This is a genomic window from Streptomyces sp. NBC_00075 (assembly GCF_045041225.1).
Taxonomy (GTDB): domain Bacteria; phylum Actinomycetota; class Actinomycetes; order Streptomycetales; family Streptomycetaceae; genus Streptomyces; species Streptomyces adonidis.
Genome location: NZ_CP108243.1, coordinates 3,683,317 through 3,740,237 on the forward strand (window position 1 = coordinate 3,683,317; position 56,921 = coordinate 3,740,237).

Below are 56,921 nucleotides of genomic sequence, written 5' to 3' on the forward strand. Positions count from 1 at the left end.
GAACCTGGCCGTGCTGCGCATCGAAGGACGCTTCGAAACCACTGTGCAGGCCGGTGTGTGGGACCGGCTGCTGCGCCTGCCGGCCTCCTTCTTCGGCCGGTACTCCACCGGTGAACTCGCAGGCGCGGCGCTCGGCGTCAGCCGGATCGGCGAGGTCGTCTCCGGCGTGGCCATGACCGTCGTACAGGCTGTCCTGCTCGTCGCGGTCAACTTCGCGCTTCAGCTCTGGTACAGCCCACCGCTGGCCCTGCTCTCCGCCACCATGGTCGCCCTCAGCGCCGCCGTCCTCTCCGTCATCGGCGCCCGGGAACTGACCTGGCACCGCAGACTGGCGAAGCTCGACAACGCGCTTACCAACAAGGTCTTCCAGACCCTGCGCGGACTGCCCAAACTGCGCGTCGCGGCGGCGGAGAACTACGCGTACGCCCACTGGGCCAGGGACTTCGTCGAAAGCCAGCGCATACGCCGACGAGTGCGGCGGCTCCAGAACGCCGTCACCGCCTTCGGTGCCGCCTATGTCCCCTTCTGTACCTTCATCCTGCTCGCGCTGCTCGCCGGACCCGCCAGAGACGCGATGCCGGTCGACGGAATCCTCACCTTCACGGTGTCCTTCACCACTCAGCTGACCGCGACCGCCCAGCTCGTCACCGCCCTGACCTCCGCAGGCGCCGTCATCCCGCTGTTCGGCCGGCTCGAACCCATCCTCACCCAGCCCCCCGAGATCTCCGAGAACAGCCGCCACCCCGGAGAACTGACCGGTGCCATCGACGTACGCGGCGCCACCTTCCGCTACTCCCCCGACGGACCACCCGTCCTCGACGACGTCACCTTGCGGGTCCGCCCCGGCGAATTCGTGGCCGTCGTCGGCCCGAGCGGCTGCGGAAAGTCGACCCTGCTGCGCCTCCTCCTCGGCTTCGCCGCACCCGAAAGCGGCTCGGTCCACTACGACGGCCAGGATCTGGCCGCGCTCGACCTCACCGCCGTACGCCGCCAGTGCGGCGTCGTCCTCCAGCACGCGCAGCCGTTCACCGGCACCGTCCTGTCCAACATCCGCGGCGCGGAGGCGTACTCCCTGGACGAGGTGCGGGAAGCGGCGCGGATGGCCGGCCTCGCCGACGACATCGCCCAACTGCCCATGGGACTGCACACGGTCCTGTCGGACAACGGGAGCACGTTCTCGGCCGGGCAGCGACAGCGCCTGATGATCGCGCAGGCCCTGATCCGGCGGCCGCGGATCCTCTTCCTGGACGAGGCGACCAGCGCCCTGGACAACCACACACAGCGGATCGTGACCGAGAGCACCCGCGCCCTGCGGGCGACCCGCGTGGTCATCGCCCACCGGCTGTCCACGATCATGGAGGCCGACCGGGTGATCGTCCTGTCGGAAGGCCGCATCGTCCAGTCCGGGCCGCCGGACGAACTCCTCGCCGACGCCACGGGGTTGTTCCACCACTTCGTACGCCGACAGGTGCGGTGAGCGTCGGCCGGCCTCGGTGGCCGGGCCGCGTTCAGCGGAAGAGCTGACCGCGGACCGCCCCGTCGGGGAACTCCGCGGTGTGGATGTTGGCGTAGAAGGCGGTGGGGTTCTTCTTCAGCTGCTGGACCGTCGCGGCGTCCGGCACCGGGACCGCGCCGGAGAGGGCGAAGATGTTCTCCGGGGCGGGGGTGGTGAAGAGCGGGACCTTCACCTCACCGTTCTTGCCCAGGACGCCCTCGTGGATGTGGCCGGCGACCGGGGCCGCGATGTTGACCCAGGCCACGGAGTAACCGACCATGCCCTGGCCGGGGTAGACGAAGGCAACGGCGTGGCCGTCCGGGTCACCCGCGGCGGCCGGGTCGTCGGCCGGGATCTCCTGGCCGCCGTCGGCGAGAGCGCGGAGTTTGCCGCCTCGGATGATGCTGAGCGGGTTGATCGCCTTGCCGAACGGCTTGAGTTGGCCGCGGACCGCTCCGCCGGGGAACTCCGCGCTGTGCAGGTTGACGTAGAAGCCGCTCGGGTCGGTGCGCAGCCGCTCGGCGAGGGCGGCGTCGGTGATCGCGGTCTGGCCGGCGGCGGAGTGGACACCGGCGGGCATGGCGGTGGTGAACAGACCGGCCTTGACATCGCCGTTGGCCCCTGCCTTGCCCTCATGGATGTGGCCGAGGGTGGGGGTGTCGATGCCGTTCCAGGTCAGTGCGAAGGTGATGCGGTCGCCCTTGACCTTGATCAGGGCGACGGCCTTGCCATCCTGGTCGCCGACCGCCGGACCGTTCGGCACGGGCACTTCCTGGGTGCCGTCGAGCTGGGCGATGAGTGACATCGCCGGGGCGCCCGCCGACACGGACGACAGCCGGGTGGGAGCCGAGGAGGAGACCGTGGCGGCGCCACTGTGGCCGGCATGGTCGTCGGCCACGGCCGGCGCGCCGGCGGCACCGACGAGCAGAGCGCCGGCGACTACGGCCGCCATCGGGAAACCGCGCATTTTCTTTCCCCTTCCGAGGACACGTCGAGAACGGATTCGATTCACGACCGGTCCACGAGCGTGAGCCCGGGAAGGTTCAACGGAGATCCGGAGAAGTGCGGATCGCGGCCCGACTGAACCACTCCTGCCGCGCGCACGTGTGGGAATCCGCAACGCGATTTCGCGAGTTCCCATCCGGATTCCTGACTGAACAAGGACGGTCGACAATCATGCGCGCACGAATCACCCTGGTCGCGATTCCCCTCGCCCTGCTGAGCCTGTCCGCCTGCGGCGGAGCCGACAAGGAGAAGGAGACGGGCGGCGCCTCCTCTTCGGGGAAGGGTTCCGCCCGGACGTCGGTCGAGGTGGCCGACTCCGGCCTCGGCGACATCCTGGTCGACCAGGACGGCCGCACGCTGTACGCCTTCACCAAGGACAAGGCGGGCGCCGGCAACTGCGACGCCGACTGCATCGCCGTATGGCCCGCGCTGACCAGCACCGCCGCGGCCACGGCAGGGCCCGGTACGGACAGGGCGCTGCTGGGCGAGGCCAAGAACGCCGGAGGCGCGGTCCAGGCGACGTACGGGGACTGGCCGCTCTACTACTACGTGGGCGACGCGGCTCCCGGCGACGTCAACGGGCAGGGGCTGGACGGGGAGTGGTTCGTGGTGAAGGCGGACGGCAAAATGATCAAGGAGTAACGCGGTATCGAGAAATGAGAAGGGGACGGGGCGGCGCGGCACCACAGGGTGCGGGCCGCCCCTTCGGCATACCGGTCCGGAAGAGGGCCGAACCAGAAAAGGGCTGGTCCAGAAAGGGGCGAACCAGAAAAGGGCCGGTCCGACCGCGTGGTTTCGCTTACGCGGTCGGACCGGCCTCGCCACATTCTCAGATGCGTGCGTTCACATATTCCGTGCCCTTGTCGTTCTCCACCCGGATTTCGGCGATCTCGTCGATCGGCACGGCCGCCGATCCGTCGAGATCGGCGCCCTTCGCCTCGTCGGCGGTGAGCCAACTGCCGGCCACCTCGCGACTGCCGTCCTTGGTCACCACGATCAGCCGGCACAGTTCGCCGGCCGGGATGCCCTTGACCGCGGCGTTGATCCGGACCCAGTCGGCGGCCGGGGTGACCCGTACCGCCATGGTGCTGCCCGTCTCGGCGCTCGTGCCCGAGGCCACCTTGGTACCGGCCACGGGAGTCGACGTCGGTGCGGGCAGTGCGTCGACGTTCTCGTCACCGGAGCTCTGCCCGATCAGTACGCCGCCGCCCAGCACCGCCGCCGCCACGACCGCCGCGACCGCCGCCATGGCGCTCCATCGTCGCCGCTCCGCGCCGTCGCGCTCGCCGCGGGCCTGTCGCAGCGTGCGCTGGAGCATCAGGTCGCCGTCCTCGGGCGGACCGTCGAGGAACGCCTCCGGCGGCACCTCGCCCAGCGCGGACTCCAACTCCCGCAGCCCGTCCAGTTCGTCGCGGCACTTCTGGCACGACGCCACATGTTCGTCGACGGCCAGCACCTCCTGCTCAACGAGCGCGCCCAGGACGTAGGCGCCGAGCAGTTCGCTGTCATGCTGCTGAATGCTCATACCGCCACCTCCTTCAGTGCGACGAGCTTCGCCGTTCTTGGTTTGTTGTCCGCATACATCTCACGCAATGCCTTCAAGGCATAGTGCGACCGGGATTTGACCGTCCCCGGCGGTATTCCGAGGGCCTTCGCCGCCTCGGCGACGCTCCGCCCCTGGAAGTAGATCTCTCTCAGCACGTCCCGGTGGTCCGGGGAGAGCCGGTCGAGCGCTTCCATGACGAGCATCGAGTCCACCACGGCGTCCGCGTGGTCCTTCTCCACCGGCGGTCTGCCCGGAGACTCGGCGACCTCGGTGGGGCGGGCGGCCTTCGCCCGGTACCGGTCGGTGATGATGTTGCGGGCCACGGTGAGCAGCCAACCGCGCACCGAGCCCTTGCCGTTCACCAGCGAATCGGGGTTCTTCCAGGCCCGGACGAGCGTCTCCTGGACCACGTCCTCCGCGGCGCCGCGGTCGCCGGTGAGCCGCTGCGCGTAGGCGAGCAGGGCTCTGCCGTGCTCCTCGTAGAGAGCCCGGATCAGTGCCTCGTCACTCGTTCTCTGCCGAGCGCGGGACCATAAAGCCGCCATCCACTCACTCCGTCCTCTCCTGCTCTCCCGAACTGATGCGCTGGGAACACGAGCAGCGGACGGAGACGGTTCAATTCCGGTTCACCCCCAGCCCGATATGACGCGCCTCGGCGGCGGCGAGGCTTTCGCGGTGGACAGCGCGTTGGTCGTATCGGCATTGAACCGTGCCGGATTCCCAGCCGTTCCTGGGACGACGCGAAGCTCGAACCGAATGACGTGGAACGAAGGGAGCCGGGAGGGACCATGGCCGAAATCGACATGCCGGGAGACGAGGTGGCGCGCGTACGCGACCTCCTGGGACGGGTGATGGAACTCGTCGAGACCAGGGCCTCGGGCTTCGACGCCGCCGACGTCGGTCCGCCGCTGGCGGGCTCGGGCGAGAACTTCGACGACAAGTGGAACGACGGCCGGTTCCAGCTGAAACGGAACGGCAAGGTCCTCAGGGATGCCTGCGAGGCCATCGTGAAGGCCTTCGAGGACGCCGACCGGGACATGGGCCAACAGCTCAAAGAAGGCAACGGCCAGTAGCGGCGGCAACGAACCGGTGATGCAACCCCAAGCGGACGAAAGCGAGTTGGCCATGAGCAGTGACGCGGTGACCTTCGGGATCGCCATCCCGGACACCTGGACCGAGTACGACCTCTCCGGCGACAGCCTCGCCCCGATGCGGGCGGAACTCCTGCGCGAGACCCCCGACAAGGGCGGCCGGGACCGGATCAACGCGACCTTCCGCCAGCTGCGGCGCATCCTGGACGGCGCCCGGCGTCACGGTGCCGTCTACGCGGCCGGCACCACCCAGATGTTCGAGGACGGGCTGCTCATGGCCGGGGTCATGGTCTTCAGCCTGACCCCGCCGCCCGGCGAGAACTTCTCGGCGTACGCCCTCGCCCAGCAGTTCTCGGCGGCCGGCAAGCAGCGGAAGAAGGGCACGACACGTACCTTCACGACGGAACAGCTGCCCGCGGTGGGCCCGGTCGGGCGCCTTGTGGGCGTGGAGGAGGGCGCGCTGGCCGACGGGGTCAGCTACAAGATCCTGGTCATGCACACGGTGGTGCCCGTTCCGGACGAGCGGCGGGCGCTCATCATCACCTGCTTCAGCCCGAACCTGCCGCTGGCGGACCAGCTGTACGACGTCTTCGACGCGATCACGGCCACGTTCGCCTTCGGCGAGGAGGAACCGCCGGCCATGGCGGGCTGACCGCCCGCGTCCGCCGTACCGCCGTCGAGAAGGGCCCGGGTTCAGGAACCCGGGCCCTTCTCCGTGCGTCGGTTGCTGCGGGCGGTAGCCCGAAGTCCCGTTCTACAAGGCCGACTTGGTGTCCGGGACGCGGACCGTGACGAATCGTCCGTCGCCCAGGTGGAGATGGGCCCGGCCCGGTTCCGTGTCCGCGCCGATCAGACCGTACGGGACCCGCTGGCCGACGGCCTCCCCGTCGCCGATGGAGCGCGGGGCCAGCAGCGCGCCGCACCGGTTGCGCCGTACGATCGCCTGCCAGCCCGCGACACCGCTGAGCATCGCCTCGTTGTTGCCCGCCACCACCAGGCCCCAGCCGTCACCCGCGTTGCCGCGCGCGAGGGCCGCCAGGTCGCCGTCGATCTCCGAGTTGATCAGCATCTCGGCGTCGTCCACCAGGATGCCGCCCGCCTGCGAGTCGACCCGGCCCAGCGCGGCCCGGAAGTCCGCGACCGCCAGATCGGAGTCCTCGAAGACCTCGACCACCCCCGGCACCCCGGCCAGCGCGCGCATCGGGGAGTTGCGGGGCGCGATCACGACGATCTTCGTGCCGTGCGAGAGCAGCGAGCGGGCCATCGTGAGCAGCACCGTGCTCCGGCCGCTGCGCGGCGGCCCGGTCACGATGAAGGACGGGATCACGGTCATGTCCGTACCCTTCGCGACCAGTTCGTCGCCTCCGACGCCCACCATCGCCCACAGCGGGGAGAGTTCGGCGGGGCGCTGCCTGCGCTGCCAGGCCTCGTCGAAGGTGAGCCGGTCCGGCAGCACCTCCACCCGGAACGGGCGCCGCTCCTCCGGGACTTCGGCGTCCCGTTCGTGGGTCCGCTCGGCGAGCCGGCCGAGCGCCTCCGCCTGGGCCGCGCCACCGGCGTCCGGCTCGATCAGCGCGATCTGGGCGACACTGGCGTCCTTGACCTGGATCGTGCGGCCCGCCGGAAGATCCTCGGGCACCGAGCGGGACCTGATGCCCACCGTCGCGTAGTCGTTGCGGTCGTTGAGGCGCAGCACCAGCTTGTCCTCGGTCGAGGAGGAGTACCGGCCCTGGCCGAGCACCCGGTCGCCCGACACCACCACATGGACCCCGACCCCGGCGCCCTCGCGCAGCAGCAGCGTCATCTTGTCCATCACGCTGCCCTGGTCGTACAGGCTGAAGTCGCGGTCGAACGCCTCGAACCGGTCGACCAGCAGCACCAGATGGGGCGGTCGCTCCTCCTCGGGCAGGGTCCGGCGCAGCTCGGTGAGGTCCGCCACCCCGCGCTTGCCGAGCAGCCCCCGCCGACGGCCGACCTCGGCGGTGAGCCGGGTCAGCAGCCGTACCACCCGCTCGGTCTGGCCGCGGTCCACCACCGCGCCGCAGTGCGGGAGTCGGGCGAGTGCTTGCAGGGCCCCGTTGCCGCAGTCGAGGCCGTACAGATGGACGTCCGCGCACGAGTGCGTCCCGGCGATGGCGGCGGCCAGTGTGCGCAGGGTCTGTGAACGGCCGCTGCGGGGTGAGCCGATGATGTGCAGATGGCCCGACTCGTCGAGATCGAAGGCGAGTTCGCGCTGTGTCTGCTCGTCGGGCAGGTCCACCAGACCGTACGCGACCGGGGCGAGGCGCCCTTCCACGGCGGCCGGTGCCGGGAGGTCGGCGAGGACCAGGGCCTCGGGCAGCGGCGGCAGCCAGGGGCGGCGGGCCTCGGGCACCGCGAGCTGTTCGGCGGCGCCGCGCACCGCCTCGACCAGCACGGCCAGGTCGGTCACCGCCTGGACGGCGCGCTCCTGCCGGGCGGCGCGGGGCAGCGGTTCGCCCAGCAGTTCCCAGTGCAGTTCGGTGAGGACGGGCGCCGGACGGTCCTCCTCGGCGACCGAGGTGTCGGGGCGGCGACCGCCGATCCGGCCGGTCTGGAAGGGCAGCAGGGCCGCGTGGCCGAGCCGCGCGTAGGCCCGGCCGGGGGTACGCGGGGACAGCTGGCCGGAGTCCGGTGCGTCGATGATGTCGCGGCTCTCGGAGGTGTCGGTGGTGCGCAGCGCGATCCGCAGGTTGGTGTTGGCGCGGATGTCGCCGGTGACGGCGCCCGAGGGGCGCTGGGTGGCCAGCATCATGTGGATGCCGAGCGAGCGGCCCCGCTGGGCGATGTTGACCAGACCGGAGACGAAGTCCGGCAGCTCCCGGACCATGGACGCGAACTCGTCGATGACGATGACGAGCCGTGGCAGGGCGCCGAGTTCGGGGCGGCGGTCGCGCTTGTCGGTGTAGTCGTCGATGTCCTTGGCGGCGGCGTCGGCGAGGATCCGCTCGCGCCTCCTGAGCTCGGCGCCCAGCGACACCAGGGCCCGCTCCACCAGATGCGTGTCGAGGTCGGTGACCATGCCGACGGTGTGCGGCAGGTCCTCGCACTCGGCGAAGGCGCTGCCGCCCTTGTAGTCGATGAGCACGAAGTTCAGCTCGTCCGGGCGGTTGGCGACGGCCAGCGAGGCCACCAGGGTCTGGAGCAGCTCGGACTTGCCGGAGCCGGTGGTGCCCGCGATCAGCCCGTGCGGGCCGTCGGCGGCCAGATCGATGGCGAACGGCCCGTCCACGCCCTCGCCCAGGACCGCCCGGGTGGTGCGGCCTGTGATGACCCAGCCCGCGGCGACCGTGTCCGGCTTGGGGGGTTCGAGACCGAGCACGTCCAACAGCCGCGCGGAGGTGGGCAGCAGACTCTCCTCGGCGTCGTCGCCCACGTCCCGGATCGGGGCGAGGGCCCGTGCGACGCCCACCGACCAGGACCGGCCGGGGGCGTCCATCAGTATCCCGTCGACCGGGTCGGCGCCCTCCTGCTCGACCCGCAGCAGACCGCCGGCCTCGGCCACCGCGACGGCCTGGCACTCCTCGGGCAGCAGCCGTGCCTCGTCGTCCACGCAGAGCGCGTACACGCCGACGGCCGGGCCCTCGCGCAGGATCTGGATGACGCCGGGGAGCGAGCGCAGCCGCCGGGCCCCGTCCAGCACGACCAGCATGTCCGGCTCGCCCACCGCCCCGCCGCGTGCGGCCCGGTCGCCCGCGGCCCGCCTCGCGGCGATCACCGCGTTCAGCTCGGCGATCCGCCGGCCCACGGACTCGGCGCCGGTGCCGATCAGGCTGACCGTGTCCTCGCCGAGGGGCGCGCACTGCGGCAGCCAGTGCACCCAGGACCAGCGGTCGGCGCCGCCGGACCCGGACAGTACGCAGATCCGCAGGTCGGAGGGGCTGTGCAGGGCGGCGGCCTGGGCGATCAGCCAGCGTACGAGGGGTTCGGCGGCGGCGCCTCCGGCGATGCCCATGACACCGGCCCGGCGCAACGGGACCGCCACCGGCACGGCATGGGTGGTCCGGGTGATCCGGCGGCGGTGCTCGGCCTCGGCCGGGTCCTCCAGCTCCAGGTACGCGGGCCGGTCGGCGACCCCCACCCGCATCAGCAGGAAGTCCTCGTCCCGCCAGCGGCGTTCCCACAGCCGCTGGCGCGGGCCGGCGGCGATGAGCAGCGTGGCCGCCGGGTCGGGGCTCGCCGCGCGGCGGGCCCGCTGCTCGGCCAGGACGGCGTCGTCCACGTCCTGTTCCAGCTCGGCCTTCTTCCTCTCGTACTCCGCCAGCTGCTCGGCGTACGTCTCCTTGCCGCGGCGCTTGTTGGCCAGCTGGCCGACGATCGCGATGATCGGGGACAGCAGACCGAAGACCAGGAACCTGAGGTTGTTGAAGATCAGGACGGAGACCGCCGCCATGAGCAGCGGGGCGAATATCAGGGTGAGTTGAAGCTTGAAGTTGGCCGGTTTGGACGGCGGGGCGGGCAGCCGGAACCGGTTCTGCACCGGCGGCGGAAGGAGCCGGGGCGGACGGTTGTAGTCGAGGCCGACGCCGTCCGGCGAGGGGTGCAGCGCGGCGTCGGGGACCGAGGGCGCGGCCAGCTCCAGCAGGACCGGGCCGAGGGAGATCACCGCGCCGGCCGGGCAGCGGGTCCAGGCCGGCGCCGGGGTGTCGTCGACCTTCAGGGTCTGCTGTCCCACGGGGGTGACCGTCACGGTGCCGTCGGCGGTCACCTTGAGCCGGGCGGCGCTCTTCGCGAGGGAGTCGGCGGCGAGCCGGATCCGGCAGCCGTCCGCGGAGCCGATCTCGTAGTCGCCCGGCGGCAGCCGGAACACCGCGCCGGCGTCGGGGCCGCCGATCGCCCGCAGCTCCGCGACTCCGTCCGGCTCGCGGCCGGGCACGAGGACGGGCGCGTCCAGCGCCAGCAGACTGCCGGAGCGCAACTCGGCGGTGCCCACCGGGAGTTCGGGCGGGAGCGGGGTGGTTCCCAGGAAGAGGGCGGGCGGCTCCTCGGGGGTGCCGCCGCGCAGCCGCTGGTGCAGCTCCTCGGCGAGTTCACCGACCGGAACCGCCGGATCGGCCTCGATCATGATGTCCGCGGTCTGGCCCTGCTGCGGGTCGACTGCGGTGACGGTCAGACGCATGGTCGGCGCTCCTAAGGCACACGTGAGGTGGGGACGGTCGGACCCGATCGGGCCGGGCCGGACCACTGGGGTCCGGCCCGGCCCGGGCAGAGTGGTGGGTGATCAGCCGCGGAGGCTGGCGCCCATGTCGGTGTCGAGCTTGTTGAAGCCGTCACCGACGGACTTCACGAAGGCGGAGATACCGGTCAGGCCCTCGGTGACCTGCGTGTAGCTGGCCATGAAGTCCCCGACGAAGGGCTTGAAGTCCCGCTGGGCCGCGGGCGTGTTGTAGCCGTCCTCCGTCAGGGTGTCGAGATCGGTCTTGATCTTCTGGAGCTGGGCGATCGCGATGTCGTACTCGTTCATCGTGGTGGCGGCGGTGGCGGAGGTCTTCTCGTCGTTGACGATGTAGTCGGCCATGGGGATTCTCCCGTTTCTGTTCGGACTGCTGCTTGGATTCCTGCTCGGGTTACTACGTGGATTCCTGCTCGGATTTCTTTACGTTGTCGGTCAGGCACCATGAACACGAGGCAGGTGCCGGACGGGTTCACTGGTTCGTGGGGAATTTCGTGGGGGCCGGATTGAGGTCCGTGTGCTCGTTGTTGTTGATGCCGGCGATGAACTTCGTCGGGAGAATGGCGACGGCCACCTCGGGTGCCTTCGTCTTGAAGATGTAGTCGTTCTCCAGCTTCTTGTTGGCCAGTGAATTGCCGACACCGAGACCGGTCTTGATGCCGGCGTTCTCCAGCGCGGTCTGCTGGTCCGTGCCTCCCGCGATCTGGAAGCCCGCGGTGGCGAGGTTGCCGATGGCGCCCTTGATGGCGCTGGTGACCGCCTCGTAGCCGTAGACGTTGAGATCGGTCACCGAGTCGGGGCCGCCGGTGTTGGCGTAGTAGTCGTGGACGGGCGAGTGGTTCTGCTGGAAACCGCCGGAAGCATCCAGCTCGGTGGTCTGACCGGCCCCGTCCTTCACCTTGATCGCGCCGCTCTCGCCCGCGTCGACGTTGAATGTGCTCTGGTTCCCCGCGCCGTCGGTGCTGGTGACGGTGCCTGAGACGCCGTCGTTGGCGATGTCGAGGTTGGTCGTCTGGTTGCCGCCGCCCTGAGCGGGCACGTTGGACTGGAAGTTGGCGGTGCCGTCGGGGTTCTGGGTGATGACCGTGCCGGCCCCGTTGGTGGCGATGGCCGTGCCGTTGGTGGTGGTGGCCGTGCCGTTGTTGAAGGCGGCCGTCGGTCCTTCCGTGCCCTGCGGGCTGGTCACGAAGGGGTTCGCGCCGCCGGTGACGGTGGTGCCGTTGCTCAGGGACGCCGTCGGCAACTGCACCGGCCCGTTGCCGACCGGGGGCGGCGGAGTGATGACGCTCGGTCCGGTCAGGGTGCCGTCCGGGCCGATGGTGACCGTGTCGGCCGGGTTGGTGCTGCCGGGCACCGACACCTCGAAGGTGCCGTCCCCGGTGGACTTCACGTCGAACGAGTCGCCGCCGCCGTGCACGGTGGAGCCGCCGCCCTGGACCGGGATCTCGACGCTCGGGCCGTTGTCCCCGTTGCCGCCCACGGTGAAGGTCTCCGGGCCGTTGGCCGGGGCCGGGTCGATCGGGTTGAGCGGGCCGTCGACCACACCGGACTTCTGGCCGGCGGTGAGGGGGTTCTCCTGCGTACCGGGGGACTTGGAGATGGTGACCGTGCCCGTGTCCACGGTGGACTTCCCGTTGAACCCGCCCTCGTGCTTGATCGAGCCGCCGCCGTCGAAGGCCGGTACCTCGATGGCGCCCTGCCCGTTGCCCGTCGCGGTGCCGATCTGGGTGTCGCCCGGGTTGGTGCCGACCGGATTGCCGGCCGTGTCGGCGACCGCGCCGGGTGCGGGGCCGAGGCCCGTGACACCGCCCGGGGCGAACTCACCCTTGGCGGGCCCGTAGGTGACGGAGAACTCGCCGTCCGGGCCGTTCGCGTTGGGGCCGTGGACGACGGTGGTGCCCGGCTCGGCGACCGGGGTGGCGCCGTGGGTGGTGATGGTCGGGCCGTTCGGCCCGTTGGACAGGGTGTTCTCGCCGCCGGTGAACTTCGGGCCGCCGAGGAAGCCCGTGTTCGCCGGCGTGTTCACCGTCACCTGGGTGTTGTCGGCGGCGATGTCGGCCTTGCTGGGCGAGTTCAGTACGGTCGTCTGGCCCGCCGGGTCGACCTGGTGACCGACGCCGAACTTGTCGCTGACGGTGGTGACCGTGCCGTTGTTCCCGTCGAACTTCGTGGTGAAGCCGTTCTGGGACAGGGTGATGTCGGTGCCGTCCGTGGCGATGGTGGAGCCGTTGCCGTTGGTGATGGTGTTGGCGGCGGGCGGGACTGCTCCCGGGGCACCCTGCGGCGGGCCCGCCGGCCGGTTCGGCACCTGGACGGTGGTGTTGTCGGGGCCGTTGGTCGTGAGCGACCCGTCGGGCGACGAGGTGGTCGTCGTGGTCGGTGCGCCGGGCGCGGGCTGGTTGGTGAAGGTGACGTTGCCGCCGGCGTCGATGCTGGTGGTGATGCCCTGGGAGTCGATCCCGCCGTTGGTGAGCGTGGCCTGCGTACCGGTGCCGGTGTTGGTGATGTCGGCGGTCGGGGTGTTTCCGGCGCCGGTGGTGCCGGGGGCGATGGTGACCGTGCCGTCGGTCACCGTCTTGTTGTTGCCGACACCGAAGTTGTTGGTGTTGTTGGTGTTGTCGGTGGCGACGGTGGTGCCGTCCGGGTTGTTGACGACTGTCGTACTGCCGCCCGCGGGGGCCTGGGTGGTGAGGGCGCCGGCGTTGTCCGTGGCCGCGGAGGCGACGGGGGTGGTGCCCACGTCGGTATGGGCGCCGTTCCCGGTCAGGGTGGAGGTGGAGCCGTCGGTGGTGGTGACCGTCGTCGGGTTGCCGTCGCCGGCCGGGGTCACGGTGACGCCGGGCTGGGTGCCGGGGCCGGTGACGGTGGTGGGGAGTCCGGTTCCGTTGTTGGTGCCGGTGCTGACGGTGGTGTTGCCGTGGCCGGCGGTGAAGGTGGTGCCGCCGTTGGTGACGGTGGAGCTGAACTGGACCGGGGTGAAGCCGGTGGTGTTCGTCGCCGTGATGCCGTTCGGGGTGGTGGTCACCTGGAACGAGCCCGACTTGACGGTGGTGTTGCCGTTGTTCACCGACACCGTGGTGTCGTTGTCGCCCTTGAAGGTGATGGTGGACCCGCCGGTGCCGTCGACACCGATGGTCGCGTCGCCCAGGGTCACCGGACTGCCGACCGCGGGCTGCGGGAGCGGGGGCGGAGGCGTCGGCGGGCGATCGGCCCCACCCGCCGTGCTGGTGCCGGGGGCGCCCGCGGTGCTGGTGCCGGGGGCGCCCGCCGTGCTGGTGCCGGGGGTGCCCGCCGTGCTGGTGCCGGGGGCGCCCGTCGTACCGGCACCGGTGTCGATCGGGGCGATCGTGCCGTCCTTGCCGATGGTGAACTGCTGGCCGTCGGTGGTCAGTACGGCGGATCCGTCGGGGTTCACCACGGTCGTGCTGGTGGGCGTGGTGATCGTGCCGGTCGGCGACTGCGAGATGTTGCCGACGTCGAAGGCACCGTTCGTCCCCACGTCGAACGAGGTGTCGTTCGTGGTGAAGGTGGCCTTGTCCGGGGTGAAGGCGATCGACTTGCCCGCCGCCTCGATGGTGCCGCCGCCGTTCGGGTTGGTCGTGATGCCGCCCACCTGCACGCCGCCGTCCGGGCTCACGGTGATCGGCTGACCGGTACCCGGTGTCACGTCGAGCGTTCCGGCGGGGCCGTTGAACTGGACGGTGCTGGGGTTGGGCGCCCCCGTGTTCACCGTGAAGCCGGTGTTGTCGAGGGTGGTCGTGATGTTTCCGGCCCCGTTCGGGGTCGTGATGGTGGCGCCGCCGCCCGGCGGGAGACTGGTGGTGACGTTGCCGTCGACCACGGTCACCGGCGCGGCACTGTTCGCCGGGGGCACGGTGACGGTCTGGTTGCCGCCCTGGTTGTTGGTGACGGTGATGTTGCCCGCGTTGTCGATGTCGACCGGGCTGCCGCCGTTCACCGTGATCGAGCCGTTGCCGATTCCCGTGTTGGCGTTGATCACGGTGTTGTTGCCCAGATCGATGTCGACGACGCCGGTCGCCGGGTCGTGCGTGATCACGGGCGCGGCACCGTTCGCGGGGTTCGGGTTATTGAACACCGAGGTGGTGTTGTTCCCGTTCCCGATCGAGAAGCCGTCGCCCGAGACGGTGGTGAAGGCACCCTGGTCGTTGACGGTGATTCCGCTGGGCGTGGTGATCCCGTTGCCGTCGATGGTGAAGTTCGGCGGTATCACGACCGCCGGGTCCGCGCCGGGAACGGTGGGCGGGTTGATCACCGTCGGACCGCCGTTGCCCACGGTGGAGATGTCACCGAACGAGCCGGAGGTCGTGAAGCCGCCGCCCGGCGTCAACTCGGTGTTGATCGTGGGCTTGTCCTTGAAGCCCGGGGCGAAGGGGGCGAAGGCGACGTCGCTCGCCTTCTGGCCGATGCCAGGACCTTCGAGCGGTGTCGTGATCGTGGTCTGTGTGCCGTTCGAGGTGATGACGTCCCCGACCGGGCTCTTGATGGTGTTCGTTCCGCCCGTGGTCTCGGAGGTGAAACCGTCGGGCGTGGTGGTCTTGGTCGAGACGACCGGGGCCGGCGGCTCGAAGAAGGGCAGCCCGTCACCGACCAGGTCCGGCTTCTGCGCCGCCGGAGTGAGCTTGGCCTCGGTCTTCGTGCCGTCCGGCGTGGAGACCTTCGTCTTGAGCGCCCCGGTCCCCGCGTCCACCGTCGTACTGCTGTTGATGCCGTTGAAGCCGATCTTCTGGGGCAGCTCCAGGCCGTTGACGAACAGGATGTCGCCGGGCTTGAACGTGCCGTTGGTGATGCCCAGGCTCGCCGGCGAGAACGCCTTGTCGATGTTGCTCTTGAACTTGCCCTTGATGGTGAAGGCGTTCTTGATGCTGTTGGCGAACTTCGTGCCGCCGAAGGCACCCAGCAGACCGCCGGTGGCCGCGCCGACCAGCCCGCCGAGGGCGGCGCCCCCGATGTCGAACTTCTTTTTGTCGACCTTTGCCGTGATGCCCGCGGCAAGCAGCCCGAGCCCGAAGTCGGTGGCGACGTCGATGCCCACCTTGCCGGCCAGCGCGAGCCCCGGTGTGATCTTGAGACCGGTCCCGGCGAGCCCCTTGCTCAGCGGATTGATGATCTTCCGGATGAAGGTCGACCCCTGGACGATCTTCGCCAGGCCCGCCGAGATCGTCCCGGCCCCCTTGCCCAGTTTGGCGAAGAACGGAGCGAATTTCGCCACCTTGGCTCCCGTGAGACCCAGCTTGCCGAGACCGCCGAGGAGGACTCCGCCGGGCACCAGGGTCAGCAGGCCGATCACGATCTCACCCACGTCGAACTTGCCCTGGGAGGCCATCCTGATGATCGTGAAGGCGAACACGATCGCGCCCAGGATGACGCCCACGAACGGCAGGAAGACCGAGATGATCCCGACCAGGATGCCCGCGATGATCTCCAGGAACGGGTTGTCCGCGAGGAAGTCCCCGATCTTCTTGAGGACCCCCCGCTCCGGGATGGCCTTCGACGCCGCGTCGTCCAGGACGACCGACGCCCGGCGGGACCCGTCCTCCCGCAGCCGCTCCGCGTCCCGCCCCAGCGACTGCGCCGCCGAGAGCTGCTGCTTCGCCCCGTTGATCCGGTCGACCTCGCCCTCGCGGGCCTCGACCTGCTCCGGGGTGGCGTCCGGCGGAGCCTGTGCCGGAGGCTCCGCGTTGGCGGTGGCCGCCACCTCCTGGCCCTGATCGATCGCCCGGTCCAGCATCGACTGCGCCTCGGTGAGCGTGTTGGCGTAGTCGTCGTACGCGGTGGCGGCACGCTGGAACGAGTCCCGGGTGTCCTCCAGCATCCCCGGCAGCTCCTTGATCCGCTCCTTCAGAGCGTCCATGGCCTGCCCCTTGCCCTGTCTGATCCGCCCGTCGTCGCGCAGCAGACCGAGCGCCTCACCTGCGCCGTCCCCGAGTTCGCGATAGTTCCTCGACAGGTTTCGGATCGCTTCCGGATCGCCCGGGGTGGGGTCCTCGGAGAACCCCAGAACCTCCCACCCGGTCGGGTGTCGTCGCGCCATTTCCGTCCTCCCCGCTCATCAATCGACTCAGCGGTGCCAGAAACGGGTGTCGGAGCCGCCTGGTTCAAACGGAATCGCTCAGGCGTTGAACCGACTCGGGTCCCCCGGCCGTGTGCTCGCCGACGCGCCGGGAGTGCGCGTCCGCGGAACTGCTGGAGGAGGACGAGAAAGATGCGAGACGCCCCAACCCCCCCGAACCCGGGGACGATGCCCCGGACACAGCCGTCACCGGCCATGCCCGACGCACGCCGCCGACGCGACGCGACGCGGCTGGCCATGGTGTGCGGGTTCGCGCTGGCCGCCTCGATGGCGCTGCCCGCCACGGCGTACGCGCTCTCGCCGACGGGACTGTCGGTACCGTCGGCGTCGGCACGGCCGGCCGAGCTGTCGCAGGCACGGCCGCTCACGCTGTCGGCGGCGCTGCCGGCCGTACGGGCCGCCGGCGGACGGCCCGGCGCCGTGCTGCGGGTCGCCGATGAAGTGACCAAGTTCTACGTCGTGAAGACTCCGGCCGAGAACGGCGGCGAACCCGACATCCTGTTCAACATCGCCGCCAGGACGCTCGGCGACGGCAACCGGTTCGACGAGATCCTGGTCCTCAACACCGGGCGTGTCCTGCCCAACGGCGAGATCTTCGCGAGCCCCGACCAGACCACGCCGGGGTTCGCACTGCTGCTGCCCGCCGACGCCGAGGGCCCGGACGTCCAGTTCGGCGTACTTCCTGAGGAACCGGTGGCGGGAGACACGGCCGGCACCCCGGCACAGAACCCGTCGGCGGCACCCTCGCCCGCGCAGTCCGCGCCGGCCACCGCCGTGAACAACTCCCGGTCGGCCAACCCCTTCGCGTCCATCGGCGACCGGGTGTCCCTGCCGGTGCTCATCGGCGGAGTCGCCGGAGTCGCCGGGCTGACCGTGATGATCGTCGCCCGTCGGCCGCTCGGCCGGGCCGCGCGAAGGACGGGATCCGGAATCGCCCGGGGCGCCCGGGTGCTGCGTCCCCGGCTGCCCCGCGGCATGGCCCTGGCGCTGCGCCGCCGCAGGCGTGGGGTCCTGGCCCGGCGGCTGGCGGCGGACAGCCGCACCCCGGTGATGGTGCGTCAGGCGCTGCGCGAGCTCGTACGATCCGACGGGCCGGCCACGTCAGGACCGGTGCGGGTCTACAGCGTGCAGGCCGAACCGGCGAGGCTGCTGGCCTCGGTGTCCGGCGCGGCCGAGGCACCGGCGCCGTGGACCGCCGTCGCGCCCACCAGCTGGGAGCGCGCCGGGCTGCCGACGGTCATCGAGACCGACAGCCCGGACGACGCACCGGACCTCCCGCTGCTCGCCCGGGTCGGCATCAACGACCGCGGCGCCCAGGTCATGGTCGACCTCGGCCAGATCAATGGTTCGCTGAGCGTGCGCGGCGACCTCGGCGTGGCCCAGGACACGGTGGCGACGCTCGTACGCGGACTGCTGGAACTGCCCCGCCAGGGCACCGTGGTGGTGGCGGTGGACCCGAACGCGACCGTGCTGCCGGGCGTGCACGGTCTGGTCCGGGTCCCTTCCGTGGCGGAGATCAAGGGCCGGGCCCCGGCCGAAGTGCTCAGCGCCGCCGAGGAGTTGGGCGTCGGCCTGGTGCGCGGCGCGGGCCGTACGGGCGAGGCGACCGGGCTGATCATGCTGCTTCAGCCCTCGACGGGCGACGAGGCGCGGGCGCTCGCGGAACTGGCGACGCCGGACGGCGGTGGCTGGATCGTCCTCACGGTGGGCGATGTGCCCGGGGCGCACTGGCGCTGGTACGCCGAGCCGGACGGCACGGTGGATCTGGGCGTTCTCGGCCTGCGGGTGACGGTCCCGACACAGGCCCTGGCCGGTATCGGCTCCGGCCGCGTGTGACCCGTAAAAAATCTTCGAAACAAACATCCTGGAACTGAACCCCCTTCCCGCGGGGGCCGTGTTGATGGCAGCAGCGGATACAAACGGATACAGCGGAAAAGAGCGGCGGAGGGAAAAAGTCCCGGAGGAAAGCCCCGGAAGGAATTCCGTGACCGGATAACGGCCGGTCCGCGAAGAACTCCGTCCCGGCGGTTGTCTGGTCCTCCTCCACGGCCGCCGGGACGGTGCCCCGCTCATTGAGTCACCTCGTTCACACCCATTCATCGAAAACACGGGCGCGGCGAAACGCGCCCCGATTCGGAAACGGAAGAGGAAAAGTCATGCGAAAGTGGCAGAGCATTTCGATCGCGGTCACGGCGGCGGCGATCATGCTGACGTCGGCCTGCGGGGGGTCGCAGGACGAGGCGGCTCCCGCGGGCGCCGCGGTGAGCGTGGCCCCGAGCGGGGCGGCGGCCACACCGGCGGGCGCGGGTGTCGGCGCCGGCACCGGTGTGGGAGACGTGGTGAACGTGGCGCCGGCGGCGGCGGGCAAGCTCAGCATCTGGGAGAGCGCCGAGCTGGGGCCGGTCGTCACCGACAGCGCGGGTTTCACGCTCTACCGCTTCGACAAGGACACCGCCCAGCCCTCGCAGTCCAACTGTGCCGGGGAGTGCGCCACGACCTGGCCGCCCGTCCTGGCCGACGGCGCCTCGGCCGCGGACGGCATGGACGCCGCGCTGCTCGGCAAGGTGGCCCGCGCCGACGGTACCGAACAGCTCACCCTCGCCGGCTGGCCGCTGTACCGCTTCGCCAAGGACACCCAGCCGCGCCAGACCAACGGCCAGGGCGTGGGCGGCACCTGGTTCGCGGCAGCCCCCGACGGCACCAAGGCCAACGCCGACACGGCCACCGGCTCGGGCTACGGTGCCGATGCCGGGCAGACCGAAGAACTCCCGCCGCTCTCCACCGTCGACAACGCCAAGCTCGGCGAGATCGTCCGCGACGGCAAGGGCCGCACCCTGTACCGCTTCACCAAGGACACCGACTGGCCGATGAAGTCCAACTGCGTCGACGCCTGCCTGGAGAAGTGGAAGCCCGCCAAGCCGGTCGACGCAGGCGCCGTCGAGGGCATCGACTCCAAGCTCCTCTCCACCTACAAGCGCTCCGACGGCACCGAGCAACTCGCCCTCGACTGCTGGCCGCTCTACTGGTTCACCGGTGACCAGACCCCGGGCGACACCAACGGCCAGGGCGTCGGCGGCACCTGGTTCGCGGTGAAAGCGGACGGCAGCCTCGCCGAATAGCACCGGGCCGCTCCGGGCTGTGCCACGTTGCCGCGGCAGCTGGTTCAGCACCTGGCCAAAGGTTGAAACGGACCCAGGAACTCCCGCCGACCGTACGGCGTCGAGCCCGCACGGGAACGACGGAGGGCCGAGTTCACGAAGAGAACCCGGCCCGAATCCACACGTCGAACCCACCATATTAACGTTCAGTAATGCTTTGGTCACACATTGAACCTGAACTCCACAACGTCCCCGTCCTGCATCACATACTCCTTGCCCTCCATGCGCGCCTTGCCCTTGGCGCGGGCCTCGGCGACCGAGCCGGTCTCCACCAGGTCGGCGAAGGAGATGACCTCGGCCTTGATGAAGCCCTTCTGGAAGTCCGTGTGGATGACTCCCGCGGCCTCGGGGGCCGTCGCGCCCTTCTTGATGGTCCAGGCGCGGGATTCCTTGGGGCCGGCCGTCAGGTAGGTCTGGAGGCCCAGGGTGTCGAAGCCGACGCGGGCGAGGGTGGTGAGGCCCGGCTCCTCGGCGCCGACGGACTCCAGGAGTTCCATCGCGTCCTCCTCGTCCAGTTCGGCGAGGTCCTGCTCCAGCTTGGCGTTGAGGAAGATCGCCTCGGCCGGGGCGACCAGGGCGCGCTGCTCGTTCTTGAAGTCCTCGTCGGTCAGTTCGTCCTCGTCGACGTTGAAGACGTAGAGGAAGGGCTTGGTCGTGAGGAGGTGCAGGTCGTGGAGGAGTTCCTCGTTGCCCGAGCCCTGGACGATGCCCTGGGAGAACAGGGTGTCGCCCCTCTCCAGGATCTCCTTGGCCTCCTCGACCGCCTTGACCTTGGGCGCGATGTCCTTCTTGATGCGCGACTCCTTCTGGAGGCGCGGCAGGACCTTCTCGATGGTCTGGAGGTCGGCGAGGATCAGCTCGGTGTTGATCGTCTCGATGTCGTCCTTCGGCGAGACCTTGCCGTCGACATGGACGACGTTCTCGTCCTTGAAGGCGCGGATGACCTGGCAGATCGCGTCCGACTCACGGATGTTCGCGAGGAACTTGTTGCCCAGCCCCTCGCCCTCCGACGCGCCCTTCACGATGCCCGCGATGTCGACGAAGTCGACGGTCGCCGGGAGGGTCTTCTGCGAGGAGAAGATCTCGGCCAGCTTCGTCAGACGCGGGTCGGGGACACCGACCACGCCGACGTTCGGCTCGATCGTGGCGAACGGGTAGTTGGCCGCCAGCACGTCGTTCTTGGTCAGGGCGTTGAACAGGGTCGACTTGCCGACATTCGGCAGGCCGACGATTCCGATCGTGAGCGACACGTTGCGACTTCCCGTACGAGAGGAGGGTGAGGAGGGTGGAGACGATCCCTCAGTCTACGGGCGTTTCTTCGGCGTGTCTGAAGGGCCGGTCCCCGCACAGGCCGACCTAGGTTGGTCCAGTGGAGCAACACAGGATCCGACACCGTCCCCCGCACTCCGGCCCGGCCCGGCCCGTAGGCGGCGCCAGGGGAGGCACCGGGAAAGCGGCGGCCGGATCCCGGCGCCCCTCGGCCCCCGCCCGGCGGCCCGCTCCCCCGGTCGTGCAGGCCCTGCGGCGGATGCCGAACCCCCGGCTCACCGGGCTCGGCGGCGGGCTGTTCTGCGCGGCGCTGATGGTCGTGCTCGGCTGTCTCGACCAGCTGCTGTTCGGGGCGTCCCTGACGGCGTACGGCGTGCTGTTCCTGCCGGTGTGCGTGCTGACCGCGGCCTGGGTGCGGGGCGCGGACCTGGTGACCGCGCCCGTCGTCGTACCCATCGCCTTCACCGTGGGCCTGCTGCCCTTGGCCGACGGCGACGGGGTCTTCGGCCGCCTGATGGGCATCGTCACCGCACTCGCCACCCAGGCCGGGTGGCTGTACGGGGGGACGCTCGTCGCAGGCGTCATCGTGACCGTGCGGAAGGTGCGCCTGATGAACCGGCGGGCGGGGCGGGGGCGAGCCGGCAGGACCGCGTAGGCCCTTGGCCGCTCCCGGCCGACAGGGACCGCGAGGCCCTGGTCGGTCCCGGCCGACCGCCCCCTTCCGCCTCCTACGCCTCCTTGGCCGCCCGCATCGCCGCGCCCACGATCCCCGCGTTGTTCTGGAGCTCCGCCGGAACGATCTCCGCCTTGATGCCCTCGATCAGCGGCAGGAACTTGGCGGACTTGCGGCTGACCCCGCCACCGATGATGAACAGGTCCGGGGAGAACAGCATCTCCACGTGCGCCAGATACTTCTGCACGCGGTGGGCCCAGTGCTCCCACGTCAGTTCGTTGTCGTCCTTGGCCTTGGTGGACGCGCGGGTCTCCGCGTCGTGGCCGTGCAGTTCCAGGTGGCCCAGTTCCGTGTTCGGGACCAGGACGCCCTCGCAGAAGAGGGCGCTGCCGATGCCCGTACCGAAGGTCAGGAGGATGACGGTGCCTCTGCGGTCGCGGCCCGCGCCGAACTGCATCTCGGCGACACCCGCGGCGTCCGCGTCGTTCAGCACCGTCACCGGGAGGCCGCCCAGGCGGTCGCTCAGCAACGCGCGCGCGTCCGTGTCGATCCAGTTCTTGTCGACGTTCGCCGCCGTACGGATCGTCGAGCCGCCCGTGACGACGCCCGGGAAGGTGATCCCGACCGGGCCCGTCCAGCCGAAGTGGCCGACGACCTCCTTCACGCCGTCCGCCACCGCGTCGGGCGTGGCCGGGTGCGGGGTCAGCACCTTGAAGCGCTCCTCCGCAAGGTCGCCCCTGTCCAGGTCCACAGGGGCGCCCTTGATCCCTGACCCGCCGATGTCCACGCCAAAGATGTGCATGGCTCTACGTTACGGCGTACGACTGACAGTCACTCGCCCGAGGGGGGCGTAACGGGGGTGCCGGGGGTGGCAGGGGCGGAGCCCGTGCGCTGCGCCACCAGTTCCGCCGCCTCCGCACGCAGGTCGCGGCGGAGTTCCTTCGGGAGCGAGAAGGTGATGGACTCCTCCGCCGCCTTGACCAGCTCCACGTCCTCGAAGCCGCGCTGCGACAGGTACTCCAGGACCTGCTCCACCAGGATCTCGGGGACCGACGCGCCCGAGGTGACGCCGACCGTCGACACGCCGTCCAGCCAGGCCTCGTCGATCTCGTCGGCGAAGTCCACGAGGTACGCCTCGCGGGAGCCGGCGAGCTTCGCGACCTCGACCAGGCGGACCGAGTTCGAGGAGTTCTTGGAGCCGACGACGATCACCAGCTCCGCCTCCTCGCCCATCTGCTTCACGGCGAGCTGGCGGTTCTGCGTGGCGTAGCAGATGTCGTCGCTGGGCGGGGAGATCAGCTGCGGGAACTTCTCCTTGAGGGCGTCGACGGTCTCCATCGTCTCGTCCACGGAGAGGGTGGTCTGGGACAGCCAGACGACCCTCGACGGGTCGCGGACCTCGACCTTCGAGACGTCCTTCGGGCCGTCCACGAGGGTGATGTGGTCCGGGGCCTCGCCCGAGGTGCCGATGACCTCCTCGTGGCCCTCGTGACCGATCAGGAGGATGTCGTAGTCCTCCTTGGCGAAGCGGACGGCTTCCTTGTGGACCTTGGTGACGAGGGGGCAGGTCGCGTCGATGGTCGCGAGCTTGCCTGCGGCGGCCTCGTCGTGGACGACGGGGGCGACGCCGTGCGCGGAGAACATGACGATCGATCCCTCGGGGACCTCCGCGGTCCGCTCGACGAAGATCGCGCCCTTCTTTTCGAGGGTCTGTACGACGTACTTGTTGTGCACGATCTCGTGCCGGACGTAGATGGGGGCCCCGTACTGTTCGAGGGCCTTCTCGACGGCGATCACGGCGCGGTCCACGCCCGCGCAGTAGCCTCGGGGGGCGGCGAGCAGGACACGGCGGCCAGGCGAAGCGGTCATGTTCACCATCGTACGTGCGCGGTGGGTGGGGTGGCGATTGTGTGGTTTTCGCCCCCGCCGCCCCTACCCGTCCCATCCTCGGGGGCTCCGCCCCCGAACCCCCGCTCCTCAAACGCCGGAGGGGCTGAATACCCAGCCCGTCCGGCGTTTGAGGACAAAGGGGGTCTGGGGGCGCAGCCCCCAGGGATGGGAACGGGTAGGGGCGGCGGGGGCGAGAGATGTCAGTGGGCGCCGATAGTCTCGGCTCATGGCTCTCAATACGTCCGCTGACGCTCCGCTGCCTGTCGGTGAGGTGTCGCGGCTCATCGGGGGGTGGATCGATCGGCTCGGTGCCGTGTGGGTCGAGGGGCAGATCACCCAGTTGTCGCGGCGGCCGGGTGCCGGTGTCGTGTTTCTGACGTTGCGTGATCCCTCTCACGACATCTCCGTGGCCGTCACCTGTTATCGGCAGGTCTTCGACTCCGTCGCCGATGTGGTGAGCGAGGGAGCCCGCGTCATCGTGCTCGCCAAGCCCGAGTGGTACGCGCCCCGGGGGCAGTTGTCGCTGCGGGCCACCGAGATACGGCCTGTCGGGATCGGGGAACTGCTCGCCCGGCTGGAGCAGTTGAAGAAGGCCCTCGGCAACGAGGGGCTGTTCGCCGCCGAGCGGAAGAAGCCGCTGCCCTTTCTGCCCCAGCTCATCGGGCTCGTCTGCGGACGCGCCTCCGCCGCCGAGCGGGACGTTCTCGAGAACGCCCGTCGCCGGTGGCCCGCCGTCCGGTTCGAGGTGCGCAACGTCGCCGTGCAAGGTGTGCACGCCGTTTCGCAGGTCGTCCAGGCCGTGAAGGAGCTGGACGATCTCGATGACGTCGACGTGATCGTCGTGGCACGGGGTGGGGGGAGCGTCGAGGATCTGCTGCCCTTCTCCGACGAGCAGCTCGTCCGGGCGGTCGCCGCCTGTCGTACGCCCGTCGTCTCCGCCATCGGCCACGAACCCGACCATCCGCTGCTCGACTACGTCGCGGACCTGCGGGCCTCCACCCCCACCGACGCCGCCAAGAAGGTCGTACCGGACGTGGGCGAGGAGTACGAGCGCGTGCGGCTGCTGCTCGACCGGGCCCGGCGGTCCGTGCACGCCTTCGTGGACCGGGAGGAGCGCGGGCTCGCGCACGCCCTCGCGCGGCCCGTCATAGAGGATCCGCATCGGATGATCGACGAGCGGGCCGACCACGTCGCCGCCCTCGTCGAACGGTCACGGCGGACTCTCGGCCACCTTCTCGACCGCGCCGACTCCGAGGTGTCCCACACCCACGCGCGCGTGGTGGGCCTCTCCCCCGCCGCGACCCTGCGGCGCGGGTACGCGGTGCTTCAGCAGGCCGACGGGCACGTGGTCCGGGATCCGGGTGACGTCGCGGCCGGCGAGGTGCTGCGGGCGCGGGTCGCCGAGGGCGAGTTCACTGTCCGAGCCGATGTTGTCGATGGTGTCGATGTTTAGGGTGGGCGCATGACCAGCAGCAACGTGAGTGAGGCGCTCGGCTATGAGCAGGCGCGGGACGAACTGATCGACGTCGTACGGCGGCTGGAGACCGGCGGTACGACGCTGGAGGAGTCCCTCGCCCTCTGGGAGCGCGGCGAGGAGCTGGCCAAGGTCTGCCGGCAGTGGCTGGAGGGCGCGCGCAAGCGGCTCAACGCGGCCCTGGCCGAGGAACGGTCCGATGGGGAGGAAGAGTCCGACGGCGAGGGCCGGCCCGGCTCCGGGGGCGAGTGACCTCTCCGGCGGCCGGCCCGCCTCGCCCGCGTTCGCCTACGTCGTCTTCAGCGCCTGAGCCATCTTCGTCAGGCGGTCGAACGGTGCCGTGCCCGTCACCACCGTCGTGGAGCCCTTCTCGCGCAGCACCAGCGCGTCGTACTTGTCGCCCTCGTACCGCGTCCACGTCGCGTCCCCTATGCGCTGGGTGACCTTCGTCTCCTGGGCGCTCTGGGTCTTCTCGTCGATGAAGACGGACGGCTTCTGAGCGGACTGCTCCACCGCCACGTATTCACCCTCGGAGTCATGGAAGCCGAGGTGCCACGCGTCGAAGTTCTCGCCCGAGAAGCGCACCGAGGTCGCCTTCCAGTCGGCCGACAGGCCCTGGGGCGCGGCCACCGGATAGCTCGCGGCGCGGCGAGCGGTCAGCAACTCGACGCGGTAGTCGACCCTTTTGAGGTCGGGAGCGGAGTCGTCGTGCGGGATGAAGAGGTAGATCACTCCCGCCGCGAGACTGATGAGGCCCAGGGACAAGATCATGTCCCGGGCCGTCTTCTGCTTGCCGGTCCTGCCGGTCGCGCTGTTCGAGCCTGCCACGCCCCTATCGTCGCAGGTGCACCTGCCCGCTCATCCGTGGGGCCCCCTGCTCATTTTGTCTGCCTAACGATAGAGTCGGGGCCAACACCCTCATCCGGCCGTCGTCGTATCAGAAAGGTGCGTCTCGATGACCGAGCATCATCATCTGCCGTCCGAACTCGAAGTGCCCTCCGAAGCTCCCGACCGCAACCTGGCCCTGGAACTCGTCCGGGTGACCGAGGCCGCCGCGATGGCGGCGGGCCGCTGGGTCGGCCGCGGTGACAAGAACGGTGCCGATGGTGCCGCTGTCCGCGCCATGCGGACCCTCGTCTCGACCGTCTCGATGAACGGCGTCGTCGTCATCGGTGAGGGCGAGAAGGACGAGGCGCCCATGCTCTTCAACGGGGAGCGCGTCGGCGACGGGACCGGGCCCGAGTGCGACATCGCCGTCGACCCGATCGACGGTACGACCCTCACCGCCAAGGGCATGACGAACGCCATCGCGGTTCTCGCGGCCGCCGACCGTGGCTCGATGTTCGACCCGTCCGCCGTCTTCTACATGGACAAGCTGGTCACCGGGCCCGACGCCGCCGACTTCGTCGACATCAACGCGCCCGTCTCCGTGAACATCCGCCGGGTCGCCAAGGCCAAGCGGGTCACGCCGGAGGACGTCACCGTCGTCATCCTCGACCGGCCGCGTCACGAGGGCATCATCAAGGAGATCCGGGAGACCGGCGCGCGGATGAAGCTGATCTCCGACGGCGATGTCGCCGGGTCGATCCTCGCGCTGCGCGAGGGCACCGGCGTCGATCTGCTGCTCGGTATCGGTGGCACGCCCGAGGGCATCATCTCGGCCTGTGCCGTGAAGTGCCTCGGGGGCACCATCCAGGGCAAGTTGTGGCCGAAGGACGAGGATGAGCGGCAGCGGGCGGTGGACGCGGGGCACGATCTCGATCGTGTGCTGTTGACCGACGACCTGGTGTCCGGGGAGAACGTGTTCTTCGTCGCTACCGGGATCACCGATGGGGAACTGCTCCGCGGGGTTCGTTATCGGTCGGAGACGGCTACGACCGAGTCGATCGTGATGCGGTCGAAGTCGGGGACGGTTCGGCAGATTTCGTCCGAGCACAGGCTCAGCAAGCTGAGGGCTTACAGCGCGATCGACTTCGACCGGGCCAAGTAGGTCCGTGCAGTTCCGTCGGTTTGGTTCGGTTCGGTTCGGTTCGGGGGCTTCAGGTTGTGGGTCGCTGTGGGGGCTGGTCGCGCAGTTCCCCGCACCCCTGAGGGGCGCCCCGGCCAGCGCCTGTCGGCATGCTCCGCCTGATCCTCGTACCGAACACACGAAAGTAGAGGGCGTCCCCTGTGCGGAGGGGGCGCCCTCTGCCATGACCAGCCGGGTCAGCCGGCCGCGGCTATCGTGCCGCGGGCGGTCTTCTTGAGTTCCATTCCGCGGCGGCGGCGCCTGGCGAGGACGACTCGGCGTTCGGCGGCGGTGAGGCCGCCCCAGACTCCGTACGGCTCGGGTTGCAGCAGGGCGTGTTCGCGGCACTCGACCATGACGGGACAGCCTCCGCAGACCCGCTTGGCCGCCTCCTCCCGGGAGAGCCTGGCCGCGGTCGGTTCCTTGGAGGGGGCGAAGAAGAGACCGGCCTCGTCGCGCCGGCACACCGCCTCGGTGTGCCACGGGGCGTCCTGGTCCCTCTCTCGCACTGGCACCCGCTGGGGCGGAACGGCAGCGACCTGCAGGGACGAATGCGGCGGTTGCAGCACGGTCTACTCCTGACGACGGCTTCGCGAGCTGGAGGGAGCCGTGGGGCCCACGTGGACCGGGGCGACGGGTCCGGGGCGTCCGGGGCGTGCGATCGCAAGGCGCGCGCGTGCCGGGCGTACCGGGTTCCGCGTGAAGCCCACGGCACCCTCCAAGAGACGATGCAGCAAGCCCTACCCGCTGTGCGCGCGCCTATGCACTGAGTTCCCAACCGCTGAGGTTCCAGGGCATTGTCGAGGCGACGTGACCTGACCGAATCGCTTCAGGATCTCTTCGGGTGCGACCGAATTCACAACCGTCAACGGTCCAGGTGTTTGCGCAAACTCCGGTCGACCTTGCGGGAGACACGGTCGAGGATGTCCTCGATCATCCTGCCCCGCTTGGGCTTCGCCTCGACATTGCCGAGTATGGCCAGTCCGTCCACATAGACCACGGGTGCGTCGGGTTCGCCCGAATCCAGCGTGCTCACCTCGAAGTTGCCCAGCACACCGCCGCCGGTGCCGCGCAACGAGACGTTCTCCGGGACGCGGATCTCGACGTTGCCGAAGACCGAGATCGCCTTGATCACGACCTGCTGGTACTCGAATATCGCCTCACTGAGGTCGATCTCGACGCTGCCGAAGACCGCGTACGCGTGCATACGGCGGCCCGCGCGCCAGCGGCCCTTGCGGACGGCGCTGCTGAAGACCGCCACCACGTTCTCGTCGGGGTCCATCGGGATCGCGCCCGGGGTGGGGCGGTTGGGCGCGGGGGTGTATCCCCGGGTCGCGTGGGGGCGGTAGGACTGGTGACCGGCGGGCAGGTCCCGGACGAAGACCTCCAGTTCGCCGACCGTCTTGGCGCTGAGCACGCCCTCGACGCGCTCGGCGTGCTCGTCGGGCGTGAGGCGGCCCTCGGCCAGCGCCTCGCGCAGCAGGTCGGCGACGCGGTCACGGTCGGCGTCCGAGGCGCGGAGTTCGGTGACGCGCGGTTCGGTGTGCTTCTGAAGGTCCACGAAAGCAGCGTACCCAAACGCGATAGATCGCGACTAGGGGTGTGGATGAACGGAACTCGCCGCCTCGTCCGAGCCTGCCCCTTCTCAACTGAGTCCTACCTAACAAGCTCCGCGCTCCCGGCAGGTCATACGCTGGTGGGCGCCCGCCAATGAAGGCAGGCCGCTGTCTTCGTCGAGTGAGGAATGGGCGAGATGCCTGAGTTCGCGTACACCGATCTGCTCCCCATGGGAGAGGACACCACCCCGTACCGGCTGGTGACCTCCGAGGGTGTCTCCACCTTCGAGGCCGACGGGCGCACGTTCCTCAAGGTCGAGCCGGAGGCGCTGCGCAAGCTCGCCGCCGAGGCCATCCACGACATCCAGCACTATCTGCGGCCTGCCCACCTGGCACAGCTGCGGCGGATCATCGACGACCCCGAGGCCTCGAACAACGACAAGTTCGTGGCGCTGGACCTGCTGAAGAACGCCAACATCGCGGCGGCCGGTGTGCTGCCCATGTGCCAGGACACCGGTACGGCGATCGTCATGGGCAAACGCGGGCAGAACGTGCTCACCGAGGGCGGCGACGAGGCGGCGCTCAGCCGTGGCATCTACGACGCCTACCTCAACCTGAACCTGCGCTACTCGCAGATGGCTCCGCTCACCATGTGGGAGGAGAAGAACACCGGGTCCAACCTGCCGGCCCAGATCGAGCTGTACGCGACGGACGGGGGCGCGTACAAGTTCCTGTTCATGGCGAAGGGCGGCGGCTCGGCCAACAAGTCGTTCCTCTACCAGGAGACGAAGGCCGTCCTCAACGAGGGCTCCATGATGAAGTTCCTGGAGGAGAAGATCCGGTCGCTGGGCACGGCGGCCTGTCCGCCGTACCACCTGGCGATCGTGGTCGGCGGTACGAGTGCCGAGTACGCGCTCAAGACCGCCAAGTACGCCTCCGCGCACTACCTGGACGAGATCCCGGCCGAGGGGTCGCCGCTCGGGCACGGCTTCCGGGACAAGGAGCTGGAGGAGAAGGTCTTCGAGCTGACGCAGAAGATCGGCATCGGTGCGCAGTTCGGCGGCAAGTACTTCTGCCATGACGTACGGGTGGTGCGCCTCCCCCGCCACGGCGCGTCCTGCCCCGTCGCCATCGCCGTGTCCTGCTCGGCCGACCGGCAGGCCGTCGCGAAGATCACCGCCGAGGGGGTCTTCCTTGAGCAGTTGGAGACGGACCCGGCGCGTTTCCTGCCGGAGACGACCGACGAGCACCTCGACGAGTCCGCCGACGTCGTCCGCATCGACCTGAACCAGCCGATGGACGACATCCTCGCCGAGCTGACCAAGTACCCGGTGAAGACGCGGCTTTCGCTGTCGGGGCCGCTGGTCGTGGCCCGTGACATCGCGCACGCCAAGATCAAGGAACGTCTTGACGCGGGTGAGGAGATGCCGCAGTACCTGAAGGATCACCCGGTGTACTACGCGGGTCCGGCCAAGACCCCCGAGGGGTACGCGTCCGGCTCATTCGGTCCGACGACGGCCGGCCGTATGGACTCCTACGTCGAGCAGTTCCAGGCGGCGGGCGGCTCCAAGGTGATGCTGGCGAAGGGGAACCGGTCGGCGCAGGTCACGAACGCGTGCGACGCGCACGGCGGCTTCTACCTCGGCTCGATCGGCGGCCCGGCCGCGCGCCTCGCCCAGGACTGCATCAAGAAGGTCGAGGTCGTCGAGTACGAGGAACTCGGCATGGAGGCGGTGTGGAAGATCGAGGTCGAGGACTTCCCGGCGTTCATCGTGGTCGACGACAAGGGCAACGACTTCTTCAAGGACCCGGCCCCGGCGCCTACGTTCACGAGCATTCCGGTGCGGGGGCCGGGGTTGGCGTAGTGGTTGTCGCCCCCGCCGCCCCTACCCGTCCCATCCCTGGGGGCTGCGCCCCCAGACCCCCCTTTCGGCCTGAACGGCCTCGTCCTCAAACGCCGGACGGGCTGAAGTGGCGGGCGCGGGTGGGAGGGTCGCGCTGAACGCGCTTGTCCTCAAACGCCGGACGGGCTGACTGACTCAGCCCGTCCGGCGTTTGAGGACAAGGCCCCTTCAGGGCCGTAGCGGGGGTTCGGGGGCGGCAGCCCCCGAGGGATGGGAACGGGTAAGGGCGGCGGGGGCGAGGGAATACGTCCCTCCGACCCCGCGCTGTCCCTTCCGGAGGTACGACGAATGACAACCGCTGGCCAGTACCGCACCGAGCACGACTCCATGGGCGAGGTGCGTGTCCCCGCACATGCCAAATGGCGGGCCCAGACCCAACGCGCCGTCGAGAACTTCCCCATCTCCGGGCAGCGCATCGAGCGTGCGCACATCGAGGCCCTCGCCCACATCAAGGGCGCCGCCGCCAAGGTCAACGCCGATCTCGGGGTCGTCGACAAGGACATCGCCGGGGCGATCCAGGAGGCCGCCGGGGAGGTCGCCGCCGGTGAGTGGGACGCGCACTTTCCCGTCGACGTGTTCCAGACGGGGTCCGGGACCTCGTCCAACATGAACGCCAACGAGGTCATCGCCACCCTTGCGAGTGAGCGGTTGGGGAAAGACGTACACCCCAATGATCATGTCAACGCGTCGCAGTCCTCCAACGACGTGTTTCCGTCCTCCATCCACATCGCCGCCACCGCCGCCGTCACCCGTGATCTGATCCCCGCCCTCGACCACCTCGCCGACTCCCTCAGCCGCAAGTCCGAGGAGTTCGCCGACGTCGTGAAGTCGGGGCGTACGCATCTCATGGACGCCACGCCCGTGACGCTCGGACAGGAGTTCGGGGGGTACGCCGCTCAGGTGCGGTACGGCGTCGAGCGGCTGCGGGCCTCCCTGCCCCGGCTCGCCGAGCTGCCCCTCGGCGGTACCGCTGTCGGGACCGGGATCAACACGCCTCCCGGGTTCTCCGCCGCCGTCATCGAGGAGGTGGCCCGCGCCACCGGGCTGCCCCTCACCGAGGCCCGCGATCACTTCGAGGCGCAGGGGGCCCGGGACGGGATCGTCGAGATCAGCGGGCAGCTCAAGACCATTGCCGTGGGGCTCACCAAGATCGCCAACGATCTTCGGTGGATGGCCTCGGGGCCTCGGACCGGGCTTGCCGAGATCAGCCTTCCTGATCTTCAGCCCGGCTCCTCCATCATGCCCGGCAAGGTCAACCCCGTCATTCCCGAGGCCGTGCTCATGGTGTCCGCGCAGGTCATCGGCAACGACCTCACCGTCACCACCGCCGGTTCCGCCGGGAACTTCGAGCTCAACGTCATGCTGCCTGTCATTGCCAAGAACGTGCTGGAGTCCGTTCGGCTCCTCGCCAACGCCTCGCGGCTGCTTGCCGATCGGACCGTCGACGGGATCGTCGCCCATCGCGAGCGGGCCCGGGAGTACGCCGAGTCCTCGCCCTCCGTGGTCACGCCGCTCAACAAGTACATCGGGTACGAGGAAGCCGCCAAGGTGGCCAAGAAGTCGCTCGCCGAGCAGAAGACGATTCGCCAAGTCGTCCTGGAGGGCGGGTACGTGGAGCGCGGTGATCTCACCGTCGAGCAGCTCGACACGGCCCTGGATGTCCTGCGGATGACGCGCCCGTAACGTCATTCGGCCAGTGGCGAGAACGGTGACGCGCACCGCAGCGTCACGTGCCCGGGGCACCTAATATCTCTCCATGACAGACGACGGAGCGGTGAGACGAGTGGAAGCGGGCGGATCGGCGGCGTACTGGTCCCCCGGCAGTCAGATTCTGTGGCGGTACCGTGAGAACTCCGGCGACCGCTTCCACATCGTGCGTCCCGTCACCGTCGTGCGGGATGATCCCGACGTCCTTGCCGTGTGGATGGCGCCCGGCACCGAATGCGTCAAGCCCGTGCTCGCCGACGGTACGCCCGTCCACGTGGAACCGCTGGAGTCGCGGTACACCAAACCCCGTACCGTGCAGAGGGATCGGTGGTTCGGGACCGGGGTGCTGAAGCTCGCGCGGCCCGGTGAGCCCTGGTCGGTGTGGCTGTTCTGGGAACCGGGCTGGCAGTTCAAGAACTGGTACGTGAACCTGGAGGAACCGCTGGTCCGTTGGGTCGGCGGGGTCGATTCCGAGGATCACTTCCTCGACATCACCGTGAGTCCCGACCGGACTTGGGAGTGGCGTGACGAGGACGAGTTCGCGCAGGCCCAGGAGGCCGGACTGATGGACGCCCAACTCGCCGAACGGGTAAGGGAAGCGGGGCGATCGGCGGTCGAGGTCATCCGCGCGTGGGGGGCGCCGTTCGCGGATGGCTGGCAGCACTGGCGACCGGATCCGTCCTGGGCTGTACCGTCACTGCCGGAGGACTGGGACCGTACGCCCGCGCACATGTCGTCATGAGACCCTTGATGCGCCCCCGGTGCGCAACCGTAGGATCGTCCTCCGCAAGGGCGCACAACCGTAACTCCCGGAACGTGCGCTGGGCTTGACCATACGTCACCGAGGGGCGGCAGGACGTGAGCGAGGGGTACGAGGGCAACACCGGTCCGGGCCGACCAGGGCCCGCCGGTGTAACAGGAACAACCTCTGACCACGCCGGTTTTCCGTTCCTGGGGCACGTATACCGGGTATCGGGAAGTCGGCGGGACCAACTGCGTGTACAGCGCGCAGCCCCGGACGGATGGATTCGACACGCGTGACGGAGCAACCCACCTCGCACGAGCGCAGTCGGCCGGGCACCGGCCGGCCGGACATCCCCGCGGACACCCGCGGGGCGCTTCTGCGTTCCCCGGAGGCGGCGGCTCTGCCTCTGCCGAAGCAGACGACAGGGCAGGGCGGGGGTGCAGGCGGACCGGAGGCCGCCGCAGGCCCTGTGACAGGCTCCGAGAGCCCCGAGACCGTCGGCGGCGCCGGTACGACCGGTAGGACCGCGCACGACGCGGGAACAGCGGGAACAGAGGCGGGAACAGGCGCGATGGCATCCAGCTCGGGTACTGGTACCGGTACGTCCGGCTCCACCGGCCCCAACCCCACCGGACCGCCGGCCACTCCAGGCCCCGAGCACTCGCAGCCCGACCAGCCGTCCTCCACCGGCCCCGACGCGCACCGCCCGCGTCCGGCGCCGGACAGCATCCCGGCCCAGCCGGGCGCCGAGAACCACGCGGTCACCGACCCGCCCTCCGACACCCTCGACATCGACCCGACCACGGGCGCCCTCGTGGGCAAGGAGCGGCGTTCCGGCCAGGGCAGCCCCACCGGCACGCCCCTGCCGATGCGGCGGGACGGCGACCGGCTGCGGTTCGTCGGCGCGGCCACCCGGCGGATCGCCCGGGGCATCGACCTCGACGAGATCGTGATGGGGCTGTGCCGGGCCACCGTGCCGACCTTCTCCGACACGATCCTCGTCTATCTGCGCGACCCGCTGCCCGTCGGCGACGAGCGGCCCACAGGGCCGCTGGTGCTGCGGCTGCGCCGTACGGACCGGCTGCCGCCGGAGCGGGACTCCGAGAACGCCTTCCTGGCCACCTCCGCCGTCCCGCAGCCGCCGCCCGAGCTGTCCCCGGTCAGCGCCGAACTGTGCGAGGTGCGGCCCGGTGGCGCGCTCGCCGAGGTGCTGCGCGGCGTCCGGCCCGTCTTCGCGGACGCGCCCGCCGCCCGCGCCGCCCTGCCCGAACTGCTGGGCGAGGGCTGCGATCTGGACGTACCGGACGGCCAGCGCGCGATCCTCGCCCCGCTGCGCGGCCGGCGCCGGGTCATCGGGGCCGCGCTCTTCCTGCGCCGCCCGGAGCGGATCCCGTTCGAGACGGACGACCTCCTCGTCGCCGCCCAACTGGCCACGCACAGCGCCCTAGGCATCGACAAGGCGGTGCTGTACGGCCGCGAGGCCTACATCGCCGACGAGTTGCAGCGCACGATGCTCCCGGAGACGCTGCCGCGCCCCACGGGTGTGCGGCTCGCGTCCCGTTACCTCCCCGCCGCCGAGACCGCCCGTGTCGGCGGTGACTGGTACGACGCCATCCCGCTGCCCGGCAGCCGCGTCGCCCTCGTCGTCGGTGACGTCATGGGGCACTCCATGACCAGCGCGGCCATCATGGGCCAGCTCCGGACGACCGCGCAGACCCTCGCGGGGCTCGACCTGCCCCCGCAGGAGGTTCTGCACCACCTCGACGAACAGGCCCAGCGCCTCGGCACCGACCGCATGGCGACCTGCCTGTACGCGGTGTACGACCCGGTATCGCACCGGATCACCATCGCCAACGCCGGCCATCCGCCGCCCGTCCTGCTGCACCTGGGCGGCCGGGCCGAGGTGCTGAAGGTGCCGTCCGGCGCGCCCATCGGGGTCGGCGGGGTCGACTTCGAGGCCGTGGAGCTGGACGCGCCCGCCGGCGCCACCCTCTTCCTCTACACCGACGGCCTCGTCGAGTCCCGGCTGCGGGACGTCTGGACCGGCATAGAGCAGTTGCGCGAGAAGCTCGCCGCGACCGCCCAGCTGACCGGCCCCGACCATCCGCCGCCCCTCGAAGCCCTGTGCGACGAGGTCCTCGACATGCTGGGCCCGGGCGACCGGGACGACGACATCGCGCTGCTCGCCGCCCGCTTCGACGGCATCGCGCCGAGCGATGTCGCGTACTGGTACCTGGACCCGGAGGACGCGGCGCCCGGCCGGGCCCGCCGGCTCGCCCGGCGCGCGCTGTCCCGCTGGGGTCTGGAGGACCTGACGGACTCGGTGGAGCTGCTGGTCAGCGAGGTCGTGACGAACGCGGTGCGCTACGCGTCCCGGCCGATCACGCTCCGGCTGCTGCGGACCGACGTACTGCGCTGCGAGGTCGGCGACGACGTGCCGCAGCTGCCGCGGCTGCGGCAGGCGCGGGCCACGGACGAGGGCGGGCGCGGGCTGTATCTCGTCAACCGGCTGGCCCGGCGCTGGGGTGCGACCCGGCTGAGCACCGGGAAGGTGGTCTGGTTCGAGCTGAACCGGACGTGAGCGGTCACGTGTACACGTGTACGAGAGGGGGCTCCCGGTGATCACCGGGAGCCCCCTCTCGTACGGGCCCTACGTGCCGGACGTGCCTACTGTCCGTCGTCCGGATCAGGGGGATCCAGGGTGATCCCGCCCGTCGGGGTCTCCGCCGGGCGGGTCGTCGGGATCTGGGTCGTAGGAGTCTGGGACGGGGTCTCGGAGGGCGTCTGGGACGGCGTCTGGGACGGGGTCTCGGACGGCGTCTCGGACGGCGTCTGGGACGGGGTCTCGGACGGCGTCTCGGACGGCGTCTCCGACGGGGTCGGGGTCGGCGAGGCCGTCGGCTTCACGCCCGCGCCCAGAGTGGTGTCCAGGTCGAACTTGGTCACCTTGCCCATCGCGCCGAAGGTGTACGTCGCCCAGATCTTCGCCGGATAGCCACCGCCGTTGATCCGGCCGCCGCTCGCGGCGATGAGACCCGTGGCGCCCTTCAGGGTGACCTGGTTCTGGGTCTTGGCGTCCTCGCCGAACAGGCCGACCGAGGTGGCCAGACCGGGTGTGTAGCCGGTGAACCAGGCCGACTTGTTCTCGTCGGACGTACCCGTCTTGCCGGCCACCTGCTGGCCCTTGCGGTTCTTCGCCTGGGCCACCGAGACCCGGGCCGTACCGTCGTCGACCACGCCCGTCAGCACCGAGGTGACCGCGTCGGCCGCCTCGCGGGTGATGATCTGCTCGCCCAGCGGGTTGGGGAAGTCGACCGTGCTGTCCTTGTGTTCGGCCGACTTCACGACGGCCGGGGTGACCTTGCGGCCGTGGTTGTCGAGGGTGGCGTAGACGCCGGCCATCTCCAGCGGGCTCGCGCCCATCGTGCCGAGGGTCTGTGCGGGCACCGCCTGCAACCCCTCGGTGTCCAGGCCGAGTTCGTCGGCGACCTTCATGACCTCGGACATGCCGACGTCGACGCCCATCTGCGCGAACACCGAGTTGATCGACTTGTTCATCGCCTCCTGGACGGTGACGTCGCCGTAGTCGTCGTCGTCCTCGTTCGGCGGGGCGAAGCCGACCTTCTTGCCGTCGGACACGACCTGCCTGCCGCTCGTGCCGTCGTAGATGGTGTCCGGGTCGATCAGATCGCCGTCCTGGGTGCGCGCCTTCTCCTCCATGGCCGCCGCGAGGATGATCGGCTTGAAGGTGGACGCGGGCTGGTAGTCCCGCCGGGTCGCGTTGCTGATGTAGTGCTTGAAGTAGTCGGTGCCGCCGTACAGCGCGAGCACCCGCCCGGTCTTCGGGTCGACGGACGCGGCGCCGGCCTGGACGTTGCCGTCGACCTTGCGCTTCTTCGCGTCGAGCTTGCTGGTGAGCTGGCTCTTGACGGCGTCCTCGAGCGCGGTCTGCTTCTTCCGGTCGATGTTGAGGGTGATCGTCCAGCCGCCCGCGTCCACCAGCGCGTTGGCGCTGTTGGTGTCGTCCGCCGTGCCCTGGGCGACGAGCTGCTTGGCCAGCGCGTTCTTGGCGGCGTCGACGAGGTAGCCGGTCTGGCCCTCCAGGCCCGGGGCGCCCTTCGGGTCCTTGGGCACCGGGAACTTCATGGCGTCGCGCTTGGTCTTGTCGAGCCAGCCCTCGTCGACCATGTTGTCGAGTACGTAGTTCCAGCGGGCGGTGACCAGCTTCTTGCTCGTCGGTGAGGCGACGGCCCAGTCGTACTGGCTCGGCGCCTGGAGCAGCGCGGCGAGGTAGGCACCCTGCTCGACGCTGAGCTTCTTGGCGTCGACGCGGTAGTAGGCCTGCGCGGCGGCCTGGATGCCGTAGGAGTCACGGCCGTAGTAGTTGGTGTTGATGTAGCCGGCGAGGATGTAGTCCTTGGACCTGCTGCGGTCCACCTTCAGCGAGATGACCAGTTCCTTCAGCTTGCGCGTGATGGTCTGGTCCTGGTCCAGGTAGTAGTTCTTGACGTACTGCTGGGTGATCGTCGAACCACCCTGCTTGCCCTTGCCGGACAGGGTGTTGATCAGACCTCGGGCGGTGCCCTTGAAGTCGACGCCGGCGTCCTTGTAGAAGGACTTGTTCTCGGCGGCGACAAAGGTCAGCTGGACCTTCTTGGGCACCTCGGCCAGGTCCACGATCTCGCGGTTGACCGTGCCGGTGCGGGCGAGGACGGTGCCGTCGCTGTACTTGTAGACGTTGCTCTGCTTCTCCGCGGCGGCGTTGCCCGCGGGCACGTCGATCATCGCGTAGAGCACGACGAAGGCGCCCATGCCGAGCAGCAGGAAGCCGAAGAACGCGCCGAGGATCTTCTTCCAGGTGAACATACGGCGCAAGAAACTCTTACCGTCCTTCTTACCGCCCTTGCCCGCCTTGCCACTTCTGCCGCGTGCCGCGGCCCTGCTCGCCGCCCTGCCCATGGGCTCGGTCGCGGTCGCGGTCGCGGTCCCGGTGTCCGTGCCGGTCGCGCTCTCGGTCCCGGCCTCGGTCTCGGTCGCCGCGTCTCTGGTCGAGCGCTTGGGCGCCGCGCGGCGGCCACCGCGATGCTGCCGCGCTCGTCTCTCTTCCGCTCGTCCCATGGGTCGCTTCGCTCCGCTTCCTTCTTGTGTTACGTCTCGTACGTCACACAGGTTCGTGGCACAGGTCAGCTCCGAAAACTAACACCGTCGGACAAGCCGACGAGATTCCGATCCGGTGTTTTACGGACGTGACAATCAGCACCAGCCCCACTGGAACCGACTACCAGGGGCTGCGGAAGGTTGCCGAAGCCGCTAAAGTGATATCACTTAGATAGAAACTTGCTAGGCTCCGGCCGCGACGGCCGAGAAACGGGGGCACCACCCATGACCACGCACGACTCCGCACCGACGACCGATCTGCCCGACATGCCCGATCCCCAGTTCCGGGAGTTCCAGGCCCACAGCATCGGGGGCGGGCTCGCCCTGCTGATGGGACTGCTCGGCGTCGTGCTCGGCGTCGGCCTGATCGTCGCCGCGACGGCGGTGACCGGAGGCGGCGCCAAGGCCGCCCTGATCGTCCCGGGCATCCTGATCAGCCTCTCCGCCTTCATCGCCATGTGCGGCCTGAACATGGTGGCGCCGGGCGAGGCCCGGGTCGTCCAGCTCTTCGGGCGCTACCGGGGGACGATCCGCGAGGACGGGCTGCGCTGGGTGAATCCGCTCACCTCACGCTCCAAGATCTCGACGCGGGTACGCAACCACGAGACCGCCGTCCTCAAGGTGAACGACGCCTACGGCAACCCGATCGAACTCGCCGCCGTCGTCGTCTGGAAGGTCCAGGACACCGCCCAGGCCAGCTTCGAGGTGGACGACTTCCTGGAATTCGTCGCCACCCAGACCGAGGCGGCCGTCCGGCACATCGCCATCGAGTACCCGTACGACGCCCATGACGAGGACGGGCTCTCGCTGCGCGGCAACGCCGAGGAAATCACCGAGAAGCTGGCCGTCGAGCTGCACGCGCGCGTGGAGGCGGCCGGCGTCCACATCATCGAGTCCCGCTTCACCCACCTCGCGTACGCTCCCGAGATCGCCTCGGCGATGCTCCAGCGGCAGCAGGCGGGGGCGGTCGTCGCGGCGCGGCGGCAGATCGTGGACGGCGCGGTGGGCATGGTCGAGGCCGCGCTCGCCCGGATCACCGAGCAGGACATCGTGGAGCTGGACTCCGAACGTAAGGCGGCGATGGTGTCGAACCTGATGGTGGTGCTGTGCGGTGACCGTGCGGTGCAGCCCGTACTGAACACGGGGTCCTTGTACCAGTGACCGTTCCTTCCGAGGGGCCGGCCCCTCAGCGTCGGCCGCAGCAGCAGCGCAAGCAGGTGCTGTTGCGGCTGGACCCCGCCGTGTACGAGGCGCTGGCCCGCTGGGCGGGGGACGAGCTGCGCTCGGCCAACGCGCAGATCGAGTTCGTGTTGCGGCGGGCGTTGGCGGAGGCGGGTCGGTTGCCGGGGGAAGCGGGGCCCATCCCTCGGCGCGGGCGTCCTCCTGGGGGCTCCGCCCCCAGACCCCCTTCGGCCTGAACGGCCTCGCCCTCAATCGCCGGACGGGCTGGATGCGCCCGTCCGGCGCCGAAATGTACCCGGTGACAGAACCGTGACAATCGGCCCCCACCTGCACACTCACGCGATCTATACACGGCAGGTATACACACGACGTATACCCCGTGCGTATAGTCCTCCCCATGTCCATCGGTCACACCCTTCTAGGACTCCTGGAGTCCGGCCCCCGGCACGGTTACGACCTGAAGCGGGCCTTCGACGAGAAGTTCGGTCACGATCGCCCGCTGCACTACGGGCAGGTCTACTCGACGATGTCCCGGCTGCTGAAGAACGGGCTCGTCGAGGTCGACGGGATCGAGGCGGGCGACGGGCCCGAGCGCAAGCGGTACGCGATCACCGACGCCGGGATCACCGACGTACAGCGGTGGCTCGCGACGCCGGAGAAGCCCGAGCCGTACCTGCAATCGGTCCTCTACACGAAGGTCGTCCTCGCGCTCCTCACCCACCGGAACGCCGGTGACATCCTCGACACGCAGCGCTCCGAGCATCTGCGGATGATGCGCATCCTGACCGAGCGCAAGCGCAAGGGCGACCTCGCCGACCAGCTCGTCTGCGACCACGCCCTGTTCCATCTCGAAGCCGATCTGCGCTGGCTGGAACTGACCGCCGCGCGTCTCGACAAGCTCGCTCTGGCGGTGACGGCACCATGACCACTGTTCCTCCCGGTTCCCTGCTCGTCGCGAGCGACCTGCGCAAGGCCTACGGTCCGACCACCGCGCTCGACGGCGCCGAGTTCTCGATCCACCCCGGTGAGGTCGTCGCCGTGATGGGCCCGTCCGGGTCCGGCAAGTCGACCCTGCTGCACTGTCTCGCCGGGATCGTGCCACCCGACTCCGGCTCCATCACGTACAACGGGCGTGAGCTGGCCGGGATGAGCGACGCCCAGCGCAGTCAGCTGCGGCGCTCCGAGTTCGGGTTCGTGTTCCAGTTCGGGCAGCTCGTTCCCGAACTGACGTGCGTCGAGAATGTCGCCCTTCCGCTGCGGCTGGGCGGGACCTCCCGCAAGGAGGCCGAGCGGACCGCGCTGTCCTGGATGGAACGGCTGGAGGTCGACGACCTCAAGGGCAAGCGGCCCGGCGAGGTGTCCGGCGGGCAGGGGCAGCGGGTCGCGGTCGCGCGGGCGCTGGTCACCAGCCCCCGGGTGCTGTTCGCCGACGAGCCGACCGGCGCGCTCGACTCGCTCAACGGCGAGCGCGTGATGGAGCTGCTCACCGAGGCCGCCCGGTCGACCAACGCGGCCGTCGTGCTCGTCACGCACGAGGCACGGGTGGCCGCCTACTCGGACCGCGAGATCGTCGTACGGGACGGCAAGTCGCGGGACATGGAGCGCGTCATATGAACGTGCGGCAGTGGGGCAGGGACCTCGGTATGGGGGTTCGGTTCGCCTTCACGGGTGGGCGCGAGGGCTGGGGGCGGGTCCTGCTGACGGCCGTCGGGGTCGGGCTCGGGGTGGCGCTGCTGCTGCTGACGACCGCCATCCCGAGCGCGCTGTCGACCCGGGCCGAGCGCTCGAACGACCGCGCGAGCGTCATGTACGTCGACACGCTGCTGCCGAAGGCCGACAACACGGTGATCGTCGCCAAGGCCGACACGGCCTTCCGCGCGGACGACATATACGGGCGGGAGCTGGACCCCGAAGGGCTACGGGCGCCCTTGCCACCGGGGATCGACGAGTTCCCCGCAGTCGGGGAGATGATCGTCTCGCCGGCTCTCGAACGGCTGCTGAAGTCCGGCGACGGCAAGCTGCTGCGCGAGCGGCTGCCGGACCGGATCGTCGGCACCATCGACGACAGCGGGCTCGTCGGACCGGCCGAACTCGCCTTCTACCGGGGGGCCGACGACCTGGCGGAGCACCTCAGCAGCGGTACGGTCACGCGGATCGACCGGTTCGGAGATCTCCAGGAGACGTCCGAGGCGATGGACCCCATCCTGCTCCTCCTCACCCTCGTCATCTTCGTCGTCCTGCTGATGCCGGTCGGCGTCTTCATCGCCACGGCCGTACGGTTCGGCGGTGAGCGGCGCGACCGGCGGCTGGCCGCGCTGCGGCTGGTCGGGGCCGACGGCCGGATGACCCGGCGGATGGCCGCCGGCGAGGCGTTCGCGGGCGCGGCGGTCGGGCTCGTCCTCGGCACCGTCTTCTTCCTGATCGGCCGTCAGGCCGCGGGGCACATCACCGTCCTCGACATCAGCGTGTTCCCCAGTGATCTGAATCCGGCGCCCGCGCTGGCCCTCCTGGTCGCGGTCGCCGTGCCGGTGGCCGCGGTGCTGGTCACCCTGTTCGCACTGCGCGGTGTGGTCATCGAACCGCTCGGCGTGGTGCGTACGGCCCGGCCCCCGCGCCGTCGGCTGTGGTGGCGGCTGCTGCTGCCGCTGGGCGGAGTCGCGGCGCTCTACCCCATGATCGGGCAGGGCCGCAGCGGGAAGTTCAACGACGCCCTCGTCATCACCGGTGTCACGCTCCTGCTCGTCGGAGTGACCGCGCTCCTGCCCTGGGTCATCGAGGCGGTGGTCGCCCGGCTCGGCTCCGGCGGCCTCTCCTGGCAACTGGCCGTCCGACGGCTCCAGTTGAGCAGTGGTACGGCGGCCCGCACGGTGAACGGCATCGCGGTGGCGGTGGCCGGGGCGATCGCACTCCAGATGTTCTTCACCGGGGTCTCCGTCGGCTACACGACCGACTCGGACCAGGACCTCAGCCGGGCCCAGATGGAACTCACCCCGTCGGACGGCGTACCGCTCGTGGCGACGGGCCGACAGCTCGCCGAGACCGAGGGGGTCCGGAAGGTCACCGTGCTGACCCCTGCTACGGCGAGCGAGAAGGCCAAGGACCCGCAGGAGTTCATCGAGGTGACCGTCGGGGACTGCGCGGCGCTGCGCGACGTGGGCCGGCTCCCCTCATGCCGCGACGGCGACTCCTTCGTCGTGCAGGGCGACGAGGAGTACGCCAGGGACTCGCCCGAACTGCTCAAGCCCGGCCGCACGCTGTACGTCAGCGCGTCCTACGACTGGGGCGAGCGCCCGCCGGTCGCCTGGACAGTACCGGGGAACGTCCAGCAGGCCGGCATGATCGAGGACCCGTCCGGGGTCGAGCGCGGCGGCATCCTCGCCACGCCGGGCGCCCTGCCCAAGGAGATCATGGCGCAGTCCTCCGGAGTGATCTACATCGGCCTCGACCCCAAGGTGCCGGACGCCCGCGACCTGGTCCGGAACGCGTCGGCGCGGATCGACCGTCTCTCCGATCCCATGACCTGGACGGAGACCAACCGCGCCAAGCGGTTCGACTCGATCCGCACCGGCCTGTTCGTCGGTTCCACCTGTGTCCTGCTGCTGATCGGCATCAGCCTGCTGGTCTCCCAGCTGGAGCAGCTGCGCGAGCGCAGGAAGCTGCTGTCGTCCCTGGTCGCCTTCGGTACCCGGCGGCGCACCCTGAGCCTGTCGGTGCTGTGGCAGACGGCGATCCCGATCGGGCTGGGGCTGGTGCTGTCGTCGGTGGTGGGGCTGACCCTGGGGGTGGTCCTGCTGAAGATGACGCGCACGTCGGTCCACGTCGACTGGACCGCCGTACTGGCGATGACCGGCATCGGCGCGGGAGTCGTGCTCCTCGTGACGCTGCTGAGCCTGCCGCCGCTGCTGCGGCTGATGCGCGCGGACGGCCTGCGCACGGAGTGACGCTCCCCCGCGCACGCACGCCGACGGGCCCCTCCCCCCGAGGGGCCCGTCGGCGTTCCGCCCGGAGGCTCAGAGGCTGTACTCCTTGACCACCCGTCGCACCTGGGCGAAGAGCATCCCGACGTTGACCGACTTGCGGCAGACGACCACGGCGACGACGTCCTGCTGCTCGTTCAGCCGCACAAACAGGTGGGTGAGGTTCTCGCTGTTGACGAGGATCTCCTGGAAGAAGTGCTGGTCGCTCTGGGTGCCCCGCCGTTCCTTGAACACGTCCTCGATCATCACGACCGTACGGCCCTGGAACAGGTCGAGGGTCGCGCCCGCCAGCAGGTCGAGCACCTCGGGCGGATGGTTGTCGACCGTCTCGTACGAGAGCAGCATCCCGGTGGACATGTCGACGACGCCCGAGGCGACACACTCGGGGGCATCGGTACGGAGCGCCTTGACCAGGCTCATGACCTGGTCGGAGAAACCTGTGGTCATGCGTTTCGTCCCCATCCTTTCCTTCACACTCCTTCGGTCGCCACGGAGGAGTCCGTCGCGGTGAGGATCGACCCGATGCGCCGCAGCGCCGGCTGGGTCGCCCGGTGCAGCCGGTCGAGGTCGACGCCCTCGTCGCCGAGTACGACCATCAGCGCGGTGTCGCCGACGGCGTAGAAGGCGGCGCAGCCCTGGCTGCCGTAGGTGACCGTCTGGCGCAGGGTGCCCCGGCCGGTCGCCTGGGCGGCCCGTCGGGCGAGCCCCAGTCCGGCGGCGGCGAGGGCGGCGAGGCCCTCCGGGTCGATCGACTCGGCGGTGTCCGCCGCGATGAGCAGTCCGTCGGTGGCGGCGACGGCCGTATCGGTTATTCCGTCCACCTGTTCACGCAGGTCGCGCATTTCCATGGCCAGCGCTTTGTGGTCCATGCACTCAACTCCCCTATGGGCTTCTAAGAATTTCCATGAGTTCCGTTCCGCATTCGGAAGAACCCTTTCCAGCTCGTCCCGCGCTTTTCCGGGGCGAGAGATTCGGTGATGCCACTGGCGCCGGGTTCCCGGCGGGGCAGTGCGGGAGCAGGACCTTTCGGCACCGGTTGCGCGTCGGAGGCGAGGACGGCGGCCAGCGCGGTGACGACCGCGGGGTCGACGTACGAGGGCGGCAGCGGCGGTGGTGGCGGCGGGAGCGGTGGTGGAGGAGGTGCCGGCGGGGGCGGCTTGCGCTGCCGCAGGCCCTCCGCCGACACCCGTACGACCGGCAGGGGCGCGGCCCCCTCGGCGCACTCCAGAAGCCCGGCCCCGAGCATCCGCGCCACCTCGACGGTCACCGTGTACACGCCCCGACCGGTACGGAACGCGAGGTCACGGGCGGTGCGACGGCCGTCGGCCTCGGCGATCAACTCCCGCTGCACGGGGGTGAGTCGCCCCTCGTCCACGGCGGCCGGCGCCGAACCCGGGGTCGGGCGCTCGCGGTTGGGGCGTACCGGGTGGGGCAGGGCGGCGAGGGCGGCCAGTTTGCGGTTGGCGTCCTGGAGCAGGCGGACCGGCCCCTCGCCGACCGGGACGGGGGCGGGCGCCTCGGCCCCGGGGTCGCGTTCGCAGGCGTCCACCCGGCCGGCGACGACCGCGAAGACGGCGTCCCGTAACGCCATCATGCAGACGACCCGCAACTGGGCGGCGCCCGCGTACCCGTGCCTGATCAGCTCCGTGCCGGGCCAGCGCGCTCCCCCGGCCTCGCGCACCAGCTCGGCCCACTCCTCGCCGCTGATCCGGCGGGACCGCAGCAGCAGGGCCTCGGGGCCCGGCGCCCCCGGGCTCTCGGCGCCGACGACGAGCCCGCGCCGGAAGTGGAAGGTCCCGCCGGGACTGCCGACCGCGCGCAGCGCCCCGGTGAACTCCTCGCGCCCGCACTCGGCCAGGGCGCTGAGCAGCACGTGGTAGCCGATCCGGCCCAGGGAATCGGCGTCGGATTCGGACACGGAATCGCGGATGACCGACATCACTCCCCTTGCCATTTCACCTGGGCATTTCGCACATACGCCTGACGCGTAGCACTGAGGGGGTATGTGTATCAGTCCGGGCGCATATTCCGGCCGGGGTCTCGCTACCTGACGGAAGTTGAATTCTCTCGCCGCCGAAGCGTCACCGAACGGTCTTTGTTCGACGCTCATCTGACCGAACGGTCACCGGTTCGGTGACCGGTTCAGTCGCCCAGTACGCGCACGGGCAACGGCCGCAGCGCCTCCCGCAGCGCCGCCGCCAGCTCCTCGTACTCCGCGCTCCGCACGGCACCCGCGCGCATCGCGAGGCCGATCCGGCGGGTCGGGGCGGGGGCGGCGAAGCGGCCGGTGCGGAGCTGGTCGCTGCGGCCCGCCTCGACCTTGACGGCGGTGTGCGGCAGCAGCGTCACGCCGAGGCCGCCGGCCACGAGCTGGACGAGCGTGGACAGGCCGGCGGCCGTGGTGGTGACCGGGGCGTCCGCGCGCCCGGCGTCACGGCAGATGTCGAGCGCCTGGTCGCGCAGACAGTGCCCTTCGTCCAGGAGCAGCAGGTCCAGCTCGCGCAGCGCCTCGCGCGGGATGTCCGTATGCCCGCCGAGGGGGTGGTCGAGGGGCGTGACGAGCACGAAGTCCTCGTCGAACAGGGGGAGTTCGAGGATGCCGGGCAGGCCGGTCGGTACGGCGATCAGGAGCAGGTCGAGACGGCCGGTGGTCAGGCCGTCCAGGAGTGCGGCGGTCTGCTCCTCGTGGACCTGGAGGTCGAGGGCCGGGTAGCGGTCCTGGACGAGACGCAGGACGGCGGGCAGCAGATAGGGCGCGACGGTGGGGATCACCCCGAGCCGCAGCGCCCCGGTGAAGGGCGCGCGCACGGCCTCGGCCTCCTCCATCAGCGCGCCGACCGCGTCCAGCACCGCCCGGGCGCGTACGGCGAGCCGCTCACCGGCGGGCGACAGCAGCACCTTGCGGGTGGTGCGCTCGACCAGGGTGACGCCGAGGGCCTCCTCCAGGGCGGAGACGGCACCCGAGAGGGCGGGCTGGCTCATGCCGATCGTGGCGGCGGCGTCCCGGAAGTGCAGATGGTCCGCGACGGCCACGAAGGCACGCAGCTGGGCGAGACTGGGGCGACGGCGCCCGTCGGTGGTCCTGGCGGCGGCCATGCCCGTACCCCCGACTCCCGACCGATGGTTTGCTGGTGTTCACTGGTCCACTGATAGTTTTCACGGATCAACACGGAAGAGTGTAGTGATTCGCCCGATCAATGGTGGTGAGTGGGTATGGGCATCGCGGAACTGAGGTCCGCCCTGCCGGACTTCGCGGCGGATCTGCGCCTCAACCTGGGCTCGGTCGTCGACCGCTCCCGGCTCACCCCGCAGCAGCTGTGGGGCACGCTGCTGGTCTCCGCGATCGCGTCCCGCTCGCCGCGAGTACTGCGCGAGCTGGGCCCTGAGGCCAGGGCGCGGCTCTCGCCGGCGGCGTACACGGCCGCCCGGTCCACCGCGGCCGTCATGGCGATGAACAACGTCTTCCACCGCACCCGCCATCAGCTCTCCGACCCGGAGTACGCCCGGCTGCGCACCGGGCTGCGGGCGAACGTGCTCGGCGATCCGGGCGTCGAGCGGACCGACGCCGAGCTGTGGTCGGTGGCGGTGTCGGCGGTCAACGGTTGCGGCGCCTGCCTGGACGCGCACGAGCGGGTGCTGCGCGGGGCGGGCGTCGACCGGGAGACGGTCCAGGAGGCGTTCAGGATCGCGGCGGTGGTGCAGGCGGTCGGCACGACACTGGACGCGGAGGCGATCCTCACCGGGCGCTGAGGGGCGAGCGGCGCCGGCGACTGGACTCGGCACGCGGTACGTCCGACAATGGGCGGACCCTCACTCCGTTCGTCGCCGCCTTCGTCGTACCGGCCGCGAGGACCGTGTTTCTCCGATTGAGGGAGCCACCGCAATGACCGTCGTCCTGGTGCTGATGGCCGCTGTCGCGCTGACGGCCGCCGCCGTCCTGCCGCGTGTGCTGACCCGGGCCGGCTGGCCCGACCGGGAGCCGGTGCTGGGGCTGTGGGTCTGGCAGTGCCTGGTCGCCACGGTGCTGGCGTGCTGTCTCGCCGCGCTGCTGCTGGGTGCGACGGCCGCGTTCGGGACCGTACGGGCCCATGCCTTCGCACCGGCGCCGGACGCCGTCACCGCCGCGTACGGGCTGGGCCCCGCGCCCGTCTGGCTCACCGTCCTGACGCTGCTGCTGGCCTGTGGGGCTGCCTGGACGGTCGCCATGCTCGCCCGGGAACTCGCCGAGGCGCGCAGACGGCGTCGGCTGCGGCGGCTGCATCTGCGGGAGCGGGCGCCGGATCTGCCCGCCGGGTTCCCGGCGGCGCGGGGGCCGTTGCTGGTCCTTGAGGACGAGTATCCCGACGCCTGGCTACAGCCGGGGCCCACGCCTCGACTCGTCGTCACCACGGGTGCGTTGCGGCGACTGTCCGACCATGAGCTGGACGCCGTACTCGCCCATGAACTCGGTCATGCGCGGGCCCGTCACGACTGGCTGCTGCATCTGTCGCAGGCGCTGGCGTCCGGGTTCCCGCGGGTGCCTGTCTTCGCGCACTTCCGGGACCAGACGTATCGGCTGGTCGAGCTGGCCGCGGACGACACGGCGTCGCGGCGGTGTGGTCACCGTACGACCGCGGTCGCGCTGATCGAGCTGAACCGGCATCGGGGTGTGCTGTCCTGCGCGTGTACGCGGGGGCAGTTGGGGGATCGGGTCGAGCGGTTGTTGGCGCCGCCGCCTCGGTTGGATGCGGGGTATCGCGCTGCTGCGCTTTTGGCTGCGGCGCTGGCCCCGTTGATTCCGCTGCTTATTGCTTTGGGGCCGGCTTTGAAGGTGCTCAACTGACTTTCGTCTGCGGGTTCGCTGTGGCTGGTCGCGCCCACGCGGCGGAGCCGCAAATCGACACAGCCCCGCGCCCCTTTAAGGGGCCTGCGGCCCCTCAGGGGCACTTCCCAGGGCCGTTGCTCCTCCCTGGGGGTGGGCCTGGGAGTACGAGTGGAGGTAACTGACGACCGTGTTCGTCACCGCTACCAGGGGTACGGCTACCACCGCGCCGCCGATTCCTGCCACCATGCCGCCCGCCGCCACCGACAGGACCACCGCCAGGGGGTGGACCCGGACCGCGCGGCCCAGGATGAAGGGCTGGAGGACGTGGCCCTCGATCTGCTGTACGGCCAGGACCACCACGACGACCAGGACCGCCGTGAAGACGCCCTGTGTCACCAGTGCCACCACGACCGCCAGGGCGCCCGAGGCGACCGCGCCGACCAGGGGGATGAAGGAGAACAGGAAGATGAACACGGCCAGCGGGACGGCCATCGGGACGTCCAGGAAGTAGATGCCGAGGCCGATGAAGATGGCGTCGATCAGAGCCACTATCACCGTGCCGCGCACATACGCCGTCAGCGTGCGCCAGGCTCGCGGGCCCGCGCCGGCGACACCGGGCCGGGCCGCCGCCGGAACCAGCTTCAGCGTCCACTCCCAGATGCGCTTGCCGTCGTAGAGCAGGAAGAGGGTCGAGAAGGCGGCCAGCAGTATGCCGGTCAGCGTCTCGACGATGACGGTGACGCCCTCCAGGCCCGCCGACGTGATCTCGTCCGTGTTGGCGCCGATCGCGTCGCGCAGGTTCTCGGCGATCTTGTTGATCTGCTTGTCGGTGACGTGGAAGGGGCTGTTGAGCAGCCAGTTGCGCAGTTCGTCGACGCCGTCCTGGACCTGGTCGGAGAGCTGGTCGGTGTTCTCGATGACCTGCCAGGTCACGAACCAGCCGATCAGGCCCATCACGACGAAGCCGAGGATCGCGGTGAGCGCGGTCGCGGGCCCGCGTGGCATGCCCCACCGGGTGAGACGGGCGACGGTCGGCTGGAGCAGCGCGGTGATGAGCAGCGCCACCACGAAGGCGAAGACGACGAGTTGGACGGCGCTGATGACCCGCATCAGCACCCAGAGGGTCCCCGCCAGGATCAGCAGCCGCCAGCCCGCCTCGGCGGCGACCCGTACGCCCCAGGGGACCACGGAGGCGGGTTCGGGGCGGATCGCGGGCACTACGGGGGCGGTGGAGGTCGTGGAGGCGGCAGGGGGCTCGTCGTGCTCGGGGGCCGGTTCCGGTGACGGCGGGGAGAGGGTGTCGTCCGTGTGTTCCTTCTCCACCTCGGCCCGGCGTTCGTCCAACCGCTCGCCCATCTCGGTCAGCCGGGTACCGATCCGGCCGAGCCAATGCGGCACTCGCGACATGATGCGTCCCCGTCCCCCCATCACTCCCTCTGCGGTCCGCGTCCGACCGTACATGGCCGAAGCCCCTCACCGAAGGACGGTGAGGGGCTCGGAAAGGTTGAGAGAACTGAGCCTGGAGATGCGCGGCGGCTCAGTAGTAGTTGTTGACCTGCCAGAACTCCCACGCGCCGCAGGGGCTGTCGTAGCGGTCGTTCATGTAGCTCAGGCCCCACTTGATCTGGGTGGCCGGGTTCGTCGCCCAGTCGGCGCCTGCCGAGGACATCTTGGAGCCCGGGAGCGCCTGGACGAGACCGTACGCGTCGGAGCTGGGGTTGTCCGCCTGGTAGTTCCAGCTGGACTCGTGGTCCACGATGTTGCTGAAGCACTGGAACTGGTCGGCCGGGACGATCTGGCGCGCCATCTCCTGGACTTCGGCGATCGTGTACGAGGCCTGCTGGGGGAAGCTGGACGCGTCGCGCGTCGCGGAGCGGCTGGCCGCCTCTTCCGCGGCCTTGCGCGCCTTGGCCTCTTCCTCGGCCTTCTCGGCGGCCTTCTGCTTGGCCACGGCGTCCTTGGCAGCCTGCTTGCGCGCAGACTCCTCGGCGTCCTTCTTCGCGGTGGCGTCCGCGGCGATGGCCTGGACATCGGCCTGCTGCGTCAGGGACGCGGTCTGCACCTGGGCCTGGGAGCCCACGGGTATGTCCGTGAGCAGCGTGGTGTCGCCTACCAGTGCCTCGGCGTCGTTGGGAGTGCCGGTCTGGCCGGAGGCCACACCTGTAACTGCGCCGACAGCGGTGACCGCGGTGGCCGAGGCCACTGCCAGTCCCCGGACCGAAATCCGGCTCACACGGTTTCCTTCCAGCATCGCCCGCTTCGGTGACCCTGGCGGACGCAATCTTGCCCCAAGACGCTGGCCTCCCAACTGCGGGGTCACGGGAGACGCGGGCCCGGTGGGCAACTCCCTTGCGGGGAGCGCCGCGTGGTGCACGGGCGGCATACGACGGGGAGTATGGAGTTGACTGTGATGCTGCTGTGGTGCCGTATCGCTGGGGGCACAGATGTGTCGTATGCGGGGCCTGACAGGAGTGAGACTCTAGCCGTACCCGGACGCCGGGTGGCAATTCTGAGTTGAGTGTGAAAGCTCACACCTCGTTTGCCCCAGGTGATTTGAGGAAAGCCGCAGACGCGGAAGCGCCGCCCGGCTAGGCTCTTCGCCTTTGCCGGACGGCGCCAACTTGAGGAATTCTCGGGTCAGATGTGCCCGTCCTCCAGCATTTCGGTCACCAGGGCCGCGATCTGGGACCGTTCGGACCGGTTGAGGGTGACATGCGCGAAGAGCGGGTGTCCCTTCAGCTTCTCGACGACGGCGACGACACCGTCGTACCGGCCGACTCGCAGATTGTCCCGTTGTGCCACGTCATGGGTGAGAACCACCCGTGAGTTGGAGCCGATCCGGGACAGCACGGTGAGCAGGACGTTCCGCTCCAGCGACTGTGCCTCGTCCACGATCACGAACGCGTCGTGGAGCGAGCGGCCGCGGATGTGGGTGAGCGGCAGCACTTCGAGCATGCCGCGTGCGGTGATCTCCTCGATGACCTCGCGGCTGGTGACCGCGGACAGCGTGTCGAAGACCGCCTGGGCCCAGGGGCCCATCTTCTCGGACTCGGAGCCGGGCAGATAGCCCAGTTCCTGCCCGCCCACCGCGTACAGCGGCCGGAAGACCATCACCTTCTGGTGCTGCCTCCGCTCCAGCACGGCCTCGAGTCCGGCGCACAGCGCGAGCGCCGACTTGCCGGTACCGGCCCGGCCGCCCATCGACACGATCCCGATGTCCGGATCGAGCAGGATGTCGAGCGCGATCCGTTGCTCCGCACTCCTCCCCTTGATACCGAAGACCTCGCGATCCCCGCGTACGAGGCGGACGTTGCCCTCGGACGTCACGCGCCCCAGGGCCTTGCCGCGCTCGGACTGGATCGTCAGACCGGTGTGCACCGGCAGTTCGGCTGCCTCGGGGACGTAGGCGTGCCCTTCCTCGAAGAGGAGGTCCACCTGCTCGCCGGCCAGGGTCAGTTCGGACATTCCGGTCCAGCCGGAGGAGCCCGTGATGGCCAGCTCCGCGCGGTACTCCTCGGCGAGGAGTCCGACGGACGAGGCCTTGATCCTGAGCGGCAGGTCCTTCGACACGACCGTGACGTCGTACCCCTCGGCCTGAAGATTGCGGGCGACCGCGAGGATGCGGGAGTCGTTGTCCCCCAGGCGATAGCCGCTTGGCAGCACGCTGGGGTCCGAGTGGTTGAGCTCGACACGGACGGTGCCACCCAGCTCCCCGATCGGAATCGGGGCGTCGAGGCGACCGAACCGGACCCGGAACTCGTCCAGCAGGCGCAGGGCCTGCCGGGCGAAGTACCCGAGTTCGGGATGGTGCCGCTTGGCCTCCAGTTCTGTGACCACGACGATCGGCAGCACGACTTCGTGCTCGTCGAAGCGGTTCAGAGCGCCTGGATCGGCCAGCAGGACGCTGGTGTCGAGAACATAGGTGCGCCGGTCTGGCATACGGCGCTTTGTGCTGGTCACCACGGAAGGACGTACCCCCTCGGATGAGGTCGGGGAGCGACGAAGGAGATCTGGACCGGTCGACGGCCGCAGTGCGCGGGCCGAGAACCGGCCCTCCGCCTGTTCGCCCGTGCTGTGACCACACGGTCGGGCTGGTGCAAAGGGCCTCCCGGGCGGACGGCCCCGTGCCGTCCGCTGAGATACGACACCCGTGGTTCGGGTGTCGACCTGCTTGGCTTATGCCCTCGAACATGCGCCGCCATGCCACGCCGCATGGCGGCGCGCTGGTGAACTCCTTGTTACTTCCGCCCCAAGGGGGGTGACTTTCACCTCATCGGCACATTACGAGCGGGTACGTGCCCGCTCCCGGCTCAACTGCCGTAACGCCGGTGACGGGCCGCGTAGTCGCGCAGGGCGCGCAGGAAGTCGACCTTGCGGAAGGCCGGCCAGAAGACCTCGCAGAAGTAGTACTCCGAATGGGCGGTCTGCCAGAGCATGAACCCGGACAGCCGCTGCTCGCCGCTGGTCCGGATGACGAGGTCGGGGTCGGGCTGGTCGCTGGTGTAGAGGTGCTTGCCGATCAGGTCGGTGTCGACGTTCTCGGCGAGTTCCTCCAGCGAGGTGCCCTTGTCGTGGGCGTCGAGCATCATCGAGCGCACGGCGTCGGCGATCTCCTGCCGTCCCCCGTAGGCGATGGCGACGTTGACGAGTATTCCGCCCGTCACATGCGCGGTGGCCTCCTCGGCCTCCTTGAGCTGGGTCTGGAGCTGACCCGGGAGCAGATCGGGGTTGCCGACGTGGTGGACGCGCCAGCGGCCGTCGGCGGCGAGGGAGGTCACGACGTCCTCGATGATCCCGAGCAGCGGTGCCAGTTCCTCCGGCGGACGGGTGAGGTTGTCCGTGGAGAGCAGCCAGAGGGTGACGACCTCGACGTCGGTCTCGGAACACCAGCCGAGGAACTCCTCGATCTTGTCGGCGCCGGCCTTGTGCCCCTGGGCGGTGGTGGAGCCCGCGGCCTTCGCCCAGCGCCGGTTGCCGTCCACGATGACGCCGATGTGCTTGGGCACCTGGTCGTGGTCGAGGTGGCCTTCCACCCTGCGTGTGTAGACCCTGACCAGCAGCCGGCGCAGGTTGTCGCGCAGGTTCACGTGTTTGTCAGCCCCTCCGTACGGATCGGACAGGCGCGGCCGGGCGCATTCCCCTGGCGCGATCCCTGCCCGTTTGGTGGTCCTCGGGGGTGGCGATCCCCGGAGGGGAAGCCTACCGCTGCGGGACGGGGGGTCCTGCGCCCGGGGGAACGGGCGCCCTGCGGCCCCCGGGAAGGGGACGGGGCGGGTCGCTGTCCGGGACGGGGACGGCGGGTGGGTGTCCGGGCGATCCGGGCGGGAGGGGAGCGTCGGTATCCGGCTGCTCCGGCCGGGCACAAAAAACGGGCCGGTCCGTGGGGGGGAGACGGACCGGCCCGAGGGGGGGGCTTCCACCATAACCCTTCGTGAGTGATGCCGCGTACATCGGCGCGGAACAACTACTCTCCGAAGTCGTCCGGCAACGCGCGGATGGCCCCGGAGCCCGTTTTCATGGTGGGATCATGGCCGGAAAACAGCTGATTCCCAGGAAAAAACCCGGGATCCGGGGTGATCCATAGGGATCCGGCGGGTTTCACCTCCCTTGTGAACACACCCGTCCCACGCCAGGGCCATTCGGGCACCGGACGTGTCGCGGAGGGGTTCCGGGCCGGGCGTCCCTCCCCAGGGCGACCCTGTCGCGAACGCCCGCTTGACGCCGTCGCTAACTTCGCAGCCATGGCCACGTTCACCACTTCGGAGACACCCGAGCCGGTTCCGCTGGAGCTTGCCGAGTCGGGCCGGGCCCGTCGGCGGGGCCTGCTGGGCCGGGACGGAATCGAGGGCGCGTTGCTGCTGACGCCCGCGAGTTCGGTGCACACATTCGGGATGCGGTTCGCGATCGACGTCGCCTATCTGGACGGAAAGGCGCGGGTCCGGGCGGTAAGAACCATGCGTCCGGGGCGAGTTGGACTTCCCCGCCCCTGGGTGCGGTCGGTCCTGGAGGCGGAGGCCGGGGCGCTGGAGAGGTGGGGTGTGCGGCGGGGCGTACGGCTCACGATCCGGGCCGACGACGCGGCACCGGAGGACGGCTGAGCAGGAACGGGACGCCCGCTCACGAGTGCGGAGGGGTAGGCAGGGCACCGCGCAGGCCCCTCCTCTGCGCGGTACCGCCCGCGCCACTTTGCTCACGCGAATTACCTTTACCTAAATTTACGCGACTCCGACCCATGCTCGCGAACCTCCGCGATAACGATGTGGAAACCTCGTGAAGCCTTTTCGGGCATACGTACACATGTCTCGCAGGCGACAAGCAGGGCCACATCCGCTTCGCCGAGATTTCGCCAATATTCGGACGAGGGTGAACGATATCCGGATGTTTGCGGATGATAAGAGATGAGATGTCCCGTTTGGTGCGCATTTTTTGAGGGTGCGGCACGGAAGGGCAGTCCGGAGCAAGGTGGCTCCCGCCGGAGCAAGACGGCTCGCGGCGGCCCGGGCGGCAGTTACTCGCCAGTTCTGCGGCTGCGGCGGGAGGGCGCGGGAAGGGCGGCGGAAGCAGGTCCTCCGGTAGGTCGCGGTCGACCGACCGCCGTGGGAGAGGCGTGGGAGGCGTACGGGCCGGGTCAGCCAGACGGCTTCCGGGCGTCGAAAAGATGACGGCTGCTGTACGCCACGAACGAACCCTCGGCCTCGATCCGCTCGTGCAGGGCCCGGAGTTGGGGCCGGTAGGCGTCGACGGTGAACCCGGGGACCATCCAGATCACCTTGCGCAGGAAGTGCACGACGGCGGCGATGTCGTGGAACTCCATCCGCAGCCGCTCGGCCCGCAGTTCGACGATCTCCAGCCCGGCGGCTTCCGCGCCGACGCGCTCGCGGTCGGGGTGGCGGGCGTTGCGCCGGTCGTCCGGCTGCGGTCCGAGGAAGTGCTCGACGAGTTCGTACACGCTGGACGGCCCGACGTGCTGGGCGAAGTACGTACCGCCGGGTCGCAGGACGCGGGCGATCTCGGCCCAGGGCGGGGACACGGGGTGCCGGCTCACGACCAGGTCGAAGGCGCCCTCGGCGAAGGGCAGCGGCGCGTCGTCCGGTACGGCGACGACCGCGACGCCGCGCGGATGGAGCAGGGCGGTGGCCTTGGCGACGTTCGGCGGCCAGCCCTCGGTGGCGACGGTGAGCGGGGGCAGCGTCGGGGCGGTGCTGAGCACCTCACCGCCGCCGGTGTGCAGGTCGAGCGCGGCGGACGCCCGTGCCAGCCGCTCCCCCATGGCCCGGGCGTACCCCCAGGAGGGCCGCGCCTCGGTGGCCCGCCCCTCGAACCAGGAGAAGTCCCATCCGTCGGTGGGGACGGAGGCGCCTTCGGCGAGGAGTTCCTCGAAGGTGGGGGCGGGAGCGGGAGCGTGGTTGGGGCTGGGGCTGGGGCTGGGGCTGGGGCTGGGGCTGGGCGTAGCCATGGGGGTGATATTCGCAGGCGGTTGTCGGTGGCCGCTGATAATTTCCGCCGCGAAGACGGAAGCGGGAGATGCAGAAGGAGAAGGAGAGGCGGTCCGGAACATGCTGTACGCCGATGACGAGGTGACGACGCTGCGCGCGAAGCTCGACCAGGAGCGGGACGCGGTGCTGTGGAAGCTGGAGGGCCTGGACGAGGAGCAGGTCCGCAGACCGATGACACCGTCGGGGACGAGTCTGCTGGGGCTGGTGAAGCATCTGGCGTCGGTCGAGTACGGCTGGTTCGTGGAGACCTTCGGCAGGGAGACAGAACCCTTCTGGTTCGACCCGTACACCGGGGAGGACATGAGCGCCGGCCCGGACGAGACGAAGGGCCAGATCACCGACTTCTACGCCCGGGCCCGCGCCGCCGCCGACCGCGTACTGACGGAACTCCCCCTGGACACCCTGGGCAAGCCGACCTGGCGGGACGACGAGTGCTCGCTGCGCTGGGTCCTGGTGCGCATGACCGCGGAGACGGCACGGCATGCGGGGCACATGGACATCGTGCGGGAGCTGATCGACGGGGCGACGGGAGAGTACAGGCCGTCATGACGTCTCGGAGTCCTGGACGTTCTTGCTGTTCTGGACGTCGAGGACGAGCAGGGTGTGTTCGTTGTCGCCGTAACGGACCGTACCGGTGGGACGGAAGCCGTGCTTTTCGAGGAGGCGGACGGAGGCGGTGTTCTCGGCGAACGGGTCGGCGTACAGCGGCCGGTTGGTCTCGCGCCGCAGGAACAGCCCGAGGGCGACGCTGCCAATGCCTCTCCCCCAGTACGGCCGCCCGAGCCAGTACCCGATGAAACGCCGCTCACCGAGGTCCGGATCACTGTCCCACCAGGCGACGATGCTGCCGGCGGGCTCGCCGTCCACGGTGACCGTCTGCACGAACACGGTGCTGTCACCGAGGATCTTCGACTTCCAGTGCGCCATGAAGGCGTCCCGCGGCCGAGGCGTGAACCGCGACCGCCGAACGGCTTCGGGATCGTGCTCGTAGGCGAGAAGAAACTCCAGGTCGGCTTCAGTGACGTCGCGGAGCTGGATGTCGTTGTCGGTGGTCATGGTGGGGAGTGTGGCAGGGGCCACTGACAACGCAGGGGGGGCGAGCGGGGCTGGTGGTGTTATCCGCTTCCTACACGCTGCCGGGCTCGTCGAGGAAGCGAAGCAACACGGCGGCCTCGGCGCGGAGCTGCGCGGCCCGGTCGGCGTGCGCGGGCGACGTCAGCTGGGCGGCGGCTTTGAGTCGCTCGGCGACCTCGGCGCGTACGACGTCCACGACACGGCTCTCGCTGAGCTGGAGCCGCACGGCTTCGGTCGCGCCGGCCCCGACCGGCGCATCCTCCAGGGCCACGCCACGCAGCTCGGCCTCCCCGACGGGCACGGCCTCGGCGTTGTCCAGCGCACCGAGGGTCGCGCGGAGGGCGCTGACGGCGACCTTGTCCCGGGCACGCATGGCTTCGGGGAGGGCTTGACGCATACGGAGACGGAGGGACATGCGGTCGACTTTA

47 protein-coding genes (1 of these 47 running past the window's edge) are annotated in these 56,921 nt (G+C 70.0%); 23 read left to right on the top strand and 24 right to left on the bottom strand.

The window, feature by feature from the left end; translation table 11 throughout:
• Nucleotides 1–1,477 carry the 3' portion of an NHLP bacteriocin export ABC transporter permease/ATPase subunit gene (locus OG787_RS15715; RefSeq protein WP_405535525.1) on the top strand. It extends 1,673 nt beyond the left edge of the window, so only the last 1,477 of its 3,150 coding nucleotides appear in the window; the start codon falls outside the window, past its left edge; the stop codon is at nt 1,475–1,477.
• 31 nt (nt 1,478–1,508) lie between these two features.
• Here the strand turns inward: OG787_RS15715 and OG787_RS15720 are convergent, their stop codons facing one another.
• Nucleotides 1,509–2,462 carry a CHRD domain-containing protein gene (locus OG787_RS15720; RefSeq protein WP_369036670.1) on the bottom strand — a complete coding sequence of 318 codons (954 nt, stop codon included), beginning with the start codon at nt 2,460–2,462 and terminating at the stop codon, nt 1,509–1,511.
• A 209-nt stretch (nt 2,463–2,671) separates the two neighbouring features.
• On the opposite strand from OG787_RS15720, the gene OG787_RS15725 reads away from it, so the two are divergent.
• Entirely contained in the window at nt 2,672–3,142 is a 471-nt protein-coding gene (locus tag OG787_RS15725; RefSeq protein ID WP_405535526.1) for a hypothetical protein, read from the top strand.
• Between the two features lie 187 nt (nt 3,143–3,329).
• Here OG787_RS15725 and OG787_RS15730 read toward each other — a convergent pair whose 3' ends face one another.
• Both OG787_RS15730 and OG787_RS15735 read right to left on the bottom strand, forming a co-directional pair.
• Complete coding sequence (locus OG787_RS15730) at nt 3,330–4,025, bottom strand: anti-sigma factor (protein ID WP_369036668.1); 696 nt, start codon at nt 4,023–4,025, stop codon at nt 3,330–3,332.
• Entirely contained in the window at nt 4,022–4,591 is a 570-nt protein-coding gene (locus OG787_RS15735; RefSeq protein ID WP_405535527.1) for a sigma-70 family RNA polymerase sigma factor, read from the bottom strand. Before OG787_RS15735 ends, OG787_RS15730 begins: the two co-directional genes overlap by 4 nt.
• A gap of 243 nt (nt 4,592–4,834) precedes the next feature.
• Here OG787_RS15735 and OG787_RS15740 point away from each other — a divergent pair, with 243 nt between their 5' ends.
• Both OG787_RS15740 and OG787_RS15745 read left to right on the top strand, forming a co-directional pair.
• Nucleotides 4,835–5,119 carry a hypothetical protein gene (locus OG787_RS15740; protein WP_369036666.1) on the top strand — a complete coding sequence of 95 codons (285 nt, stop codon included), beginning with the start codon at nt 4,835–4,837 and terminating at the stop codon, nt 5,117–5,119.
• A gap of 52 nt (nt 5,120–5,171) precedes the next feature.
• Entirely contained in the window at nt 5,172–5,789 is a 618-nt protein-coding gene (locus OG787_RS15745) for a hypothetical protein (RefSeq protein ID WP_405535528.1), read from the top strand.
• A gap of 102 nt (nt 5,790–5,891) precedes the next feature.
• Here the strand turns inward: OG787_RS15745 and OG787_RS15750 are convergent, their stop codons facing one another.
• The 3 genes from OG787_RS15750 to OG787_RS15760 form a co-directional block, all read right to left on the bottom strand.
• On the bottom strand, nt 5,892–10,274 hold the full coding sequence (locus OG787_RS15750; RefSeq protein WP_405535529.1) for an FtsK/SpoIIIE domain-containing protein: 4,383 nt from the start codon (nt 10,272–10,274) through the stop codon (nt 5,892–5,894).
• Between the two features lie 102 nt (nt 10,275–10,376).
• A complete protein-coding gene (locus OG787_RS15755; protein ID WP_369036663.1) occupies nt 10,377–10,673 on the bottom strand; it encodes a hypothetical protein in 297 nt (98 codons plus the stop codon).
• Nucleotides 10,674–10,800: 127 nt separating this feature from the next.
• Complete coding sequence (locus OG787_RS15760) at nt 10,801–16,380, bottom strand: hypothetical protein (protein ID WP_405535530.1); 5,580 nt, start codon at nt 16,378–16,380, stop codon at nt 10,801–10,803.
• A 234-nt stretch (nt 16,381–16,614) separates the two neighbouring features.
• Here OG787_RS15760 and OG787_RS15765 point away from each other — a divergent pair, with 234 nt between their 5' ends.
• Complete coding sequence (locus OG787_RS15765) at nt 16,615–18,255, top strand: hypothetical protein (protein ID WP_405535531.1); 1,641 nt, start codon at nt 16,615–16,617, stop codon at nt 18,253–18,255.
• Nucleotides 18,256–18,575: 320 nt separating this feature from the next.
• The gene (locus OG787_RS15770; RefSeq protein ID WP_369036660.1) at nt 18,576–19,538 is read left to right on the top strand and encodes an SCO0930 family lipoprotein; all 963 of its coding nucleotides are present in this window, start codon (nt 18,576–18,578) and stop codon (nt 19,536–19,538) included.
• A 200-nt stretch (nt 19,539–19,738) separates the two neighbouring features.
• On the opposite strand, the gene ychF is transcribed toward OG787_RS15770, so the two are convergent.
• The gene (gene ychF / locus OG787_RS15775; RefSeq protein WP_369036654.1) at nt 19,739–20,827 is read right to left on the bottom strand and encodes a redox-regulated ATPase YchF; all 1,089 of its coding nucleotides are present in this window, start codon (nt 20,825–20,827) and stop codon (nt 19,739–19,741) included.
• 278 nt (nt 20,828–21,105) lie between these two features.
• Here ychF and OG787_RS15780 point away from each other — a divergent pair, with 278 nt between their 5' ends.
• Nucleotides 21,106–21,501 carry a DUF6542 domain-containing protein gene (locus tag OG787_RS15780; protein WP_405535532.1) on the top strand — a complete coding sequence of 132 codons (396 nt, stop codon included), beginning with the start codon at nt 21,106–21,108 and terminating at the stop codon, nt 21,499–21,501.
• Nucleotides 21,502–21,574: 73 nt separating this feature from the next.
• Here OG787_RS15780 and ppgK read toward each other — a convergent pair whose 3' ends face one another.
• Both ppgK and OG787_RS15790 read right to left on the bottom strand, forming a co-directional pair.
• Entirely contained in the window at nt 21,575–22,321 is a 747-nt protein-coding gene (gene ppgK / locus OG787_RS15785; protein ID WP_369036652.1) for a polyphosphate--glucose phosphotransferase, read from the bottom strand.
• Between the two features lie 29 nt (nt 22,322–22,350).
• The gene (locus tag OG787_RS15790; RefSeq protein ID WP_405535533.1) at nt 22,351–23,397 is read right to left on the bottom strand and encodes a 4-hydroxy-3-methylbut-2-enyl diphosphate reductase; all 1,047 of its coding nucleotides are present in this window, start codon (nt 23,395–23,397) and stop codon (nt 22,351–22,353) included.
• Between the two features lie 238 nt (nt 23,398–23,635).
• Between OG787_RS15790 and xseA the strand changes: the two genes are divergently transcribed.
• Together xseA and OG787_RS15800 are read left to right on the top strand one after the other, a co-directional pair.
• Nucleotides 23,636–24,862 carry an exodeoxyribonuclease VII large subunit gene (gene xseA / locus OG787_RS15795; RefSeq protein ID WP_369037905.1) on the top strand — a complete coding sequence of 409 codons (1,227 nt, stop codon included), beginning with the start codon at nt 23,636–23,638 and terminating at the stop codon, nt 24,860–24,862.
• Between the two features lie 9 nt (nt 24,863–24,871).
• Entirely contained in the window at nt 24,872–25,135 is a 264-nt protein-coding gene (locus OG787_RS15800) for an exodeoxyribonuclease VII small subunit (RefSeq protein ID WP_369037904.1), read from the top strand.
• A gap of 36 nt (nt 25,136–25,171) precedes the next feature.
• On the opposite strand, the gene OG787_RS15805 is transcribed toward OG787_RS15800, so the two are convergent.
• Nucleotides 25,172–25,711, bottom strand: a complete 540-nt coding sequence (locus OG787_RS15805; RefSeq protein WP_369037903.1) for a DUF4245 domain-containing protein — start codon at nt 25,709–25,711, stop codon at nt 25,172–25,174.
• Between the two features lie 127 nt (nt 25,712–25,838).
• On the opposite strand from OG787_RS15805, the gene glpX reads away from it, so the two are divergent.
• Nucleotides 25,839–26,873, top strand: a complete 1,035-nt coding sequence (glpX, locus tag OG787_RS15810) for a class II fructose-bisphosphatase (RefSeq protein ID WP_369037902.1) — start codon at nt 25,839–25,841, stop codon at nt 26,871–26,873.
• Between the two features lie 215 nt (nt 26,874–27,088).
• On the opposite strand, the gene OG787_RS15815 is transcribed toward glpX, so the two are convergent.
• Nucleotides 27,089–27,460 (bottom strand): WhiB family transcriptional regulator, encoded by a 372-nt coding sequence (locus OG787_RS15815; RefSeq protein WP_405535534.1) that lies wholly within the window; start codon nt 27,458–27,460, stop codon nt 27,089–27,091.
• A 296-nt stretch (nt 27,461–27,756) separates the two neighbouring features.
• Nucleotides 27,757–28,452: a DUF1707 domain-containing protein gene (locus OG787_RS15820; protein ID WP_369037901.1), complete on the bottom strand. Its 696-nt coding sequence runs from the start codon at nt 28,450–28,452 to the stop codon at nt 27,757–27,759.
• A gap of 192 nt (nt 28,453–28,644) precedes the next feature.
• On the opposite strand from OG787_RS15820, the gene OG787_RS15825 reads away from it, so the two are divergent.
• The 4 genes from OG787_RS15825 (at nt 28,645) to OG787_RS15840 (ending at nt 35,384) form a co-directional block, all read left to right on the top strand.
• Nucleotides 28,645–30,312, top strand: coding sequence for a fumarate hydratase (locus tag OG787_RS15825; protein ID WP_369037900.1), 1,668 nt, complete (start codon nt 28,645–28,647; stop codon nt 30,310–30,312).
• Nucleotides 30,313–30,639: 327 nt separating this feature from the next.
• Nucleotides 30,640–32,034, top strand: coding sequence for a class II fumarate hydratase (locus OG787_RS15830; RefSeq protein ID WP_369035078.1), 1,395 nt, complete (start codon nt 30,640–30,642; stop codon nt 32,032–32,034).
• A gap of 73 nt (nt 32,035–32,107) precedes the next feature.
• Nucleotides 32,108–32,800: a DUF402 domain-containing protein gene (locus tag OG787_RS15835; RefSeq protein ID WP_405535535.1), complete on the top strand. Its 693-nt coding sequence runs from the start codon at nt 32,108–32,110 to the stop codon at nt 32,798–32,800.
• Between the two features lie 574 nt (nt 32,801–33,374).
• Nucleotides 33,375–35,384, top strand: a complete 2,010-nt coding sequence (locus OG787_RS15840) for a SpoIIE family protein phosphatase (RefSeq protein ID WP_405540495.1) — start codon at nt 33,375–33,377, stop codon at nt 35,382–35,384.
• A gap of 86 nt (nt 35,385–35,470) precedes the next feature.
• On the opposite strand, the gene OG787_RS15845 is transcribed toward OG787_RS15840, so the two are convergent.
• Nucleotides 35,471–37,921 carry a transglycosylase domain-containing protein gene (locus OG787_RS15845; protein WP_405535536.1) on the bottom strand — a complete coding sequence of 817 codons (2,451 nt, stop codon included), beginning with the start codon at nt 37,919–37,921 and terminating at the stop codon, nt 35,471–35,473.
• Nucleotides 37,922–38,185: 264 nt separating this feature from the next.
• Here OG787_RS15845 and OG787_RS15850 point away from each other — a divergent pair, with 264 nt between their 5' ends.
• The 5 genes from OG787_RS15850 to OG787_RS15870 all read left to right on the top strand — a co-directional run bounded on the left by OG787_RS15850 (nt 38,186) and on the right by OG787_RS15870 (nt 43,083).
• Complete coding sequence (locus tag OG787_RS15850) at nt 38,186–39,121, top strand: SPFH domain-containing protein (RefSeq protein WP_369035074.1); 936 nt, start codon at nt 38,186–38,188, stop codon at nt 39,119–39,121.
• Nucleotides 39,118–39,378, top strand: a complete 261-nt coding sequence (locus OG787_RS15855; protein WP_369035073.1) for a hypothetical protein — start codon at nt 39,118–39,120, stop codon at nt 39,376–39,378. The genes OG787_RS15850 and OG787_RS15855 overlap by 4 nt, the downstream gene beginning before the upstream one ends.
• 161 nt (nt 39,379–39,539) lie before the next feature.
• Entirely contained in the window at nt 39,540–40,067 is a 528-nt protein-coding gene (locus OG787_RS15860; RefSeq protein WP_369035072.1) for a PadR family transcriptional regulator, read from the top strand.
• A complete protein-coding gene (locus OG787_RS15865) occupies nt 40,064–40,756 on the top strand; it encodes an ABC transporter ATP-binding protein (protein WP_405535537.1) in 693 nt (230 codons plus the stop codon). Before OG787_RS15860 ends, OG787_RS15865 begins: the two co-directional genes overlap by 4 nt.
• Nucleotides 40,753–43,083 (top strand): FtsX-like permease family protein, encoded by a 2,331-nt coding sequence (locus OG787_RS15870; protein WP_405535538.1) that lies wholly within the window; start codon nt 40,753–40,755, stop codon nt 43,081–43,083. The genes OG787_RS15865 and OG787_RS15870 overlap by 4 nt, the downstream gene beginning before the upstream one ends.
• A gap of 69 nt (nt 43,084–43,152) precedes the next feature.
• Here OG787_RS15870 and OG787_RS15875 read toward each other — a convergent pair whose 3' ends face one another.
• The 4 genes from OG787_RS15875 to OG787_RS15890 form a co-directional block, all read right to left on the bottom strand.
• Nucleotides 43,153–43,581: a hypothetical protein gene (locus tag OG787_RS15875; RefSeq protein WP_389358971.1), complete on the bottom strand. Its 429-nt coding sequence runs from the start codon at nt 43,579–43,581 to the stop codon at nt 43,153–43,155.
• Nucleotides 43,582–43,589: 8 nt separating this feature from the next.
• A complete protein-coding gene (locus tag OG787_RS15880; protein ID WP_235475141.1) occupies nt 43,590–43,988 on the bottom strand; it encodes a roadblock/LC7 domain-containing protein in 399 nt (132 codons plus the stop codon).
• Between the two features lie 23 nt (nt 43,989–44,011).
• Nucleotides 44,012–45,037: a MarR family transcriptional regulator gene (locus OG787_RS15885; RefSeq protein WP_405535539.1), complete on the bottom strand. Its 1,026-nt coding sequence runs from the start codon at nt 45,035–45,037 to the stop codon at nt 44,012–44,014.
• Between the two features lie 224 nt (nt 45,038–45,261).
• Nucleotides 45,262–46,215, bottom strand: coding sequence for a hydrogen peroxide-inducible genes activator (locus tag OG787_RS15890; protein WP_369035067.1), 954 nt, complete (start codon nt 46,213–46,215; stop codon nt 45,262–45,264).
• 117 nt (nt 46,216–46,332) lie between these two features.
• Here OG787_RS15890 and OG787_RS15895 point away from each other — a divergent pair, with 117 nt between their 5' ends.
• Both OG787_RS15895 and OG787_RS15900 read left to right on the top strand, forming a co-directional pair.
• Nucleotides 46,333–46,869: a carboxymuconolactone decarboxylase family protein gene (locus tag OG787_RS15895; RefSeq protein ID WP_405535540.1), complete on the top strand. Its 537-nt coding sequence runs from the start codon at nt 46,333–46,335 to the stop codon at nt 46,867–46,869.
• A 133-nt stretch (nt 46,870–47,002) separates the two neighbouring features.
• Nucleotides 47,003–47,941, top strand: a complete 939-nt coding sequence (locus OG787_RS15900; RefSeq protein WP_369035065.1) for a M56 family metallopeptidase — start codon at nt 47,003–47,005, stop codon at nt 47,939–47,941.
• A gap of 75 nt (nt 47,942–48,016) precedes the next feature.
• Here the strand turns inward: OG787_RS15900 and OG787_RS15905 are convergent, their stop codons facing one another.
• The 4 genes from OG787_RS15905 to OG787_RS15920 form a co-directional block, all read right to left on the bottom strand.
• A complete protein-coding gene (locus OG787_RS15905) occupies nt 48,017–49,330 on the bottom strand; it encodes an AI-2E family transporter (RefSeq protein ID WP_369035064.1) in 1,314 nt (437 codons plus the stop codon).
• A 130-nt stretch (nt 49,331–49,460) separates the two neighbouring features.
• A complete protein-coding gene (locus tag OG787_RS15910; protein ID WP_369035063.1) occupies nt 49,461–50,156 on the bottom strand; it encodes a transglycosylase SLT domain-containing protein in 696 nt (231 codons plus the stop codon).
• Between the two features lie 404 nt (nt 50,157–50,560).
• Nucleotides 50,561–51,886, bottom strand: coding sequence for a PhoH family protein (locus OG787_RS15915; protein WP_369035062.1), 1,326 nt, complete (start codon nt 51,884–51,886; stop codon nt 50,561–50,563).
• A gap of 347 nt (nt 51,887–52,233) precedes the next feature.
• Nucleotides 52,234–53,010: an isoprenyl transferase gene (locus tag OG787_RS15920; RefSeq protein ID WP_369035061.1), complete on the bottom strand. Its 777-nt coding sequence runs from the start codon at nt 53,008–53,010 to the stop codon at nt 52,234–52,236.
• 654 nt (nt 53,011–53,664) lie between these two features.
• Between OG787_RS15920 and OG787_RS15925 the strand changes: the two genes are divergently transcribed.
• Nucleotides 53,665–54,021 carry a DUF192 domain-containing protein gene (locus OG787_RS15925; RefSeq protein WP_369035060.1) on the top strand — a complete coding sequence of 119 codons (357 nt, stop codon included), beginning with the start codon at nt 53,665–53,667 and terminating at the stop codon, nt 54,019–54,021.
• A 530-nt stretch (nt 54,022–54,551) separates the two neighbouring features.
• Here OG787_RS15925 and OG787_RS15930 read toward each other — a convergent pair.
• Nucleotides 54,552–55,379 carry a class I SAM-dependent methyltransferase gene (locus OG787_RS15930; RefSeq protein WP_405535541.1) on the bottom strand — a complete coding sequence of 276 codons (828 nt, stop codon included), beginning with the start codon at nt 55,377–55,379 and terminating at the stop codon, nt 54,552–54,554.
• A gap of 100 nt (nt 55,380–55,479) precedes the next feature.
• Here OG787_RS15930 and OG787_RS15935 point away from each other — a divergent pair, with 100 nt between their 5' ends.
• A complete protein-coding gene (locus tag OG787_RS15935; protein ID WP_369035058.1) occupies nt 55,480–55,968 on the top strand; it encodes a DinB family protein in 489 nt (162 codons plus the stop codon).
• Here OG787_RS15935 and OG787_RS15940 read toward each other — a convergent pair.
• Entirely contained in the window at nt 55,963–56,475 is a 513-nt protein-coding gene (locus OG787_RS15940; protein WP_369035057.1) for a GNAT family N-acetyltransferase, read from the bottom strand. The genes OG787_RS15935 and OG787_RS15940 overlap by 6 nt on opposite strands.
• A gap of 70 nt (nt 56,476–56,545) precedes the next feature.
• Nucleotides 56,546–56,866 carry a hypothetical protein gene (locus OG787_RS15945; RefSeq protein ID WP_405540496.1) on the bottom strand — a complete coding sequence of 107 codons (321 nt, stop codon included), beginning with the start codon at nt 56,864–56,866 and terminating at the stop codon, nt 56,546–56,548.
• Between the last annotated feature and the right edge of the window lie 55 nt (nt 56,867–56,921).

Excerpts from the sequence above, each read along its gene's own strand:
- OG787_RS15720 (WP_369036670.1), bottom strand. The coding sequence starts at position 2,462 with ATGCGCGGTTTCCCGATGGCGGCCGTAGTCGCCGGCGCTCTGCTCGTC.
- OG787_RS15725 (WP_405535526.1), top strand. The coding sequence starts at position 2,672 with ATGCGCGCACGAATCACCCTGGTCGCGATTCCCCTCGCCCTGCTGAGC.
- OG787_RS15730 (WP_369036668.1), bottom strand. The coding sequence starts at position 4,025 with ATGAGCATTCAGCAGCATGACAGCGAACTGCTCGGCGCCTACGTCCTG.
- OG787_RS15735 (WP_405535527.1), bottom strand. The coding sequence starts at position 4,591 with ATGGCGGCTTTATGGTCCCGCGCTCGGCAGAGAACGAGTGACGAGGCA.
- OG787_RS15740 (WP_369036666.1), top strand. The coding sequence starts at position 4,835 with ATGGCCGAAATCGACATGCCGGGAGACGAGGTGGCGCGCGTACGCGAC.
- OG787_RS15745 (WP_405535528.1), top strand. The coding sequence starts at position 5,172 with ATGAGCAGTGACGCGGTGACCTTCGGGATCGCCATCCCGGACACCTGG.
- OG787_RS15750 (WP_405535529.1), bottom strand. The coding sequence starts at position 10,274 with ATGCGTCTGACCGTCACCGCAGTCGACCCGCAGCAGGGCCAGACCGCG.
- OG787_RS15755 (WP_369036663.1), bottom strand. The coding sequence starts at position 10,673 with ATGGCCGACTACATCGTCAACGACGAGAAGACCTCCGCCACCGCCGCC.
- OG787_RS15760 (WP_405535530.1), bottom strand. The coding sequence starts at position 16,380 with ATGGCGCGACGACACCCGACCGGGTGGGAGGTTCTGGGGTTCTCCGAG.
- OG787_RS15765 (WP_405535531.1), top strand. The coding sequence starts at position 16,615 with ATGCCCGACGCACGCCGCCGACGCGACGCGACGCGGCTGGCCATGGTG.
- OG787_RS15770 (WP_369036660.1), top strand. The coding sequence starts at position 18,576 with ATGCGAAAGTGGCAGAGCATTTCGATCGCGGTCACGGCGGCGGCGATC.
- OG787_RS15780 (WP_405535532.1), top strand. The coding sequence starts at position 21,106 with ATGCCGAACCCCCGGCTCACCGGGCTCGGCGGCGGGCTGTTCTGCGCG.
- ppgK (WP_369036652.1), bottom strand. The coding sequence starts at position 22,321 with ATGCACATCTTTGGCGTGGACATCGGCGGGTCAGGGATCAAGGGCGCC.
- OG787_RS15790 (WP_405535533.1), bottom strand. The coding sequence starts at position 23,397 with ATGGTGAACATGACCGCTTCGCCTGGCCGCCGTGTCCTGCTCGCCGCC.
- xseA (WP_369037905.1), top strand. The coding sequence starts at position 23,636 with ATGGCTCTCAATACGTCCGCTGACGCTCCGCTGCCTGTCGGTGAGGTG.
- OG787_RS15800 (WP_369037904.1), top strand. The coding sequence starts at position 24,872 with ATGACCAGCAGCAACGTGAGTGAGGCGCTCGGCTATGAGCAGGCGCGG.
- glpX (WP_369037902.1), top strand. The coding sequence starts at position 25,839 with ATGACCGAGCATCATCATCTGCCGTCCGAACTCGAAGTGCCCTCCGAA.
- OG787_RS15825 (WP_369037900.1), top strand. The coding sequence starts at position 28,645 with ATGCCTGAGTTCGCGTACACCGATCTGCTCCCCATGGGAGAGGACACC.
- OG787_RS15830 (WP_369035078.1), top strand. The coding sequence starts at position 30,640 with ATGACAACCGCTGGCCAGTACCGCACCGAGCACGACTCCATGGGCGAG.
- OG787_RS15835 (WP_405535535.1), top strand. The coding sequence starts at position 32,108 with ATGACAGACGACGGAGCGGTGAGACGAGTGGAAGCGGGCGGATCGGCG.
- OG787_RS15840 (WP_405540495.1), top strand. The coding sequence starts at position 33,375 with ATGGCATCCAGCTCGGGTACTGGTACCGGTACGTCCGGCTCCACCGGC.
- OG787_RS15845 (WP_405535536.1), bottom strand. The coding sequence starts at position 37,921 with ATGGGACGAGCGGAAGAGAGACGAGCGCGGCAGCATCGCGGTGGCCGC.
- OG787_RS15850 (WP_369035074.1), top strand. The coding sequence starts at position 38,186 with ATGACCACGCACGACTCCGCACCGACGACCGATCTGCCCGACATGCCC.
- OG787_RS15860 (WP_369035072.1), top strand. The coding sequence starts at position 39,540 with ATGTCCATCGGTCACACCCTTCTAGGACTCCTGGAGTCCGGCCCCCGG.
- OG787_RS15865 (WP_405535537.1), top strand. The coding sequence starts at position 40,064 with ATGACCACTGTTCCTCCCGGTTCCCTGCTCGTCGCGAGCGACCTGCGC.
- OG787_RS15870 (WP_405535538.1), top strand. The coding sequence starts at position 40,753 with ATGAACGTGCGGCAGTGGGGCAGGGACCTCGGTATGGGGGTTCGGTTC.
- OG787_RS15875 (WP_389358971.1), bottom strand. The coding sequence starts at position 43,581 with ATGGGGACGAAACGCATGACCACAGGTTTCTCCGACCAGGTCATGAGC.
- OG787_RS15880 (WP_235475141.1), bottom strand. The coding sequence starts at position 43,988 with ATGGACCACAAAGCGCTGGCCATGGAAATGCGCGACCTGCGTGAACAG.
- OG787_RS15890 (WP_369035067.1), bottom strand. The coding sequence starts at position 46,215 with ATGGCCGCCGCCAGGACCACCGACGGGCGCCGTCGCCCCAGTCTCGCC.
- OG787_RS15895 (WP_405535540.1), top strand. The coding sequence starts at position 46,333 with ATGGGCATCGCGGAACTGAGGTCCGCCCTGCCGGACTTCGCGGCGGAT.
- OG787_RS15900 (WP_369035065.1), top strand. The coding sequence starts at position 47,003 with ATGACCGTCGTCCTGGTGCTGATGGCCGCTGTCGCGCTGACGGCCGCC.
- OG787_RS15905 (WP_369035064.1), bottom strand. The coding sequence starts at position 49,330 with ATGTCGCGAGTGCCGCATTGGCTCGGCCGGATCGGTACCCGGCTGACC.
- OG787_RS15925 (WP_369035060.1), top strand. The coding sequence starts at position 53,665 with ATGGCCACGTTCACCACTTCGGAGACACCCGAGCCGGTTCCGCTGGAG.
- OG787_RS15930 (WP_405535541.1), bottom strand. The coding sequence starts at position 55,379 with ATGGCTACGCCCAGCCCCAGCCCCAGCCCCAGCCCCAGCCCCAGCCCC.
- OG787_RS15935 (WP_369035058.1), top strand. The coding sequence starts at position 55,480 with ATGCTGTACGCCGATGACGAGGTGACGACGCTGCGCGCGAAGCTCGAC.
- OG787_RS15940 (WP_369035057.1), bottom strand. The coding sequence starts at position 56,475 with ATGACCACCGACAACGACATCCAGCTCCGCGACGTCACTGAAGCCGAC.
- OG787_RS15945 (WP_405540496.1), bottom strand. The coding sequence starts at position 56,866 with ATGCGTGCCCGGGACAAGGTCGCCGTCAGCGCCCTCCGCGCGACCCTC.